Origin of the sequence: Comamonas testosteroni, from assembly GCF_000761245.1 — a bacterium.
In the GTDB taxonomy this organism is placed as follows: domain Bacteria; phylum Pseudomonadota; class Gammaproteobacteria; order Burkholderiales; family Burkholderiaceae_C; genus Comamonas; species Comamonas testosteroni_C.
Genome location: NZ_AWOR01000052.1, coordinates 1 through 57,671 on the forward strand (window position 1 = coordinate 1; position 57,671 = coordinate 57,671).

The 57,671-nt window shown below is 59.8% G+C and carries 46 protein-coding genes, 1 tRNA gene and 1 pseudogene (1 of these 48 running past the window's edge); 25 read left to right on the forward strand and 23 right to left on the reverse strand.

What is annotated here, in order from left to right; genetic code table 11:
* From arsH to P353_RS15480, 3 genes are all read left to right on the forward strand, one after another.
* A partial coding sequence (gene arsH, locus P353_RS15470; RefSeq protein ID WP_034371231.1) for an arsenical resistance protein ArsH occupies positions 1-682 on the forward strand: 682 nt, incomplete at its 5' end.
* 9 nt (positions 683-691) lie between these two features.
* Positions 692-1,876 carry an MFS transporter gene (locus P353_RS15475; RefSeq protein ID WP_034371233.1) on the forward strand — a complete coding sequence of 395 codons (1,185 nt, stop codon included), beginning with the start codon at positions 692-694 and terminating at the stop codon, positions 1,874-1,876.
* Positions 1,877-1,895: 19 nt separating this feature from the next.
* Positions 1,896-2,948 carry an ArsO family NAD(P)H-dependent flavin-containing monooxygenase gene (locus P353_RS15480; RefSeq protein ID WP_034371236.1) on the forward strand — a complete coding sequence of 351 codons (1,053 nt, stop codon included), beginning with the start codon at positions 1,896-1,898 and terminating at the stop codon, positions 2,946-2,948.
* A gap of 473 nt (positions 2,949-3,421) precedes the next feature.
* Here the strand turns inward: P353_RS15480 and P353_RS15485 are convergent, their stop codons facing one another.
* The 4 genes from P353_RS15485 to P353_RS15500 all read right to left on the reverse strand — a co-directional run bounded on the left by P353_RS15485 (position 3,422) and on the right by P353_RS15500 (position 8,401).
* A complete protein-coding gene (locus P353_RS15485; protein WP_080750561.1) occupies positions 3,422-4,438 on the reverse strand; it encodes a fimbrial protein in 1,017 nt (338 codons plus the stop codon).
* Positions 4,435-7,017 (reverse strand): fimbria/pilus outer membrane usher protein, encoded by a 2,583-nt coding sequence (locus P353_RS15490; protein ID WP_080750562.1) that lies wholly within the window; start codon positions 7,015-7,017, stop codon positions 4,435-4,437. The genes P353_RS15485 and P353_RS15490 overlap by 4 nt, the downstream gene beginning before the upstream one ends.
* 52 nt (positions 7,018-7,069) lie before the next feature.
* The gene (locus P353_RS15495; RefSeq protein WP_232776557.1) at positions 7,070-7,759 is read right to left on the reverse strand and encodes a molecular chaperone; all 690 of its coding nucleotides are present in this window, start codon (positions 7,757-7,759) and stop codon (positions 7,070-7,072) included.
* A gap of 96 nt (positions 7,760-7,855) precedes the next feature.
* Positions 7,856-8,401, reverse strand: coding sequence for a fimbrial protein (locus P353_RS15500; protein WP_157839604.1), 546 nt, complete (start codon positions 8,399-8,401; stop codon positions 7,856-7,858).
* 524 nt (positions 8,402-8,925) lie between these two features.
* Here P353_RS15500 and P353_RS29250 point away from each other — a divergent pair.
* Together P353_RS29250 and P353_RS29255 are read left to right on the forward strand one after the other, a co-directional pair.
* Positions 8,926-9,495, forward strand: a complete 570-nt coding sequence (locus P353_RS29250) for a hypothetical protein (protein WP_157839605.1) — start codon at positions 8,926-8,928, stop codon at positions 9,493-9,495.
* Between the two features lie 13 nt (positions 9,496-9,508).
* On the forward strand, positions 9,509-10,129 hold the full coding sequence (locus P353_RS29255; RefSeq protein WP_157839606.1) for a hypothetical protein: 621 nt from the start codon (positions 9,509-9,511) through the stop codon (positions 10,127-10,129).
* 467 nt (positions 10,130-10,596) lie between these two features.
* Here the strand turns inward: P353_RS29255 and P353_RS27560 are convergent, their stop codons facing one another.
* Both P353_RS27560 and P353_RS15520 read right to left on the reverse strand, forming a co-directional pair.
* On the reverse strand, positions 10,597-12,168 hold the full coding sequence (locus P353_RS27560) for a hypothetical protein (RefSeq protein ID WP_052084881.1): 1,572 nt from the start codon (positions 12,166-12,168) through the stop codon (positions 10,597-10,599).
* Between the two features lie 541 nt (positions 12,169-12,709).
* Positions 12,710-13,822 carry a Rieske 2Fe-2S domain-containing protein gene (locus P353_RS15520; protein WP_034371254.1) on the reverse strand — a complete coding sequence of 371 codons (1,113 nt, stop codon included), beginning with the start codon at positions 13,820-13,822 and terminating at the stop codon, positions 12,710-12,712.
* Between the two features lie 171 nt (positions 13,823-13,993).
* Between P353_RS15520 and P353_RS28215 the strand changes: the two genes are divergently transcribed.
* On the forward strand, positions 13,994-14,839 hold the full coding sequence (locus P353_RS28215) for a LysR family transcriptional regulator (protein ID WP_080750565.1): 846 nt from the start codon (positions 13,994-13,996) through the stop codon (positions 14,837-14,839).
* A 430-nt stretch (positions 14,840-15,269) separates the two neighbouring features.
* Here the strand turns inward: P353_RS28215 and P353_RS15525 are convergent, their stop codons facing one another.
* Both P353_RS15525 and xdhC read right to left on the reverse strand, forming a co-directional pair.
* A complete protein-coding gene (locus P353_RS15525; RefSeq protein WP_034371257.1) occupies positions 15,270-16,589 on the reverse strand; it encodes a urate hydroxylase PuuD in 1,320 nt (439 codons plus the stop codon).
* Between the two features lie 293 nt (positions 16,590-16,882).
* Positions 16,883-17,713 (reverse strand): xanthine dehydrogenase accessory protein XdhC, encoded by an 831-nt coding sequence (gene xdhC, locus P353_RS15530; RefSeq protein ID WP_034371260.1) that lies wholly within the window; start codon positions 17,711-17,713, stop codon positions 16,883-16,885.
* 265 nt (positions 17,714-17,978) lie between these two features.
* Here xdhC and P353_RS15535 point away from each other — a divergent pair, with 265 nt between their 5' ends.
* Entirely contained in the window at positions 17,979-18,389 is a 411-nt protein-coding gene (locus P353_RS15535) for a hypothetical protein (protein ID WP_198529082.1), read from the forward strand.
* 100 nt (positions 18,390-18,489) lie between these two features.
* Here the strand turns inward: P353_RS15535 and P353_RS15540 are convergent, their stop codons facing one another.
* Entirely contained in the window at positions 18,490-19,074 is a 585-nt protein-coding gene (locus tag P353_RS15540; protein WP_034371265.1) for a YSC84-related protein, read from the reverse strand.
* Between the two features lie 326 nt (positions 19,075-19,400).
* Here P353_RS15540 and P353_RS15545 point away from each other — a divergent pair, with 326 nt between their 5' ends.
* Positions 19,401-19,790: a DoxX family protein gene (locus P353_RS15545; protein ID WP_034371268.1), complete on the forward strand. Its 390-nt coding sequence runs from the start codon at positions 19,401-19,403 to the stop codon at positions 19,788-19,790.
* A 135-nt stretch (positions 19,791-19,925) separates the two neighbouring features.
* Here the strand turns inward: P353_RS15545 and uraH are convergent, their stop codons facing one another.
* Positions 19,926-20,276, reverse strand: a complete 351-nt coding sequence (uraH, locus tag P353_RS15550; protein WP_003070903.1) for a hydroxyisourate hydrolase — start codon at positions 20,274-20,276, stop codon at positions 19,926-19,928.
* A gap of 325 nt (positions 20,277-20,601) precedes the next feature.
* Between uraH and ggt the strand changes: the two genes are divergently transcribed.
* On the forward strand, positions 20,602-22,431 hold the full coding sequence (ggt, locus tag P353_RS15555; protein ID WP_034371271.1) for a gamma-glutamyltransferase: 1,830 nt from the start codon (positions 20,602-20,604) through the stop codon (positions 22,429-22,431).
* Between the two features lie 97 nt (positions 22,432-22,528).
* Here ggt and glxR read toward each other — a convergent pair whose 3' ends face one another.
* From glxR to gcl, 3 genes are all read right to left on the reverse strand, one after another.
* The gene (glxR, locus tag P353_RS15560) at positions 22,529-23,440 is read right to left on the reverse strand and encodes a 2-hydroxy-3-oxopropionate reductase (RefSeq protein WP_003073277.1); all 912 of its coding nucleotides are present in this window, start codon (positions 23,438-23,440) and stop codon (positions 22,529-22,531) included.
* 84 nt (positions 23,441-23,524) lie between these two features.
* On the reverse strand, positions 23,525-24,328 hold the full coding sequence (gene hyi / locus P353_RS15565) for a hydroxypyruvate isomerase (protein ID WP_034371273.1): 804 nt from the start codon (positions 24,326-24,328) through the stop codon (positions 23,525-23,527).
* A gap of 149 nt (positions 24,329-24,477) precedes the next feature.
* Positions 24,478-26,268 (reverse strand): glyoxylate carboligase, encoded by a 1,791-nt coding sequence (gene gcl / locus P353_RS15570; RefSeq protein WP_034371276.1) that lies wholly within the window; start codon positions 26,266-26,268, stop codon positions 24,478-24,480.
* A gap of 108 nt (positions 26,269-26,376) precedes the next feature.
* Here gcl and P353_RS15575 point away from each other — a divergent pair, with 108 nt between their 5' ends.
* The gene (locus tag P353_RS15575) at positions 26,377-27,294 is read left to right on the forward strand and encodes a LysR family transcriptional regulator (protein WP_003052436.1); all 918 of its coding nucleotides are present in this window, start codon (positions 26,377-26,379) and stop codon (positions 27,292-27,294) included.
* Between the two features lie 144 nt (positions 27,295-27,438).
* Here P353_RS15575 and P353_RS15580 read toward each other — a convergent pair whose 3' ends face one another.
* On the reverse strand, positions 27,439-28,791 hold the full coding sequence (locus P353_RS15580) for a glycerate kinase type-2 family protein (protein WP_034371279.1): 1,353 nt from the start codon (positions 28,789-28,791) through the stop codon (positions 27,439-27,441).
* A 212-nt stretch (positions 28,792-29,003) separates the two neighbouring features.
* Between P353_RS15580 and P353_RS15585 the strand changes: the two genes are divergently transcribed.
* Genes P353_RS15585 through P353_RS15600 form a run of 4 tightly spaced genes read left to right on the forward strand, consistent with a single transcriptional unit; the run spans position 29,004 to position 33,691 of the window.
* Positions 29,004-29,681 (forward strand): GntR family transcriptional regulator, encoded by a 678-nt coding sequence (locus P353_RS15585; protein ID WP_019043607.1) that lies wholly within the window; start codon positions 29,004-29,006, stop codon positions 29,679-29,681.
* Positions 29,678-30,634, forward strand: coding sequence for an allantoinase PuuE (gene puuE, locus P353_RS15590; RefSeq protein ID WP_034371282.1), 957 nt, complete (start codon positions 29,678-29,680; stop codon positions 30,632-30,634). The genes P353_RS15585 and puuE overlap by 4 nt, the downstream gene beginning before the upstream one ends.
* 7 nt (positions 30,635-30,641) lie before the next feature.
* Positions 30,642-32,417: a 2-oxo-4-hydroxy-4-carboxy-5-ureidoimidazoline decarboxylase gene (gene uraD, locus P353_RS15595; protein ID WP_034371285.1), complete on the forward strand. Its 1,776-nt coding sequence runs from the start codon at positions 30,642-30,644 to the stop codon at positions 32,415-32,417.
* The gene (locus tag P353_RS15600) at positions 32,414-33,691 is read left to right on the forward strand and encodes a M20 family metallopeptidase (RefSeq protein ID WP_034371288.1); all 1,278 of its coding nucleotides are present in this window, start codon (positions 32,414-32,416) and stop codon (positions 33,689-33,691) included. Before uraD ends, P353_RS15600 begins: the two co-directional genes overlap by 4 nt.
* Before the next feature lie 85 nt (positions 33,692-33,776).
* Here the strand turns inward: P353_RS15600 and P353_RS15605 are convergent, their stop codons facing one another.
* The gene (locus P353_RS15605) at positions 33,777-34,751 is read right to left on the reverse strand and encodes a LysR family transcriptional regulator (RefSeq protein ID WP_052084882.1); all 975 of its coding nucleotides are present in this window, start codon (positions 34,749-34,751) and stop codon (positions 33,777-33,779) included.
* Between the two features lie 128 nt (positions 34,752-34,879).
* Here P353_RS15605 and P353_RS15610 point away from each other — a divergent pair, with 128 nt between their 5' ends.
* From P353_RS15610 to P353_RS15660, 11 genes and pseudogenes are all read left to right on the forward strand, one after another.
* The gene (locus P353_RS15610; protein ID WP_034371294.1) at positions 34,880-36,064 is read left to right on the forward strand and encodes an MFS transporter; all 1,185 of its coding nucleotides are present in this window, start codon (positions 34,880-34,882) and stop codon (positions 36,062-36,064) included.
* Between the two features lie 685 nt (positions 36,065-36,749).
* The gene (locus P353_RS15615; protein WP_034371297.1) at positions 36,750-38,237 is read left to right on the forward strand and encodes a nucleobase:cation symporter-2 family protein; all 1,488 of its coding nucleotides are present in this window, start codon (positions 36,750-36,752) and stop codon (positions 38,235-38,237) included.
* A 170-nt stretch (positions 38,238-38,407) separates the two neighbouring features.
* The gene (locus P353_RS15620) at positions 38,408-40,705 is read left to right on the forward strand and encodes an NADP-dependent malic enzyme (protein WP_034371301.1); all 2,298 of its coding nucleotides are present in this window, start codon (positions 38,408-38,410) and stop codon (positions 40,703-40,705) included.
* Between the two features lie 247 nt (positions 40,706-40,952).
* Positions 40,953-41,042 (forward strand) — tRNA-Ser (locus P353_RS15625).
* A gap of 139 nt (positions 41,043-41,181) precedes the next feature.
* Positions 41,182-42,002: pseudogene (locus P353_RS15630) on the forward strand (IS5 family transposase).
* Positions 42,003-42,212: 210 nt separating this feature from the next.
* The gene (locus tag P353_RS15635; protein WP_198529080.1) at positions 42,213-42,509 is read left to right on the forward strand and encodes an iron uptake protein; all 297 of its coding nucleotides are present in this window, start codon (positions 42,213-42,215) and stop codon (positions 42,507-42,509) included.
* 17 nt (positions 42,510-42,526) lie between these two features.
* Positions 42,527-44,203 carry a PepSY-associated TM helix domain-containing protein gene (locus P353_RS15640; RefSeq protein ID WP_034371307.1) on the forward strand — a complete coding sequence of 559 codons (1,677 nt, stop codon included), beginning with the start codon at positions 42,527-42,529 and terminating at the stop codon, positions 44,201-44,203.
* Positions 44,196-44,510, forward strand: coding sequence for a DUF3325 domain-containing protein (locus tag P353_RS15645; protein ID WP_034371310.1), 315 nt, complete (start codon positions 44,196-44,198; stop codon positions 44,508-44,510). Before P353_RS15640 ends, P353_RS15645 begins: the two co-directional genes overlap by 8 nt.
* 117 nt (positions 44,511-44,627) lie before the next feature.
* Positions 44,628-45,176: a sigma-70 family RNA polymerase sigma factor gene (locus tag P353_RS15650; protein ID WP_034371313.1), complete on the forward strand. Its 549-nt coding sequence runs from the start codon at positions 44,628-44,630 to the stop codon at positions 45,174-45,176.
* 88 nt (positions 45,177-45,264) lie between these two features.
* A complete protein-coding gene (locus P353_RS15655) occupies positions 45,265-46,320 on the forward strand; it encodes a FecR family protein (RefSeq protein WP_034371315.1) in 1,056 nt (351 codons plus the stop codon).
* A gap of 150 nt (positions 46,321-46,470) precedes the next feature.
* The gene (locus P353_RS15660; RefSeq protein WP_034371316.1) at positions 46,471-48,897 is read left to right on the forward strand and encodes a TonB-dependent siderophore receptor; all 2,427 of its coding nucleotides are present in this window, start codon (positions 46,471-46,473) and stop codon (positions 48,895-48,897) included.
* A gap of 709 nt (positions 48,898-49,606) precedes the next feature.
* Here P353_RS15660 and P353_RS15665 read toward each other — a convergent pair.
* From P353_RS15665 to P353_RS15700, 8 genes are all read right to left on the reverse strand, one after another.
* Complete coding sequence (locus P353_RS15665; protein WP_155500160.1) at positions 49,607-49,849, reverse strand: transcriptional repressor; 243 nt, start codon at positions 49,847-49,849, stop codon at positions 49,607-49,609.
* 14 nt (positions 49,850-49,863) lie between these two features.
* Positions 49,864-51,252, reverse strand: coding sequence for an efflux transporter outer membrane subunit (locus P353_RS15670; protein WP_034371318.1), 1,389 nt, complete (start codon positions 51,250-51,252; stop codon positions 49,864-49,866).
* Positions 51,253-51,254: 2 nt separating this feature from the next.
* Positions 51,255-53,213 carry an ABC transporter permease gene (locus tag P353_RS15675; protein ID WP_198529081.1) on the reverse strand — a complete coding sequence of 653 codons (1,959 nt, stop codon included), beginning with the start codon at positions 53,211-53,213 and terminating at the stop codon, positions 51,255-51,257.
* A 5-nt stretch (positions 53,214-53,218) separates the two neighbouring features.
* Positions 53,219-54,400 carry an efflux RND transporter periplasmic adaptor subunit gene (locus P353_RS15680; RefSeq protein ID WP_034371320.1) on the reverse strand — a complete coding sequence of 394 codons (1,182 nt, stop codon included), beginning with the start codon at positions 54,398-54,400 and terminating at the stop codon, positions 53,219-53,221.
* 109 nt (positions 54,401-54,509) lie between these two features.
* The gene (locus P353_RS15685; protein WP_034371321.1) at positions 54,510-54,851 is read right to left on the reverse strand and encodes a DUF3325 domain-containing protein; all 342 of its coding nucleotides are present in this window, start codon (positions 54,849-54,851) and stop codon (positions 54,510-54,512) included.
* Positions 54,848-56,569 carry a PepSY-associated TM helix domain-containing protein gene (locus tag P353_RS15690; protein ID WP_034371322.1) on the reverse strand — a complete coding sequence of 574 codons (1,722 nt, stop codon included), beginning with the start codon at positions 56,567-56,569 and terminating at the stop codon, positions 54,848-54,850. The genes P353_RS15685 and P353_RS15690 overlap by 4 nt, the downstream gene beginning before the upstream one ends.
* A complete protein-coding gene (locus P353_RS15695; protein WP_034371323.1) occupies positions 56,569-56,862 on the reverse strand; it encodes a hypothetical protein in 294 nt (97 codons plus the stop codon). Before P353_RS15695 ends, P353_RS15690 begins: the two co-directional genes overlap by 1 nt.
* A 12-nt stretch (positions 56,863-56,874) precedes the next feature.
* Positions 56,875-57,671, reverse strand: partial view of a TonB-dependent siderophore receptor gene (locus tag P353_RS15700; protein ID WP_232776561.1) — the 3' portion only. The gene runs 1,390 nt beyond the window's last position; the window shows 797 of its 2,187 coding nt (coding positions 1,391-2,187); its start codon lies off the right edge, out of view; it ends in the stop codon at positions 56,875-56,877.

A 57,671-nucleotide genomic window follows, 5' to 3' on the forward strand; every position in this document is an offset into this window, starting at 1 on the left:
AGTCTTTGAAAAGCCCAGCCTGGAAGGCCTGTTGCCCGCACAACGCGCGACGCATGGGCCGCGCGTTCTGCTGCTGTATGGCTCGGTTCGCGACCGCTCCTACAGCCGACTGCTGACCGAAGAGGCGGCGCGACTGCTGCGCAAGATGGGGGCCGAGACCAGGATCTTCGACCCGCGCGGCCTGCCGCAGCCCGATGGTGCCCCTGACGATCACCCGAAGGTCAAGGAACTGCGTGAGCTGGCTATATGGGCCGAGGGTATGGTCTGGACGTCTCCTGAGCGTCATGGTGCGATGAGCAGCATCCTCAAAGCGCAGATAGACTGGATTCCTTTGTCCTCTGGTGCCGTGCGACCGACGCAAGGCAAGACATTGGCGGTGATGCAAGTCTCGGGGGGCTCGCAGTCCTTCAATGCGGTCAACCAGATGCGTGTGCTGGGTCGCTGGATGCGCATGATCACCATCCCGAATCAGTCGTCCGTTGCCAAGGCATTTGCCGAATTCGATGAGGCTGGCCGGATGAAGCCCTCTTCGTATTACGAACGGGTGGTGGACGTGATGGAAGAGCTGGTCAAGTTCACGCTGCTGACGCGAGACTGTTCGGACTACCTGGTGGATCGCTACAGCGAGCGCCGTGAAAGTGCCGAAGAACTGTCCAAACGGGTCAATCAACGCAGCATTTAAACGATACAGATGGCACTGAACCGCACGCAAGTCACAGTCCTTCTCGGGATTGCCCAAACCCTGTCCTGGGCCTCGTCGTACTACTTGCTTGCGGTGCTGGCCAAGCCAATCAGTCAGTCGACAAGCACCTCGTACTCTCTGGTGTTCGGCGCTTTCTCTGCAGCCTTGCTGGTGGCTGCTGCGGTAGGCCCTATTGCGGGCCGATTGATTGATCGCTTTGGCGGAAGGTCAGTGCTTCTCGCCAGCAATCTGGTTTTTGCCTGTGGCTTGCTGATGTTGAGCCAGGCCACGCAGACAATGCATATCTTCGTGGCGTGGGCGTTCATGGGTGTAGCGATGGGCAGCGGCCTCTACGAAGCCGCATTTGCCAGTGTTGTGCACCTGTATGGCCAGGATGCGCGCCCAGCCATTACCGGAATCACGCTTTTTGCTGGCTTTGCCAGCACAGTGGGCTGGCCGCTTTCCAGCTATCTGGAAGGCCTGTACGACTGGCGCGCCGTATGCATGTTCTGGGCCGCCCTGCATCTGCTGCTGGGCCTTCCGCTCAATGCCTTGTTATCGCGTGCCAAGCCCAACCCGAGGGAAGTGTTCGAAGAACAAAAGCCGCCTGGAGCCGTGCCTGAGGGCGCAAGCAACGCAGGCATCAGTCTTAAGCGCACTACCTATCTGATGGCCTACGTTTTCGCGGCGTCCTGGTTCATCAGCACTGCCATGGCTTCCCACCTGCCTCAGATTCTTCAGGCCAGCGGTGCAACTTTGGCTGCTTCGATTGCTGCCGCTGCATTGGTCGGGCCCGCCCAGGTTGCAGGTCGGGTGGTGGAATACAGCTTTCTCAAGAAAGCACACCCGTTGCTGTCTGCTCGCCTGGCCATCCTTGCCCATCCCTTGGCTGCCGTCTGCCTGGGACTTGCAGGTGCGTCTGCAGCCAGTGTCTTTGCCATCCTGCACGGCCTTGGCAATGGCATCTTGACGATTGCCATAGGCACGCTGCCGCTCAAGGTGTTTGGCTCTCAAGGATATGGCCAGCGTCAAGGCTGGCTCATGGTGCCTGCACGCATCGTGCAAGCCGGGTCACCATTTCTTTTCGGGCTGGCTGTCGCAAACTGGGGCAGCCAGGCTCTGTGGCTGTCTTCTGTGCTGGCGATCAGTGCATTTGCGGCTCTGTGGTCCACGCGTGTGAGTGCACAGCAATAAAGGCAAAAGGAGGTCACCAATGTCGTTTCACGATGTGATCATCGTCGGAGCTGGTCAAGCAGGCCTATCTGTGGCGTACTTCCTGCGCCGCACCAATCTGTCGGTGCTGCTGCTGGATGCCGAGGAGGCTGGTGGTGGAGCCTGGCAGCATGGATGGGATTCGCTGAGGCTTTTTTCTCCCGCATCGTGGAGTTCCATCGCGGGATGGCCGATGCCTGCTTCGGTTGACCAGTATCCAGGTCGTGACCATGTGGTCGACTATCTTCGCAAGTACGAGGCACGCTACGAACTCAAGATCGAGAGGCCGGTTCGCGTCACAGGCATTGAATGCACCGAGCAAGGCTTCCAGGTCAATGCCGAAGCGAGGAGCTGGAACTCGCGCGCCGTTGTATTTGCCACGGGAACGTGGCGAAATCCATTTGTTCCCAACGTTGAGGGTCTGGCGTCCTTCAAGGGACAACAGTTGCACTCAGCTCAGTACCGATCACCTGAGCCCTTTAAAGGCAAGAAAGTGATGGTGGTCGGCGGAGGAAACTCCGGTGCACAGATCCTGGCGGAGGTCTCGCTTGTTGCTCAGTCCACGACCTGGGTCACGCTGGAGCCTCCAGCCTTTTTACCGGACGAGGTCGATGGACGCGTACTCTTCGAGAGGGCCACTGCACGCTGGCAGGCCCTGCAGGAGGGTAAAGATCCAGAGAACCTGCCAGGTGGCTTTGGCGATATCGTGATGGTTCCCCCTGTCCTTGAAGCACGCCAGCGCGGCGTGCTGCATTCTGTCGGCCCATTCGAGAAGCTCACGGCGGACGGGGCTCAATGGGGCGACGGAAGTACCAAGCCTTTCGACGCGATCATCTGGTGCACCGGCTTTAGGCCAGCGTTACAGCCTCTGGAGACTCTTGGCGTTGTCAACGAATGCAGAGTCGCGGTAGACGGTACACAGGTGCGTGGCGTCCCAAGTTTATGGCTTGTGGGCTACGGTGAGTGGACCGGGCCAGCATCTGCCACGCTCATTGGAGTCATGCGCACAGCTCGCAGCACAGCAAGCGAGATTACGCAGCACCTATCGGACTGAATGACCGCTGCTCCTGGATCTAAAGGTCTGCTGCAGGTCGGCAGCACCACTTCATCTCCAGTGATAGCGGGCATTCAGTGCTCTCTCGGTTTTCCGATGGATCACCGACTGCTGCCAGCCCGAAGCCGGTCATTTGGGGATCGACTTGCGCACGGCTCCTAAGGTCCGCCATGCGGCTGCAACCGGTAGTTGGCCATCCAGACATGAGCAGCAGCAGTCGGTTGAAGCCACAGTGCAACGCAGTCATTTGCCAAAGAAGTGCGGACGGCAGCAACGGATCAATCTGCTCCATTGCGCCACCCACTGCCAGCTTTGACGTGCTTGATAAGCTCTGCGGAGCTTCATCACACTCAAAGTGGCAATATGAAATGCAAATCGCTGGTGGGTTTAGCAGCGAATCGGTGATGGTTTTGCCGTGCGAACGCTTGGCGGACTTGAGGCAAATACTCACCGCACGGCCCTGACAGAAAAATTCACTCGTAGAACAGGGTGAAGAATGCTGTGGTCGACACGAAGCCCGAGCCCATCGCCGAAGGGCTTGCAGCCGTACGGAAATAACGTGCCGTCAACGGAATCTTGACTCGTGTGGAGCTGAGAGATGTTGTGCCATGGACCAATTTCGAGCCCAGCTGCAGTTGGGTGGTGCTGCTCAGATCGCCCTTGAAAAGGGTGACGCCCACCCCGCTTGCCATGCCCTCGTCACTGCCATTGACTAGAACGTTACTGCCAGCGGAGGTTTGCGTGCCGTCAACCTGGTAGCTGACCTTCACACCACTGTCGCAGAGCAGGTTGATATTGAAGGTTTTCGCCTTGTCGTTGGCCCGTGGGATGGGCGAGGCATCAAAATCAGTCTTGGCAATCGTCGGCAGGCGCACATCGATAGAGCGGCTGTCAGCATTCATCTCACAACCGAGGCCGGTGATTTGCGAGCTACTGGTGATGGAGAGCGTCGTTACAACCAAGTTGTTGTAGCTCACTGCGGAAGACCCACCAATAGTGACCACTCCCGCAGAGACATCGATGTCATCGGTCTTGATCAGGCGCACTCGCCAGCTGGTATTCAACGGGTACCTCGTTGGCGCTGCCACTGGCCAGCTCAGGCTAGGCAGCGGGGTAATTTGGGTTGGGTTGGGGTTGCAATTGGCCAGCATCTGGTTGCACCAGAACACCGAAACACCGATGCCCGGCACATTGGTGGCGAATACCGAGGCAAAGCCGTTGCTGGTATGTCCAGGAACTGCTGCACCGATGCCGCCAGCATGGGTGCCACTCACCTTACCCTGAACGTCACACTCGATGCTGGTTCCAGAAAATCCCTTCCAGCCACTGTCCCACAGCGCGGTGCCGTTGGGGGCGTTACGCGGGATGCTCAAGGTTGACGGCAGGGCCACCGTAGCCTGCACGTTTTGACTGCCCTGTAGGAAACTGCACCCCGCCGCCAGCGCTGAAGGCCCCCACAACAGGGCAATGAGTAGAAGAAAAATTCTCATGATGACTCCTCGTGAACTGAGCGCGGCAGGGACGCACTGGATGGTTTGCTGCACAGCGCCTGTGCCTTGATGAAGGGCGACTCGCGCTTGTGCTCCAGCGATGGCAAGCTGTAATGCACCAGGCACTGGCGATCACTGCTTTGGCCCCAACGCACGGTCAGTTGGCCCTGTGGCTCGGTGGCGCGGAAGAACACTCGACTGCCTTGCCCCACTAGCGTCAAGCTGTTGCCCTGTGCATCGAGCACCTCTGCACCCATCGGCAGCGCTTGGCGCTGCTCGTTGTGCAGAGTCAGCAACACGGGCTCGCCCGTCACGGTGGGGTAGTTCAGCATCACCACTGCGCCATAACGCGGGGCGATGCTCTGCGAAGTAAGTTGCAGCTCGACGTCGTCGGCGATGCCCTTGGGGTCGAGCGCCACTTCGTTTTGCCGGTACGGCATCAGGCTGGCCACTACGCCGTAACCACTACCGTCCAATTGGTCTCCGTTGTTGTTGAGCATCCGCGCCCCCTTGGCGTCTTTTGCCTGGACGATGGCACGCGTTTCGCCCTGGCTCTGACTGAAGGTGATGCCCTCAGGATGCGCCACCACACTCCCTGACAAACCCAGGCCAATCTGGCGATAGCCGTCACCCTGGCTGTAGCTGCCAGACAGATTGGTGCTGGCCGCGCGGTATTGCACATTAACGCCGCCCGAGTTGCTGGTATCGCCTTCTGCGCGTGAGCGCGAACCATAGACGCCGTAGTTGAACTGGTTGAATTCGCCGAGCACGCCGGAAACGTTCAGTTGGTTATTCAAGTCACCCTTGTCCGAATAGGTGCTCGAGCTGCTCAGGTAAGGTGCGCGGCTGGATCGGCCCAGCGGAAATGACAGCATGAGCATGTACTGCGTGATTTTTTTGCCGCGATTGGACTCAACGCGACTGGCTGACAAGCTCATGCTGCCCCAGCGATAACTGTTGGAGTAGCCAGCCTGGTAATTCGTGTCTCTGGACTGGCCGGTCTGCCAGTAACTTTGAGAGGAGCCGCTTAGAAAGAGGCTGCCGTAGCCTTTGGCCAGGGGCTGATTGATGTTCACCTGGAAGCGGCTACGCTGACGACGTGCAGGCGCAGCGCTGGGATCGCGGGCTCGGGCAAAGTCGCCAAAACTCAGGTAACCCTCGCTGGAGAACCGATACGCCGCCACCGCGAAATTAGTGCGCGTGCTCTCCAGCAACTTGCTGTAACTGAGGCGAGAGCCCTGGCCTCTTGCCGAACTTTTCAAGCCACCACGCTCTTGCAACCCCGAGGCACGGGAATGGGTGATATCAAAGGCGAACGCTCCCAGCGATGTACTCAGCGCAACGCCGCCCTGCACAGCCAGGTATTGGTCTGCAATGATGCTGCCGATGTAGCCGGTCCACCTGTTGGAGATGCCGCGTTGGTAAGTGCCCTGGGCGAAGCGTGGCTTGTTCTTGAGCGAGTCATCGCGGTACTTGCCGGCGGTGAGGCTGTAACGTGAAGTGCCCGGTCGCAGCAACTGGGCCACCGAAGCGAAAGGCACGGTGAAGCTGCGTACGCGGCCATCGGCCTCGGTCACTGTTACGTTCAGGTCGCCTGAGTAGCCGGTGTTGTACAAATCATTGATGACAAAGGGGCCGGGCGCCACGCTGGTTTCGTAGAGCACAGTACCGCCCTGGCGTACAGTCACCCGCGCGTTACTCTCGGCGGTGCCGCGAATGGCTGGAGCGAAGCCGCGCTGCGAATCGGGCAGCATGCGATCATCCGAGGCTAGTTGTACGCCCGTGTACGGCACACTGTCGAAGAGGCCCGATGGCGTGTAGTACTCACCCAGCGTCAGCTGCGACTTAAGGCCGGTCAGGTCCCGCTGCGCATAGCTGCTTACCGCGTCATAGTGGCTGGTCGTTGGGCCGCTGCCACTGCTTTGGCTGTAGCTGCCGTTGTGGCGCAGTCGCCAGTTGCCGATGTTCAGTCCGAGATTGAGGCCGGTGTAGAGCTGGGTACTTTCCTGGCCGCGCCCATCGTTGCGATAGGCGTTGGCGTTGTAGTCGATGAACCCGGCTGTGACACCGCGATCCCACTCACGCGGATCGACATAACCGCGGCTGGAAAGCTTGAGGAACGCCTGCGGAATGGTCAGATCCAGACGCAGGGTGGCCAGGTCCAGCTCGGCTTGGGCACCCGGCAGTTGCTGGGTGATATCTACACAGTCTGCATCCGGCGCCGCAGCATCCGGCACTCGCGCCGCATCCAGCCCCAGGCTTGCCAGTTGATTGCGCTTGAAGCAGTAGCGTGAAGCCCGGCCATCCTGCGCATCCTGCACGATGATGTCCTGCTGCCCGATCCCGTTCTGATTCACGTAAACATCCAGCTGATAGCTACCTGGCACCACCGGGTTGCCGCGTTCGAAACGCGAGATATCCACCCTGTCGCTCGCAGACCCCTGGAGAAAAGCTGGATTGAAGGACGCCTGCTGGCCCCCCGTTTTCGCGAGTACCTGACTGATACCTCCAGTCAAGGCAGCACTGACGATAGCGGCCCGCAATGCGTCACGAAGCGACAAGCGAGCATCGATGAACATGCACCAACGCTGAAATATACAAATGAGCAGACGCACCCCAACTCCTTGAGGCTCAGTGCAGACTGGCGGACTGCTCGGGGGCAGCACCGAAGTCGCTCATCCAGCGGAAACGTACCTTGCCCCCATCGATCCCAGCGCTGTAGCCTGGCAGTGGGAAGTCATGGCTGCTGAACGGCACGATCATGCCGCCGCCGGTATCCGTGGTACGGCCACCCTGATCCAGTGACAACGCACTGAACGACAGGTGATAAGGGCTGGAATTTTCGCCACGCAGTACATAGCCATCGCCATCGCCTTGACGCTGTACCCGCCAGACCACCTGCTCGATAGCCTTGTGCAGATCACCCGACAGGCCACTGGGGCGGTAGAACAGTTTCAGGCGTGACCGCACAGCGATCTGCATCATGTTTCCGCTGGAGTCCTGCGGCAGCGGCGGGATCTCCAGCGCATTGAACCAGAACAGGCTCTCGCGATCCTGCGGCAGGTTTTCGCCGGTAAATGCCAGGCGCACGCTCTGACCTTTCAGCGGGTCGAGCCTGAAGATGGGTGGCGTTGCCAGGAAGGGCGCGTCCGCATCCTGCGGCTTGCTTTGAGTATCACCACGATCAACCCAGATCTGCATCAAAGCGGGGTCAGATCCCTTGTTGGTGAGTTTGATGGTGACTTCGCGTTCCTTGGCGGGGTAGACGATTCGCGTTCCATCGATCGATACGCCGGCGTGGGCGACGGATAGGGTGGACAAGCAAAGCAGTACGCTGCTGAACACGTCCCGTAACCAATAAGCGGACATTGCTGGTTTCTCTTGACTACCCGGGACGTGCGCCCCGGGCTATGCGGATTACTCGTAGGTCAGTTGGAAGTTCGCTGTGGCTGCGACAGCACCGGCGCTAGCGCCACCCGCTTGCGAGTAGTACTGCAGGTAGTACTGCAGGTTGGCCGCGCCGCCGCTCACGTCAACCGCGCGTTCCAATTGCTTGGTAGCGTCGTCGGTATTGATGTTGATCACGTTATGGTCTTTATCGAGCACTTGCACCTGTACGTTGCTAGCCGGACCGGTAGCAGCGCTGTTTTTGAGGTTGCCATGGGCATCGACGTGGTTGTTTGGAACGAAAGCTGCAGAGACTTTCACCCCGTTGGAGCAGCCGTTCACACTCAAGGAAAAACCGCCACGACCGGTACTGCTCTGCGCGGCAGAGAGCAAATCCTTGTCGACAGGAGGCAGCGTCACATTGACACTTGCGGCAGAGGTACCAAGTACACAACTGGTTTCAGTGACCTTGCCAGTAATGTTGACCACACCGGTCTGAGGGGTGGCCGCATAAGCTTGGGCACCAAGACCGACGCCCGCCATACAGATCAATATAGTGCGCAGTTTAGATTGCATATCGCTCTTTCGATTAATTAAAAACACCAACGATTAATCTGCCGATCAGAAACATTCTTGGCGCCTAGCCCGCAAAACTATTTTGCTTACGGAATAAGCAACTTTGACAGAGAAAGTTATGATCAACAGGAGGTTGATATGATCAAATTCACCCGTATAAAACTCAATAAGAATAGTCTTAAAAATTAAAAATAATTAAAGTCAGTCACATGATTGGCACAGCCTTGGAGATGAAGGGCAAGGGGATTGCAGGCGGCTTTTTTGACGCCGCAAATATGGCATTCACCTTGGGCGGCGGGGGCACTGAGCAGTCATCGAGCCGGCACATACAGACCAGCACCACGCTGGGAGCGCGTACGATTGGATGAGTTTGGGCCAGGATTGACTGTCTTCTTTGGGTAGCAGGTAGTATTGCGACAGTCGCAGATTGGCTAGGTGCAGACATAGCCCGATTGATAGACATCAAGCGGATGGCCGAATGCTAAGCTGGGCTCTTAAGAGAAGAATTTTTGAGAGGGACTCACATGTCGGACGACAGCGAACTCTATTTTCTTGAACATGAAAACCGCCCAACTCGAACTGAACTTGAGTCCAACAGCTCCCCATACCTATTGTCTGAATGGCATCTTCCTATTGTTTGGGTTGCATTGTTTCAACCATGGGATGCACGCATCGATGCCACCTCCATTCGAGATAGGGATAGAGCATACTTCGCAGCAAAGCGATACGACGCCATTACCAACTTAGAGAAAAGACGGCCTTGGATACGTACAGCAGCTCCAGGCTTGGATGAAGTCTGGCTGGACTCATTCACAGAATTTCTCATGGCCTGCGAGCTTTCATGGGTTCATGTTCAACCTCCTCCATTATTCGAAGAAGGTTCTGCTCCTAGCATTAATGATTTGAGACAACTGCTGGCGATATTTGACATACCCCAAAGTTCGCTGGACGCAACCACAAAAGACGTTGCCGATGATCAAGACTTATATAGGACATGCTTCGCCAGCCAATTCAATTCGACCGAAGTAGATATCAAGCTCTTTAGCCTCGGCGCAAGCGGCACTGACAACTTGATGAAGTGGGAGACTCAATAGCTGAATCTGTGCTTTGGGGCGTTCTGAAACGCTCAGCCTACTGGCCAGAACCCGTCACAAACTGATCAGATCAAATAACTTAACTCTGCCCGGCAATATGACCTTGTTAAATTTAATTACCGTCAATAATCAACTGTCATTCCTAACCGTCTATATGTGTTGGTGCGTGGCTGTTTTTGGTTTATTGCTAGGATTATTTGAGCCCAAAGGACTCATAGTTTCTGCAGTTTTTGCTGGAGTTGGCTTGATATTGTTCTGGAATAAAGTTATTGCAAATCGACGCAGAGTTACGTTAGATGCAGCTAGCTCTCAAGTGGTCATTTCGAGTGTCTCTGCCTTCTTTAAGCCAAAGCAGCGCGTCTATCCTCTAGAGCTGTTTGGCTCAGTTCAGTCATACATCCAGCAAGGAAAGAGTCCCGTCAACCGCGTAGAACTGGTCACTAAGACTGGGGGGCAGGCATTGCTGCTTGCTTTATTTAAGCCTGCAAATGCGGCTCCTTCGTTCTTCTCTTTCCCTGCACAAGGAGAAAATAAGAATGCAGAGCGCCTTCGGCAAGAGGTCGCTGTTCATCTTGGGCTTGTTGATCGAGGTTTTCTCGGGAACAGAATGTTCGGCGCGCAACTCAAAGACTGACAGTCTCTCAGTGACTAAAGAATTCGTGCCAATGGCCGCTCTGGGTCGGTCGGCGACGGTCGCAGACCGGCCAGGAGCAGCTGGCCACCGCATCCTCTTGGGCGGCTACTTCAGACTGGTTGCGGCCTTTCAACTCAACAAGGGCGATGACTGCAACTACCACAAGCAGTCATCGCACTGAGTTTACTTTTTCCCCCCGCTAGGTGGCGCATTGCTACGTCCTCCACCAGATGGATTGCCTGTTCCACTTGGCCATCCACCGCCATTTCCCTGACCACGGCCGCCTCCGGTTGATCCGCTACTTTTCCCACTACCTTGGGAGCTACTACTTCTACCCCCGCTATTACCGCCACTTCTACTCATTTTCTTTCTCCTTGCCGGATCACTTAGGGATGCATCACTATCCGGCTTCGTGCTGCATTTGGATTGCCATACTTATATGAAGCACTCCTATAAATTCGAGCGATTCAGTTGTTTAAGGCTCTTGTGAATACATCGATTTCTCTGAGAATCCACTGGGTCTTCAGAGGCAGTGCTGTATGGGGCATCAGCGTTTTTGGATCTCGCACATACTGTGGGGTATAGCCCATCAATCCTGCATAGTTCGCCGCACTCTGGCCTAAGCCTTCGTAAAAGCGATCGAACAACTCAGCCTCATTCCGCTCTGAAAGCAACCGATACTGAGACTTGCAGAACGCACATACTTGGATGTAAAAAGCGATGAATAGTGGCCCGGCGGTGTACTTAGACTGCTCGAGCGCTGACTTAAAGTGCGTGAGAGCCAGCAGGCTGTCACCGGCAAACATCGCATCACGGGCGCGTGCCCATTCGATGAGCCAACTGGGGGGGGTATCTAACCCTACATGCCAAGTTCCTTCAGTGAACGATCTATATTCCGTCTTGTAGGCTAATTCAGCGCTGCCCGGAATGTCTGCAGCGAGGTTGAGTGAACCAGGTAAGCTTCGGATCTGGTCGAGCAGGGCTTGATAGCGGGAAGATGCATGCTGAGCGACAGATTCATCAATATTTGGGTAGTCGTTGATTTGCAGATCCATCAAGTCGCTGCTTGGGATTGAGTGCAAGCGCTCTGCCGAAAGGTTCGTCAAGCTGTCTCCCGCCAACGGCACGAATGGACCGTAACTTGCTACATGTACATTTAGATTGTGCGCAATCATTGCTCCAAATGCATGAATCGCGAATGCGTTTTCGTTGACAGCCTTCGGCAGGTGATAGTTCAAGGGTTGAAGAGTTGGATAAAAGGTTTCCCACTTCATCCTGTTGTGCTTGCGTAGTCGATCTATCACCTGCTTGGACCGAGTGTTGACCTGCTGAGCGGTGAAGTCACGAGTCCATGCTTTCTCGTTGAGAGGAGCCTTTAGCTGAAACTCGTGATATTGATGAAGCTTATGTAATGAAATACCTGTAATCTGGCAAGCAGCATCCGCGAATGCTTTCAAAGGCCACGGCTCGTCCAGAGGCGCATGTGGCCAAGTGTCATCTTGCAATAGTTCGCTGATTAATTTCAGCGACAGCTTGCGAAGATTTTGACTAAGAAAATACTGAAAACTGTGCGACTGATTCTGCGCATTGCATGCGTACTCTCTAACAAACTCTCGATAGTGACTGAGTGCTGATATATAAAAATTTACCGCCAGTTCGGATACGCCCCAGAGCGAGTAGCGCTCGGTGAGTAGAACCTTGATGTATTGACGCAATTCGCTATATTCAGCGACTGATTCAAAGTCAGTTTTTGAAAACTGATTTACGTAAGCTTGAATCGTTCTACTTTTTTTGAGCTTCTGCGTATCTTTAGGAGCGAAATGGGTAGTTACCGCGATTAGGTCGTCGAGAGATCCATATCCGCCACCCTCTTGCTGAATTGTCTCGAAAGCCTGCCGCAACGCGGCGCGCCGTTCTTTCTCTGTAGCGGCGACGCGGAAGGCAACATCTTCGTTATCGCTGTTCCACAGCCCTAGGCAGTCGCACACGACCTTGTGCAGGTAGCCCAGCGTTGGAAGTTGATTAGTAGTGTCTAGCATGTTTTTCCTTAGAAACTGCCTCGATCCTACTGAGATGAATGTTCTTTACTAAGTATCAAAATCGCGATTTGAATCGACCAGTATCTCCTAGATAGGAACGACTGCTATCTGGCTGAAAACAGTCCTGCCCCTCGCAGATGTGACCGGCAGCAATCGCTGCATCGCTGACATAGTCCTGCGAGGCTCGAACGGCCGCAGTGGGTCGATCGCAGGTCCTCGCAACGACTGCTAACCGGCATGCAAACTTGCGGCCAAACTTCGTCCAGATTGCCCAGTGTCGAGTGACCGCTCCCGCCGAGAGCAGACGCTAGCTAGTGATCTTGCTAGCGAACGGAATGGGTCGCGGCCTGCCTCTGGAGGCGGCCTAAAGCTGCCGTTGAATTGACTTTTTCCATGTCTCTGCATTGGCCCGCAAGATCCTGTGCTTGTAAGCTAAAAAGGACATCGCTATGGCAGAGCTTCAAGCGCTGAATGCCGATGGACTGATGTCCGTAGACTCCCTTTTTTGGGGCAGGAGCCCCAAATCCCATTGCCTCAGTAGTCAGAGTGCCAGTGCTTCGACCGGTTTGGTCGTATAGCCAATCATTCCCCTGGGGACATACGTACCCTCACTTTGATCTTGGTACTCATGGGCCTTTGCACGGGGATTGTAGAACTGCTTGTACCAGATTCGCGCCTTGTGAAAAGCGCCATCGCTTGGAATAAATAGTGGGTTCAGGCATGGAGCTTTTTGAGTCCACACCTCGAAATCCTGAGAAAACGCAGCCAAGCTGGTTGCCTGATATTCCTTGGCAAGCATTTGGTCCGAAATAGTAGGCTCGCCACCATGCTCAGTACGCACCAAAAGGTTGTGCCACACCTTAATTTTTCCGTCCTCTACGGGGGTGTGCATGATCATCATGAAAGAGCTAAACATGCCGCTGACCTTGGCGGCCAGGATGCCTGGACCATGATATGAGGTATCTGTGTGCATCAACTCATCGGTGGCAGTCGCACCAGTGAATCGACGATGGCCGCATGCTTGGCGCTGCATTGCGTGATGACCCTTGAATTCGTTCTCGAATTGCTGAACATATGACCCGTGAATTGGGCTGAGGTGTCCATAGTCAGCAATGTTGTCAACGACCTCTTGTGGATGCTGATTAAGCTCCCCCAACACATCCCATTCACCATTAACAATGGATGGATCATCCCACTCTGAAAAAACTGGCAAATCGTAATCAGGGCCTTTGCCTTCAGGGTCATGCCAGACCCAAATAGCTCCATATTTTTCTTCTACGATCCAGCTTTTGACAGCCGCTGCTGTTGGGATGCTGCCTTCGTGGTACGGGATCTCATTGCATTTCCCGTCTGCTCCAAATCGCCATCCATGATAGGGGCATCTGATGCTGTCACCTTCCACATTGCTCCCACCTCCATCAATCACCACGTAGCTTGTTGTGTTGGGGGCACCCAGGTGGGTTTTCATGTGGGGGCAGTACGCATCAAGTAGCACTATCTTGCCCGTACTGCGACCACGATACAGGGCGAAGTCTTGACCAAAGTAACGTAGCGCCAAGGGCTTGCTTGAGTTGACTGACTTGGAATCAGCCACCATAAACCATCCACGAGGATAGGTGAATTCACCGAGGCGATAGTCATTTGAGGTAGCCATTTTGTCTCCTTTATTTATCGAATGGATATTCCAATCAAGAACGTATCTGCATATAATTTATATTACTCAGTTTGATATGCTCTTGACTAATATCCGATCCGGAATTTAAAAGAGGGAATTGAAGATGTCTATGTGTAATTTTGCACTTCATGTTTATTTTTGCACTATGCCATGATGAAATGGGATGATTTGAGGATTTATTTGTATGCCGCTGAGGCCGGGACTTATGCTAAAGCATCTCAGTTTCTTCAGCTTGATAGAACAACTGTCTCACGACGGATAGAAATTTTAGAAAAACACTTTAAATTTAAATTGTTTTTTGTAAAAGACAATCATCTTTTTCCAACTGCAGAGGGCGCAAAAATTCTTCACTATGCATCACTTATCAGAAATTCAATCGCTGAAATGAATAGAGATATTTTTGATGAAAATAGTGAAGTCACAGAGAGAATTAAGCTTGCGATATCTAAGGGGCTCGGCTCTGTTTTTACAGAGCAAATTATGCTTTTTAACGAATCCAATCCTAAAATAGAGTTGGAGATTATTACATCCAATAATCCTGAGAAGGCCGTTGCAGAAAAGTTTTGTGATATTGGGCTAATGGAGCATTATTCAGAGCCTAAAACAGTTGATTCAAATTTTATTTGCAATTTCAAAGCGAATTTTTACTTTGGTATTAAATCAAAAATTAATACTCAAGAAATGCCTGTTCTATATTGGCACAATAATCCCCCAAGTGAATTTATTGAGTGGATAAATTGCCACTTTTCATCTCAGTCGAGATATGGCAGTTATGTCAGTGATATTGACAATATTAAAAATATTGGACGAAATGGAAATGTTATTGTTCCATTGTGGTCAAAAATAGGGGAAAATGAAAATGAACTTAAATGCTATTCAGAAGAATCAATACATCACGTACCCATTTGGATTATTCAGTCAAAATTACTACCATTGACTGCAGGGCAAAGAGCTTTAAAGAACCATTTCCTAAAATATATTTCTTTGCTTAATTAAATATAATTCAGATGGCTGCTCTGGGTCGAAAGCACCAGTTCGATGCAGACAAAAAAGGGCACCTGGAATTCGTGACAGACCGGTGACCGCTTTGAGCTTTAGAGCAGACCTCCATGGCAGTCGCGCTCCAATGACTGCTTTGGGCATTGGCCGTCATGGGCATCTTTGAGTGGAGCGACTGCAGACAGCCTCGGGGGTGTTCTCAGATTCATTCACGGGGGTTATCACGCTTGCGCTGCACTCGCGAACCCAACCCATTGAATCTTCAATAGAAAAAGCGCTCACAACGAGCGCTTTTTCTATTAGGGAAAGGGAGTTGACGACTTTGATGCCGCGCCCCCTCCATGGAAAGCCGCATGGATGCCAGGCCGATGTTTACGACTTTAGTTTCCAGTTGACGACTTTGATTACCCAGAACAACAGCTGATGATCAGTTCACGGCAGCGCCGGACTCATACCAGGTCTTGATCAGGTTGCGCTCGTCCTCAGACAGTGCGCCAGGATTGCCGAAAGGCATTTTCTTCAGCTGCACCACCTGTTGGTAGATCTGCTGGGCGTGCGACTTCACAGCTTCGGGGGAGTCCAGACGGACAGCCTTTTGCTGGATGGCAGTGCCGTGGCACACCACGCAGTGCTGCTGGAAGATCGCGTTGACCTTGGCGAAGCCTTCGCCACCAGCGGCTGCCGGTGCTGCGGCTGCCGGTGCTGCGGCTGCCGATGCAGTGGCGGCGCCTTCGGCAGCGGGAGCTGCAGGAGCAGCAGTCGCGGCTGGAGCAGGAGCGGCAGGCGCTGCAGCAGCAGGAGCGGTTGCAGCCACAGGAGCAGGCTTGAGCCAGACAAACACGGCCAGCAGAGCAGCCACGCCGACAGCAGCGTAAGGCCAGGGGTGGCTGTTGCGACCGAGCTTGTAGCCATGGCGCATCACGAAGAACTGGCGAATGGCAGCGCCGGCAAACATCATGCCGATCAGCACCAGCCAGTTCAGCTTGTGGCTGTACAACCAGCCATAGTGGTTGGAGAGCATGGCGAACAGCACGGGCAGCGTGAAATACGTGTTGTGCACGCTGCGCTGCTTGGCACGTTGGCCGTGACGTGGGTCCACGGGCTCGCCGGCCTTCAGGGATGCCACCACCTTGCGCTGGCCAGGGATGATCCAGAAGAACACGTTGGCGCTCATGGACGTCGCGATCATCGCACCCATCAGCAGGAAGGCGGCCTGGCCGGGGAAGATGTGGCAGGCCAGGTAGGCGGCGATACACACCAGAACCAGAACCATGGCACCGACGGTGGCGTCGCCATTCTTCTTCTGGCCGAAGGTGCGGCAGATGAAGTCATACAGCAGCCAGAAAACCACCAGGAAGCCCAGAGCCGAAGCCACGGCGACGCCGGTGCTCATGGCATTGGGGTCGCCGGGAGTGACCAGATAGATATTGGCGTTCCAGAGATAGGAGACCGTCAGCAGGGCAAAACCGGACAGCCACGTGGTGTAGCTTTCCCAGTAGAACCAGTGCAGGTGATCCGGCATCTTGGGAGGGGACACATTGAACTTCACGGGGTGGTAGAAACCGCCACCGTGCACAGCCCAGAGTTCGCCGTTAACGCCCTGCTTTTTCAGGTCGTCATCCACGGGCGGCGTCAAGCTGCTGTCCAGGAACACAAAGTAGAAGGAGGAACCGACCCAGGCGATCGCGGTAATGACGTGGAGCCACCGCAATAGCAGGCCGGCCCAGTCGAGAATGTAGCTTTCCATAGCTCTCAACCTTGGCAGCGTGGGGCTGCCTAACAACCTGCTCACCACTGCGGGCGCTCTGAGCAGAAGAAAAGGCCGCGCTCCCGGACGTTACACACGGGGCACCGCTGCGACCATTCTGTCGACCGAAAGTGTATGCAATTTTTGCTGCCACAACTCTCGAATCAGGGATAAACCACCCTAGAGATTTCCCTAATACAAGAGCGATATGCAAGGATCGGGCCTGATTTTCAGGGCATGCGACCTGCATGTTTGCGGCGACATGCACCAGATCAGGTGCATTCGTTGCACCATCAGCTCGCAGAAAAGCGCTGCAAAAGCTGTGCTGCCACCGCCACAGCGATCACCTCGGGCTCCTTGCCGGTAATGCCCGGCACGCCGATCGGGCAGGTGATATGGGCCAACTCTGCATCGCTGAACCCTCGACTGCGCAAGCGGCTGCTGAAACTGGCCCATTTGGTCTTGCTGCCGATCAACCCCACAAAAGGCAGATCGCCTCGCTCGCGCTGGCGCAGCAGACATTGCGCCACCACCTCAAGGTCTTCGGCATGGCTGAAGCTCATGATGAGCACCTGCGACTGCGGCGGCAGCTGTGCCACCGCAGCCTGCACCGGATCGGAATGCTCGCACTGCACCCCTATCTGCTCCTGCACGGGAAAGACTGCATCACGGCTGTCGACCCAGACCACGCGGTACGGCAAGCTGCGCAAAATGCGCACCAGCGCATGCCCCACATGGCCCGCGCCGAACAAGGCCACACATTGCGACGGCTCGGGCATCAAGGCCCGCAGACGTTGAGCATCGCGGGCGTCAAACCATGCAAAGTGCAGCTCCAGCGCACCGCCGCAGCATTGGCCCAGACTGGGGCCAAGCGCATACCGCTGGATATGCTCGCGCAAGGCTGCGGGGTCTGCTTCCCACTGCGCCAGCAACTGGCGCGCCTGGGCAATGGCCTGCCACTCCAGGTGACCACCGCCGATCGTCCCCATCACCTCATCGGCAAACACAGCCATCCAGGCCCCCTCCTCACGGGGCACGGAGCCACGAGTGGCCTGTACCTGCACCCAGCACAGCGGCTGCTGCGCCAGACGGTTCAAGATTTCTTGCTGTGTTTCACTCCACATGACTGAACGCCGATTGCTTTGATGACCGATGTTCATGCATTTTGCGAGTCGCAATAGACAGACAAACGTATGAGCACATTAATCGGATGCATATCCGAACCGGATTTGACGAGTCGTTGCAGATTTTTCACGGGCAGGCGTCGGAATTGTGCCCCCAGGCAACTGCCTCCATCCATTTGCGGCTACGCTTGGCGTCATGTCTGAAACCCACGACCCCACCCGCGCCACACCAGCCCGCCGCCCCCTGAACTGGCTGCGGACCGGGATGATGGCTGCCGTTGCAGCGGTGCTGACCGCCTGCCAGATCGCACCTCAAAGCCCGTCCATCGGCACGACGCCTGCCGACAAGGCCAGCCCCGCCTATCGCAAGCAGGCTGCCCAGCATCTGTATGAACGCAACTCCGGCCGCATCTACCAGGGCATGCTGCCGCCTATGCTGTATGCGATCGGCGTGCTCCAGGTTCAACTCGACGGCCAGGGCCGCGTGAAAAACCTGCACTGGATGCGCAAGCCAAGCCATGCCCCCGAAGTGGTGGCCGAGATCGAGCGAGCCGTGCGCTCCGCTGCCCCCTTCCCTGCCGCGGGCCGCAGCGTGACCTATACCGACACCTGGCTGTGGGACAAGTCGGGACGCTTCCAGCTCGACACTCTGACCGAAGGTCAGCTGGGCCAGTAAACCAGTAAAAGCGCACAGCGATGCAGCCCGCAGCTGCATCGGACAACAAAAAACCGGCCAAGGCCGGTTTTTTGTTGTGACAAGCCAGGCGAGGCGAGGCTTATTCGACCACTTTGGTGATCTTCGTGCCCTGCAGCGACACGCCCGCTTCCAGGCCCGCATTGGTCAGCACATAGCTGGTGACCGGAGCCTGGGCGGTCGTGGTGTCCACACTGCCGTTGGCACCGATCCGGCCGGCAGCCACGGTGGCATCAGCCCCCACGGACCAGCCGTCGCTCTTGAGGAACTTGTCCAGCGCTTCCTGTGTGTTGAACACATAGATCACAGCCTTGGACTGACCACCAGCCTGCCATCCGATAGAGGCCGCTGTCGTGCTGTAGAAGCCTCGGTTTTGACCGCCCACGCGCAGCACGCCGCGGCCATGCTCGACCCCCACCACAAAGCTGCCGCCAATCACCGACGGGAAGATCAGCACACCCTTGGCGCGTTGCACCATTTCCTTGGATCCTGGTGCGGTCTGGTACAGGCGCTCCAGAGCTGCATTGGCACGGGTATTGACCGTTGTGGAATCGGAACGGGGAGCCGATGCCGTCTCGGGCTTGGTCGTGGTGCAGGCCGTCATGGTCAAGGCACCGGCAGCCAGTGCAGCAGCCATCGCAACAGAACGCAGAGAAATTTGACGCATACCTATATCCTTTCATGGGATGAATGTGTAGACACATTTCAGAGGTAGAAGGTCCTGCAGTCCGACATTGAGTCGCTTTTGCACATCCCCCCGATGCAAAGCTGTCAGAAACAGGGTTGGCACGATGCTAGTGCGCAGCGTTGCCGATAAAACTCAGCGGTAACAGCTTGCGCCATTGGCCTACAGAAGGCAAGGGCAGGTGTCGAAAAAGACCTACAACATGAACACAAGACAACACTTGGCCTCATCCATAGGCAATCAGACGAATTGTCTGAAACAGGCGCTAGCATTGTTGATATAAGCATCGCGCGGACGACAGGAAATTCATGAAGTTCTGGAATTACTTTCACCATCCCAAGGCAGCTCTGGTGCTGCTGCGTGTCACCCTGGCCTTGCTCGTGCTGCTGCACGGCTGGGCCAAGATTCGTTATGGCATAGGCAGTATCGAGGCGAAGATCGAGAGTCTGGGTGCACCGGGATTTCTGGCCTATGCGGTCTACCTGGGCGAAGTGGTCGCGCCCTTGCTTTTGCTGGTGGGTCTGTGGGTGGTACCCGCCGCACTGGTGATTGCGGTGAATATGGTGGTGGCATTTGCGCTGATGCACACCCGGCAGATTCTGATGCTCAACAACACCGGCGGCTGGGCGCTGGAGTTGCAGGCCTTTTATTTCGTGAGCGCCCTGGTCGTGGCCATGGCTTATTCCAAGGGCAAATAAGTCTTTAAAAACAGGAGCGGCTTGCGCCTGTCATCTCTGAGTTTCAATGCCTTTTAATGCTGAAACCAAGAAATGACGTGCGCAAGCCGCTCTTGTTTTTGCCATGTCTCCCTTGTCGAGAGACTCACGTCCCGCTCAGGAGCCGCGATAAGTGGAGTAGCTCCAGGGGCTGACCAGCAAAGGCACGTGGTAGTGCTGCTCCACATTGGCCACGCCGAAGTCCAGGCTCACCTTGTTCAGAAAGCTGGGCTCGGGCAGTTGCACGCCACGGGCCTTGAAGTAGGCCGCAACGTCAAAAGTCAGGCGGTAGGTGCCGACCTTGAGCGTGTTGTTGTCGAACAGCGGCGCATCGGTGCGGCCGTCATGATTGAGCACCAGGCTCTTGATCAGCGTGGCCTTGTCGCCTTCAGTGGAAAACAGCTCGACGGCCATGCCTGCGGCAGGGCAGCCATTCATGGTGTCGAGAACGTGGGTGCTCAGGCCCATGGAAATCTCCTCACAGGCAGTTTGCCACTGCCCTTGGTTGTATCAAACACACGACTTACGCAAAACGGGTTCAGGCCGGACGGCTGCCTCAGAAGGCAGGTCGTTGTTGCATTCCTGTTTTCGTAAGCCCTGAAACATCTATGCCATCACAAAGCCTGCGCGCGCGTGAGCACAGCGCTTTGATCGCTAAAGTGTATACAGTTTCTGTACTCCATCAAAGGCTTTTCTGCCTTGACTTTCAGGCACATAGCCAGCTTTGCCCGGTTGGCTTCTTCATCAGCCTCTATACACTGGCCCGATTCACCAAGCGAACAGGAGACAACGCATGCAATTGCGCACCACCGCCCTGGCAGCCAGCCTGCTCATCGCTCTGGCCGGCCTGAGCGCCTGCAGCAGCACGGCCACGCTAGAGCCCGCCAGCAACGAACGCGCGGCCATCGGTCACGATGCCACTGCTCAGGCTGCAGCGCCTGCCGTCACCCAGACCGCCGCTGCCCAGGCAGCCGCTGCCGCCTATGACTTCGAGCTGGATGTCTTTCACCCCGTCATCGCCAAGAACGGCATGGTGGCCTCGGAGCAGGAGCTGGCCACGCAGATCGGCGTGGATATTCTCAAGGCCGGCGGCAATGCCGTCGATGCCGCCGTGGCCGTGGGTTTTGCACTGGCCGTGGCCTTGCCCAATGCCGGCAATATCGGCGGCGGCGGCTTCATGATGGTGCACGACGCCAGCAGCGGCAAGGACATTGCGCTGGACTTCCGCGAAGTGGCGCCCAGGGGCGCGTCGCGCAATATGTATCTGGATGCCAGCGGCAAGGTCATCGACGGCAAATCGCTCTTCACCCACTACGCCGTGGGTGTGCCCGGCACCGTGGCAGGCATGACGCACGCGCTTTCGCGCTGGGGCAGCATGCCGCTGGCCAGGGTCATGGCTCCGGCGATTGCGCTGGCGGACAAGGGCTATCCCGTCAGCGTCACCCTGGCCAAGACTCTGGATCAGGAAAAAAAGAACATGGGCCGCTGGCCCGCCACCCAGGCCGTTTTCTGGAGGAACGGCGTGCCGCTGCAAACCGGCCAGAGGCTGGTGCAAAAGGATCTGGCGCAGTCCCTGCGCCTGATCAGCCAGCAAGGTGCCAAGGCCTTCTACGAGGGCGCGATCGCGCAGAAGATCGTGGCGGAGATGGCGCCGCACGCCAATGCACTCAGCTTGCAGGACCTGCGTGACTACAAGGTGGCAGAGCGCGAGCCCGTGCGCGGCAGCTATCGCGGCTACCAGATCGTGACCATGCCCCCGCCCTCTTCGGGCGGCGCGCACCTGATTCAGATCCTGAACATGATGGAGCGCTGGCCCATGAATCAATGGGGGGCCGACAGCGCGCAAAGCGTGCACTACATGACCGAGGCCATGAAGCTCGCCTATGCCGACCGCTCCGAGTATCTGGGCGACCCGGACTTCGTGAAGATTCCGCTCAAGGGGCTGATCTCCAAGAGCTATGCCAGCGAGCTGGCCGCCAGCATCAAGCCCCAGCAGGCCAGGCCCGCCAAGGACATCCGGCCCGGCAGGCCCCAGCCTTATGAAAGCGACCAGACCACCCATTACTCCGTGGTGGACAAGGCCGGCAACGCGGTGGCCGTGACCTATACGCTGAACACCAATTTCGGCAGCGGCATCGTCGCCAAGGGCACGGGGATTTTGCTCAACAACGAGATGGACGACTTCTCGGCCAAGCCCGGTGTGGCCAACGCCTATGGTCTGGTGGGCGGCGATGCGAATGCCGTGCAGGCCGGCAAGCGGCCGCTGTCGTCGATGACGCCGACCCTGGTACTCAAGGACGGCAAGCCGGTTCTGGTCACCGGCAGTCCGGGCGGAGCGCGCATCATCACCACGGTGCTGCAGCAAGTCGTCAACCACATCGACTTCGGCATGAACCCGGCCGAAGCGGCTGCCACGCCGCGCTTTCACCACCAGTGGACGCCTGACGAGTTGCGTGTTGAAAAAGGCTTCAGCCCCGATACGCTGGCCCTGCTCAGGCAATGGGGCCACAAGGTGGCACTGAAGGCATCCATGGGTCGCACGCAGACCATCGAGATCCGCGACGGCCTGCTGCGCGGCGCTTCGGATCCGCGCAACCCCGACGGAAAAACCATGGGGTACTGACGCTGAACAAAAAAAGCCGCGCTCCCCCGAGCGCGGCTTTTACTTGAGGCGGCTGCTGGCCGTACGCGTGGCCAGTGGCCGCCCTCCCCACCTCTCTTTATTCAGCCTTCTGACCGATTTCGAAGTTGGCCTGGATTTCCAGGGCACGCACCATGCCCGAGTGATCCCAGCCAGCGCCTCCGTGGGCCACGCAGCTGTTGAACAGTTCTTGAGCCTGAGCCGTGTTGGGCAGGGACACGCCCAGCTGACGAGCGCTGGACAGAGCCAGGTTCAGGTCCTTCTGGTGCAGGGCAATACGGAAGCCGGGATCGAAGGTGCGCTTGATCATGCGTTCGGCATGCACTTCCAGGATCTTGGAAGAGGCAAAGCCGCCCAGCAGGGCTTCACGCACGCGGGCTGGATCGGCACCGGCGCGCGATGCGAACAGCAGGGCTTCGGCCACGGCTTCGATGTTCAGAGCCACGATGATCTGGTTGGCCACCTTGGCGGTCTGGCCGTCGCCGTTGCCGCCCACCAGGGTGATGTTCTTGCCCATCTTGTCGAACAGGGGCTTGACGCGCTCGAAGGCTGCATCGGGGCCGCCGACCATGATGGACAGGGTGCCGTTCTTGGCGCCGACTTCGCCGCCGGAGACGGGAGCGTCCAGGTACTGGGCGCCAGCGGCTTCGATGCGCTTGGCGAAGTCCTTGGTGGCCACGGGCGAGATGGAGGACATGTCGACCACGATCTTGCCGGAGCTGCCCTTGAGGCCGGCTGCCACGCCGTCTTCACCGAACAGCACCTTCTCCACGTCGGGAGTGTCGGGCACCATGATGAAGATGATGTCGGCACGCTCGGCCACACCGCGAGCGGTGGTGCACTGGGTGGCGCTGGTTTCGGCGATGTTGGCAGGCACCTTGCCCACGGTGTTGACGAACAGCTGGTGGCCGGCTGCAATCAGGTGGCCGCACATGGGCGCGCCCATGATGCCCAGACCGATAAAGCCCAGCTTGAGAGACGATGCGTTCATGGTTGTACTCCTCAGTTTTCTTGATACTTAAATTCGATGGCCGATGGCGCTTTGCCAGCAGGCGCCACAGGCCTTTTCATCCATTCAGGCAGCCACTGCGACCTTGCTCCAGCCGCCGATCTTCTGCAGCCAGCCCAGGCCGGACTCGGTGCCGTTGGCGGGCTTGTATTCGCAGCCGATCCAGCCGTCGTAGCCGATGCGATCCAGGTGTGCGAACAGGAAGGGGTAGTTGATCTCGCCCGTGCCCGGTTCGTTGCGACCAGGGTTGTCAGCCAGCTGGATGTGGCCGATGCGGCCCAGCTGCTTTTGCATGGTGGCGGCCAGCTCGCCCTCCACGCGCTGTGCGTGGTAGATGTCGTACTGCACGAAGGCGTTGGGCGCACCCACTTCGTCCAGGATGGACAGCGCTTCATCCGTGCGGTTCAGGTAGAAGCCGGGGATGTCGAAGGGGTTGATCGGCTCGATCAGCAGGCGGATGTTGGCGGCGCTCAGGGCGGAGGCAGCAAAGCGCAGGTTTTCCACGAAGGTGCGGCGCACCACGGCAGCGTCGACGCCGGCAGGAACCTTGCCGGCCAGGCAGTTGAGCTGGGGCACACCCAAGGCGTGGGCATAGGTCACGGCCTTGGCCACGCCAGCGCGGAATTCGTCCACGCGCTTGGGGTCGCAGGCAATGCCGCGCTCGCCTGCGTCCCAGTCGCCAGCGGGCAGGTTGTGCAGAACAATCTTCAGGCCGGTGGCGTCCAGGCGCTCCTTGATCTCTTCCACGGTATGAGCGTATGGGAAGAGGAACTCCACGGCTTCAAAGCCTGCGTTTGCGGCACGCTCAAAACGCTCGAGGAAAGGCACCTCGGTGAACAACATGCTCAGGTTGGCTGCAAAACGGGGCATGATAAAAGTCTCCGGTAATCGTTAATAGTTGCAGGCGCTAGACGCCAAGCAAGGGCCTAAGCCGGCCGCACCGCCCCGAAGCGAAGGCGTCGTCCCCCTCCCGCGCAGAGAGGGGGAAGCGGCAAAGCCGCTCAGGGGGAGTTTTCCTATCAGTCCAGCAGGGCCAGTGCGCTGGGCGCGTCGGCCTTTTCGGTCGCCAGGTCCTCGAACTCGACCACGTTGTCGATTTCGGCGCCCATGGAGATGTTGGTCACACGCTCCAGGATGCACTCGATCACCACAGGGGTCTTGTGCTCGGCCATCCAGGCTTCGGCCTGCTGCATGGCGGGGGCAAAGTCTTCGGCGCGATGAACACGGATGGCCTTGCAACCCAGGCCTTCAACGACCTTAACATGGTCAACACCGTAGCCACGGGTCGCATCACCCTCATCCATGTTGATATTGTCGAACGCCAATTGCACGCAATAGTCGATCGAGAAAGCGCGCTGTGCCTGACGGATCAGACCCAGGTAGCTGTTGTTCACCAGCACGTGAACATAGGGCAGCTTGAACTGCGCGCCCACGGCCAGCTCTTCGATCATGAACTGGAAGTCGTAGTCGCCGGACAGCGCCACGATCTTGCGCTGGGGATCGGCCACGCGCACGCCCAGGGCGGCTGGAGTTGTCCAGCCCAGAGGGCCGGCCTGGCCGCAGTTGATCCAGTTGCGGGGCTTGTACACGTGCAGGAACTGGGCACCGGCGATCTGCGACAGACCGATGGTGGACACATAGGTGGTGTCGCGGTCCAGCGTGTTGTTCATGCACTGGTAGACGCGCTGAGGCTTCATCGGCACGTTGTCGAAGTTGGTCTTGCGCAGGTACTCGACGCTGTTCTTGCGACCCTGGCACTCGGCCACCCAGGCCTTGCGGCACTTGAGCTTGCCGGCAGCCTTCCACTCCTTGGCCACGGCAACGAATTGCTCCAGAGCCGCCTTGGCGTCGGAGACGATGCCGTAGTCGGGCGCGAACACGCGGCCGATCTGCGTGGGCTCGATGTCCACGTGGATGAACTTGCGGCCCTTGGTGTAGACCTCGACCGAACCGGTGTGGCGGTTGGCCCAGCGGTTGCCGATGCCGAACACGAAGTCCGAAGCCAGCATGTTGGCATTGCCGTAGCGGTGGCTGGTTTGCAGACCGCACATGCCGACCATCAGGGGGTGATCGTCAGGGATGGTGCCCCAGCCCATCAGGGTGGGGATCACGGGCACGTTCAGGATCTCGGCCAGCTCGACCATCAGATCGGAGGCATCGGCGTTGATCACACCGCCGCCGGAGACCAGCAGGGGACGCTCGGATTCGTTGAGCATCTCGATGGCCTTCTCGGCCTGCTTGCGCGAAGCAGCTGGCTTGTAGGCAGGCAGGGGCTCGTAGGTGTCGATGTCGAATTCGATCTCGGCCAGTTGCACGTCGATGGGCAGATCGATCAGCACGGGGCCGGGACGGCCGGAGCGCATCAGGTGGAAAGCCTGCTGGAAGGCGCGGGGCACCTGGGCGGGCTCCAGCACGGTGGTGGCCCACTTGGTCACGGACTTGGCGATGGAGGCGATGTCCACGGCCTGGAAGTCTTCCTTGTGCAGACGCGAGCGAGGTGCCTGGCCGGTGATGCACAGGATTGGGATGGAGTCGGCGCTGGCCGAGTACAGGCCGGTGATCATGTCGGTGCCGGCGGGGCCGCTGGTGCCGATACACACACCGATATTGCCTGCCACCGCACGGGTGTAGCCTTCGGCCATGTGGCTGGCGCCTTCGACGTGACGGGCCAGGATGTGGCCGATGCCACCGTGGTCCTTCAGCGCTGCGTACAGCGGATTGATGGCGGCACCGGGAACGCCGAATGCAACGCTAACACCTTCTTTTTCGAGCACGCGGACTGCGGCTTCGATTGCTTTCATTTTGGCCATGAGGTCTCCTTCAAACTGAAATGAACTTTAGTCAAGACCCTTGCTTGCCGGAAGCCGCTTGCAGACCATAAAATTTATTCCACCCAAGAATAAATAGGAGATGAACCCATGGACAGACTCGACGCGATGCACATGTTTGTGCGCGTGGTGGAGACCGGCAGTTTCACCAAGGTCGCACAGGAATTCGCCACCACCCAGCCCACCGTCACCAAGCAGGTCGCGGCCATGGAGGCGCGCCTCAAGGTGCGCCTGCTCAACCGCAACACGCGCGGCGTGAGCCTGACCGAAGCCGGCGCGCTGTACTACGAAAAATGCAAGATCATCGTCAGCGACGTGGCCGAGGCGGAGAACGTGGTCAAGGTGCGCCAGACCCAGGTACAGGGTCAGCTGCGCATCGGCAGCTCGGTGGCGTTCGGGCGCCGGGTGCTGATTCCGCTGGCCATGGACTTCATGAAGCACAACCCGCAGGTGCAGGTCGATCTGAGCTTCGAGGACCGCTACACCGATCTGGTGGCCAACGGCATCGACGTGGCACTGCGCCTGGGCAAGCTGGCCGACTCCTCGCTGGGCGCGCGCATGCTGGGCGTCAATCCCTGGGTGCTGGTGGCCTCCAACACCTATCTGCGCAAGCACGGCACGCCGCGCCGCCCCTCGGACCTCAAGGAGCATTCCACGCTGATCTACAGCAGCGTGCAGGGCAACGATATCTGGCGCCTGCGCAATGCCAGCGGCGAGCCTGTGTCGATTCCCGTCACCGGGCGGCTGCGCTCCAACAATCTCTCGGCCCTGCTGGCCGCGGCCCGCTCGCACATGGGCATTGCGGCCCTGCCGCGCTACGTGGCCCAGGACTCGCTCAAGGACGGCCGCGTGGTGGAAGTGCTCAAGACCTGCCGCCTGCCCGAGCAGGAAATCCACGCCGTCTACCCCTCGCCGCGCCTGGTGCCGCAGAAGGTGCAGTCCTTCATCGCCTTCCTTCAGGGCAAGTTCGACGATGCCTGGTGGGAGGATCTGCCGCGCGGCGGGTGATTCCATATTGATTCTGCAAAAGAATCAATCCCTGCACGACGCTATCAAAAGCAAAGCAGCCACCATCCATTGGGCGGTAACTTCAGCATCAATATAGTCTTAAATCATTGATGATCAAGCGCAAGCTGCTATCAATGTAGAGAATCAGAGCACCAGGATGGCGCGGAAGTCGTTGACATTGGTGTGCGTGGGACCGGTGATCACCAGATCGCCCAGTGCCGAGAAATAGCCATAGGCATCGTTGCGGTCCAGGTGATCGCTGATGCGCAGATTCAGCTCTGCCGCGCGCTTGAGCGTGCAGGGCGAGACACGGGCTCCCGCGTTGTCCTCGACACCATCGATACCGTCGGTATCGGCGGCCAGCGCCCAGACCTTTTCCTGGCCCTGCAGGGCCTGTGCCAGACCCAGGCAGAACTCGCCGGCACGGCCGCCGCGCCCCTTGGCAGCGCCGGGTTGGCGCGGGCGGATGGTCACCGTGGTCTCGCCCCCCGAGAGAATCACGCAGGGCCTGGCAAAGGGCTGGTCATGCCTGGCCACGGCACGCGCCAGCGCCGCATGGACCTTGCCCACCTCGCGCGACTCGCCTTCCATCTCGTCGGACAGCACATGCACGGCAATGCCTGCTGCACGGGCCTCCGCCGCCGCCGCTTCCAGCGACTGCTGGGGCGTGGCGATCAGATGCACCTCATGGCCTTCGAAGCGGGCATCGCCGGGCTTGGGCGTCTCCAGCTCGCCAGCTTGCAGCGCAGCGCGCACGGGCTCGGGAATGCCGATCTGGTAGCGGTCCAGGATGGCCAGCGCGTCGGCACAGGTCGACGCGTCCGGCACCGTGGGCCCGCTGGCGATCACCGAAGGATCGTCGCCGGGCACATCGCTGATGGTCAGCGTCACCACCTTGGCGGGATAGCAGGCAGCGGCCAGACGTCCTCCCTTGATGCGCGAGAGGTGCTTGCGCACGCAGTTCATCTCGCCAATCGCCGCGCCGCTCTCCAGCAGCGCCTTGTTGATGCGCTGCTTCTCGGCCAGGTCGATGCCTTCGGCGGGCAGCGTCAGCAAGGAGGAGCCGCCGCCGGAGATCAGGCAGATCACCAGATCGTCGGCCGTCAGGCCCTCGGTCAGCGCCAGAATGCGCTCGGCCGCAGCCAGACCGGCCGCGTCCGGCACGGGGTGGGCAGCTTCCACCACCTCCAGGCGCTGGGCCAGCCCTTCGGGGCGTGGGGGAATATGCGCATAGCGCGTCACCACCAGGCCCGACAGCGGAGCATCCTGCGGCCACAGAGCTTCCAGCGCCTGCGCCATGGAGCCGCCGGCCTTGCCTGCGCCCAGCACCAGCGTGCGGCCCTTGGGCGGCTTGGGCAGATGACGCGCCAGACCCTCGATGGGCAGGGCATTGCGCACCGCCACGTCATACAGATGACGCAGAAAGCCAGCCGGGTCTTGCTGGGGAACAGGCGTTGCCGCGGCCTGCGCGCGCGAGGATGTATTCTGTGCTTGCATAGCTGCGCATTGTGCATTCGGGCTTTTTTCCCTTACAGAGGGCCCCCAGTCACAACACTGCTGATCTTTGCAATACCAATGTTGCAAGCCCTTGCCCCCATTGGGTTTGCGCGCTTGCGCACAGCTTTCTGCGCCTGAACATCGATACAAACACCATGTTTGGTGAACAGAAACTGTATACAAAACTTGTCTTCAACCGCTATGATGGATTTATGGAAACTTCCACCACCAGTTTCATTGTCGAAAGCCTGACCAAGGCCATCGTCGAGCATCGCCTGATGCCCGGCACCAAGCTGGCCGAGCAAAAGCTGGCCGACCACTTTGGAGTTTCCCGCACCCTGGTGCGCCAGGCCCTGTTCCAGCTTTCGCAAAACCGTCTCATCCGGCTCGAGCCCGCCCGCGGCGCCTTTGTGGCCACGCCTTCGGTGGACGAGGCGCGCCAGGTGTTTGCCGTGCGCCGCATGCTCGAGGCCGAGATGGTGCGCAGCTTTGTCAAGCAAAGCAGCGCCGCCAAGATTCGCGCCCTCAAGCAGCATGTGGCTGCCGAGAAGAAGGCCATGGAAGCCAATGACGTGGGCCAGCGCACCGAGCTGCTGGGCGACTTCCACGTGCGCATGGCCGAGCTCATGGGCAACGAGGTGCTGGCGCAACTGCTGGGCGAGCTGATTTCCCGCTGCGCATTGATCACCCTGATGTACCAGTCTGCATCGGCGGCCGAGCATTCGCACGAAGAACATGCCGACATCGTGACCGCGCTGGCCGCGGGCGATGCCGAACATGCGGTGCAGCTGATGCAGCTGCACCTGGACCACGTGGAAGCAGGCCTGACCTTCGACCGCGATTTGCCAACGAACGATTTGTCGATGGCACTTTCTTCCGTATCCCTATGACTTACGATTCCACCGCCTCCTATCCACGCGACCTGATTGGCTACGGCCGCAACACGCCCCATCCCGAATGGCCCGGCAAAGCCCGCGTGGCCGTTCAGTTCGTGCTGAACTATGAAGAAGGCGGTGAGAACCATATCCTGCATGGCGACCCCGGCAGCGAGCAGTTTCTGTCGGAGATGTTCAATCCCGCCAGCTACCCGGCCCGTCACATGAGCATGGACGGCATCTATGAATACGGCTCGCGCGCCGGCGTGTGGCGCATTCTCAAGGAGTTCGAGAAGCGCGGCCTGCCGCTGACCGTGTTCGGCGTGGCCACGGCGCTGCAAAAGCATCGCGAGCTGGCCCAGGCCTTTGACGAGCTCGGTCACGAAGTGGCCTGCCACGGCCTGAAGTGGATTCACTACCAGAACGTGCCCGAGGAGATCGAGCGCGCCCACATGCAGCAATGCGTGGACATCTTTGAAGAGCTGTACGGTCACGACGGCGACCACGGCCTGGGCTGGTACACCGGCCGCGACAGCCCCAATAGCCACCGCATCGTGGCCGACGCCGGTCGCTTTACCTACGACAGCGATTACTACGGCGACGACCTGCCCTTCTGGATGAAGGTTGGCAAGAGCGACGGCACGACGCACAACCAGCTCATCGTTCCCTACACGCTTGACGTCAACGACATGCGCTTTGCCCTGCCCCAGGGTTACTCGCATGCCGATCCGTTCTTCCAGTACATGAAGGACACATTCGATGTCCTGTACGCCGAAGGCAATGCCAGCGGCGACAACGCCCCCAAGATGATGAGCATCGGCATGCACTGCCGACTGCTGGGCCGCCCCGGCCGGATTACAGCGCTGCAGCGCTTCCTCGACCACATCCAGAAGCACGACAACGTGTGGGTGTGCCGCCGTATTGATTTGGCTCGTCACTGGGCCGAGCGTTTCCCTTGCAAGGATTGATTGCGACATGGCTTTGACCCTGGAACAACTGAATGCCGCCGATGCGGCAACCGCCACCGATCTGCTCGATGGCCTGTACGAGCACTCGCCCTGGATTGCCGCCAAGGCACTGGAGCAGCGTCCCTTCAAGTCCATGGCGCACATCAAGCACGCCATGGCCAAGGTGCTGGCCGAGTCCAGCGAGCAGTCCCAGCTCGATCTGATCCGCGCTCACCCGGAGCTGGCCGGCAAGCAGATGGAGACCAACACGCTCACCGCCGAATCGACGAATGAGCAAAAGAAGGCAGGCCTGACAAACTGCACGCCCGAAGAGCTGGAGCACATCCGCAAGCTCAACGCCGAATATGGCAAGCGCTTCGGCTTCCCCTTCATCCTGGCCGTGCGCGGCGCGCGCGGTCTGGGTCTGTCCAAGGCCGAGATCATTGCGACCTTCGAGCGCCGCATGTTCAACCATCCTGCCTACGAACAGGCCGAGGCACTGCGCAACATCCACCGGATCGCCGAGATCCGCCTGAACGACAAGTTCGGCTACGAGCCCGTCGAAGGCAACGAAGTCTGGGACTGGCAGGAACGCCTGTCCACCAACAGCGACCCCGGCTACGCCGAAAAAGGCCAGCTGACGGTGACCTATCTGACCGACGCCCACCGCGCCTGCGCCCAGCGCATAAGCCACTGGATGCGCGAGATCGGCTTCGACGAAGTCGAGATCGACGCCGTTGGCAATGTGGTGGGCCGCTACAAGGCCGCCACCGAAGGCGCCAAGACCCTGCTGACCGGCAGCCACTACGACACCGTGCGCAACGGCGGCAAGTACGACGGCCGCCTGGGCATCTTTGTGCCCATGGCCTGCGTCAAGCAACTGGCCCAGCAAGGCAAGCGCCTGCCCTTCAACATCGAAGTGGTGGGCTTCTCGGAAGAGGAAGGCCAGCGCTACAAGGCCACCTTCCTGGGCTCTGGCGCCCTGGTGGGCGACTTCAAGCAGGAATGGCTGGAGCAAAAGGACGCCGACGGCATCACGCTGCGCGAGGCCATGCTGCATGCAGGCCTGTGCATCGACGACATCCCCAAGCTGGAGCGCGACCCCGCCAAGTACCTGGGCTTTGTGGAAGTGCACATCGAGCAGGGCCCCGTGCTCAACGAGCTGGACATTCCCCTGGGCATCGTCACCTCCATCAACGGCAGTGCCCGCTATGTCTGCGAATTCATCGGCATGGCCAGCCACGCCGGCACCACGCCCATGGACCGCCGCCGCGACGCCGCGGCCGGCGTGGCCGAGCTGTCGCTGTACATCGAAAAGCGCGCCGGCCAGGACGGCGACAGCGTGGCCACCATCGGCCAGCTGAACGTGCCCTCGGGCTCGGTCAACGTGGTGCCCGGCCGTTGCCAGTTCTCGCTGGACCTGCGCGCTCCCACCAACGAGCAGCGCGACGCCATGATCAACGACATCATGGCCGAGATGGCCGCGATCGCCGAACGCCGCGGCCTGCGCTACACCACCGACCTGTCCATGAAGGCGGCGGCGGCCCCCAGCGCTCCCGAATGGCAGAAACGCTGGGAAAACGCGGTCGACGCACTGGGCGTGCCCCTGTTCCGCATGCCCAGCGGTGCCGGTCACGACGCCATGAAGCTGCACGAAATCATGCCCCAGGCCATGTTGTTCGTGCGTGGCATGAACGCCGGCATCAGCCACAACCCGCTGGAAGCCTCCACCTCCGACGACATGCAACTGTCCGTGGATGCCTTCACCCACCTCCTCCACCAACTGGCTCAAGAACAGCAATGACCAATATGAATCAAGACAAGCAAGCCACCTACGCCGCCATCGATGCATGGATTGACGAGCACTTCGACGAAGAAGTGAAGTTTCTGCAGGCCATGGTGCAAGTGCCCACGGACACGCCTCCCGGCAACAACGCACCCCACGCCGAACGCACTGCCGAGCTGATCAAGGGCTTTGGCTTCGAGGCCGAAAAGCACGTCGTGCCCGAAGCCGACGTCAAGGCCTATGGCATGGAATCCATCACCAACCTGATCGTGCGCCGCCCCTATGGTGACGGTGGCCGCACCATCGCCCTGAACGCCCACGGCGACGTGGTGCCTCCGGGCGAAGGCTGGACCAAGGACCCCTACGGCGCCGAGATCGAAGACGGCAAGCTCTATGGCCGCGCTGCTGCCGTGAGCAAGAGCGACTTCGCCTCGTTCACCTTTGCCGTGCGTGCCCTGGAAGCCGTGGCCAAGCCCTCCAAGGGCGCGGTGGAGCTGCACTACACCTACGACGAAGAGTTCGGCGGCATCATGGGCCCCGGCTGGCTGCTGGAAAAGGGCCTGACCAAGCCCGACCTGATGATCGCAGCGGGCTTCAGCTACGAAGTAGTTACCGCTCACAACGGCTGCCTGCAGATGGAAATCACCGTGCAGGGCAAGATGGCTCACGCCGCCGTGCCCCACACCGGTGTGGACGCGCTGCAAGCCACTGCGGTGCTGCTGACGGCTCTGTACGCCGAGAACGTGAAGTACAAGCAAGTCACCTCCAAGGTGCCCGGCATCAAGCATCCCTACCTGAACATCGGCCGTATCGACGGCGGCACCAACACCAATGTGGTGCCCGGCAAGGTCATGCTCAAGATCGACCGCCGCATGATTCCTGAAGAGAATCCCGTGGAAGTGGAAGCCAGCATCCGTGCCGTGATCGCCAAGGCGATTGCCGACTTCAACACCCAGGGCGGCTACACCGGTGAAGACGCCGTGCGCGTGGACATCAAGCGCCTGCTGCTGGCCAATGCCATGACGCCCCTGGACGGCAACAAGCCCCTGGTCGACGCCATCCAGGCCCACGGCGAAGCTGTCTTCGGCGAGAAGCCTCCTGCAGTGGGCACGCCTCTGTACACCGACGTGCGCCTGTATGTCGAGCGCGGCATCCCCGGCGTGATCTACGGCGCCGGCCCCCGCACCGTGCTGGAATCGCACGCCAAGCGCTCCGACGAGCGCCTGGTGCTGGAAGACCTGCGCCGTGCCACCAAGGTGGTGGCCCGCTCGCTGGTGGACCTGACTGCCTGAGCACCAAACACCGTTTGAACGCCTAGCCTTCTCCAGACTGGATGGAGGTTTTTCAAGGAGCCTGGATTCGTCCAGGCTCTTTTTTTTATGCGCGCGACGCCAGCAGAGCGACGGGCATTTGCTCTGCATGACTGAGGTCCACATGGCTGGCCAGAAAATCCAGCACCGCCCGCGTCCTCACCGGCAACTGGCCGGGCTTGCCCACATACACGGCATGGATGGGCTGCAGATCCCCGGGGTTGAAATCCTCGAGCAGCGCCTGCAGCCTGCCCGCATGCAAATCGTCCCAGGCGTGATAGAGCGACAGCCGCGCCAGGCCCGCCCCGGCCTTGGCCAGATTGGCCATGGCCTCGCCATCGTTGACGCGCAGCACCTCGCCCATGCTCACCGTCACCGCCTTGCCAGCCACCACAAACGGCCAGTGCGGTATGGCCCGCGGGTAGTTCCAGCCAATGCGCACATGGCCTGCCAGCTCATCGGGATGCTGCGGTCTGCCAAAGCGCTGCAGATAGTCGGGCGAGGCCACAATTACCTGGCGCGTGTGACCCAGCTTTCGCGCCACCATGTCCGAAGACGGAAGCTCCCCCCAGCGCAAGGCGATATCGGCACGGGCTGCTATCAGGTCCACGACATGATCGGTAAAGCTGAGGTCCAGCTGCAGGCCCGGCCAGGTTCGCATGAGCGGACCGACCAGCGGCACCAGCAGGCGATTGCCCGTGGACGAGCTGGCATTGATGCGCACCACGCCGGTGGGCTGGCCCTGCCGGGTGACCGAGGACTCCAGCGCCAGCCAGTCCGCCAGCAACTGCCGGCCCTGCTCCAGCAACTGCTCGCCTTCCGCCGTCAGCTCCAGGCGCCGGGTGCTGCGGCGCAGCAGCTGCACGCCCAGCCGGGTTTCGAGCCGGGCCACGATCTTGCTGACCGCCGAGGGCGAGACCTCGCGCAGGCGCGCCGCCGCCGAGAAGCTGCCCTGCTGGGCCACCAGCACAAAGGTCTGCAGCTCCACAAAGCGGTCCGAGCCCTGCTCCTGGGTGGTCGGCATAGCAATCGATTTCTTCATGAATCACATCATAAAGATGCGATTTATTCCGCACAGGAACAAATGCATGTCCGCCTCCAGGGCTAGTGCAGCGCTTGCCGCAGGTTCACAGTTCAGCTCTTCGCGGAATTTTCACAAGGACGTTCTTCATGCCTGCAGCATTGCTTGCTCTGGCCGCCGGAGCCTTCGGCATCGGCACCACGGAATTCATCATCATGGGCCTGCTGACCCAGGTCAGCCAGGATCTTCATATCTCCATCCCCACGGCGGGCACGCTGATCTCGGGCTATGCCGTGGGCGTCGCCGTGGGCGCTCCCGTTCTCACACTGGCCTCGCGCCGCTGGCCGCGCAAGCTGCTGCTGCTGAGCCTGATGCTGCTGTTCATCGCCGGCAATGCCGCCGCCGCCCTGGCGCCCAGCTATGGCTGGCTGCTGGCGGCACGCGTGCTAACTTCGCTCACCCACGGCACCTTCTTCGGCGTGGGCGCGGTCGTCGCCACGCAACTGGTGGCGCCCGAGAAGAAAGCTTCGGCCATTGCGCTGATGTTTTCCGGCCTGACCCTGGCCACGCTGCTGGGCGTGCCCTTCGGCACCTGGATCGGCCAGCACTGGGGCTGGCGCATGGCATTTGCCAGCGTCAGCGGCATCGGCGTGATCGCACTGCTGATCCTGCTGCGCCATGTGCCACGCGAACTGAGCATGCCCAGCCCTCAGGGCCTGACACAGGAGCTGACCGTGCTGCGCAATGGCGCCATGTGGCGTGGCCTGCTGTTGACAGTGATCGGCTTTGCCGGCGTCTTCACCCTCTATACCTATATAGAGCCGCTGCTGACCCAGATCACGGGTATGGACAACCGCATGATTGCCCTCACCCTGCTGCTGTTCGGGGCGGGCCTGGCCCTGGGCAACCATGCCGGCGGCAAGCTGGCCGACCGCTTTGGTGTGCAGCGCGCACTGTGGGTGTCGCTGGCCGCCCTGATGCTGGTGCTGATCGCGGGCCGCTGGATGTTTGCGAGCACGCCTGTAGCCATTGCCTTTGTGCTGCTGCTGGGCATTGCCGCCTTTGCCACCGTCGCGCCGCTGCAGATGGGCGTGCTGCAATCTGCGGGCGAAGCAGGCATGAATCTGGCGTCCAGCCTCAACATCGCGGCCTTCAATCTGGGCAATGCACTGGGCGCCTGGCTGGGCGGAGCCGTGATTGCACAGGGCCTGGGCCTGACTTGGCTGGCCTGGGCTGCCGCCATGCCTGCAGCAGCGGCGCTGCTAATGGCCAGCTTCGCGCCACGTCAGACCCGTCCAGTTCAGACTTCGGCCATGGCGGCGGGAATGCACTGAAGCTCAGACGCGGCATCAAGGCGACATCAAGGCGACATCAAGGCTGCATCAAGGCAGCAGCCTGCCCTGCAGCAGTGCAGACGAATTCCACTCGCAAGGCGACCTCAAGGTCGCCTTTTTTGCTTGTGCAGCAGCTCGGCATGGTTTTTGCACCACTTCAGGGCCCATGGCCAGGCATGAGCTCCTTGCAGGCCCCCATGCACGCTTTTGCACGGCGGTGCACCAATTCCGGGCTCGATGCCCTTTTTTTGCACCTTCTTCAACGCTAATGCATGCAACCGGCCTCAAGGTGACAACGCACTTTCTTTCACTAGATGTTTCAAGACCCGAAACCTGCGCACGCATAACCGCAGCCAGATCCCTTGCGATTGCATATCGCGCAATTTTTGCTATGAAAAACAAAGCGCCAATCGCTTGATATAAAAAGGTTTCAATATGTTTTATTCTGAAAATTAGAAAAACAAAGGCCAATTAGCTACATATTTAATAGCAATCAGTAATTACCTTAGATGGTTATGCGCGGAAAACATAACTATTGACATCCCATTCAGAAACTGAATTTTGAGCAGGGTTTACCGCTAGATGCTGTGCGTTATGGGCTGTATACACTTTTTGTATGGATTGCATGCCATTCGCGAATCGCATGCCAACCTGAAGCCAATATAGAGTGAGGAGACATGTTTTTATGACATCCAAAGTGCATCCCGTGGATGAGGTTCTGCCATTTGGCAAGCTCACCGCCTTAGGCCTGCAGCACGTTCTGGTCATGTATGCCGGCGCCGTCGCCGTGCCGCTGATCGTGGGCCGTGCCCTGAACCTGCCCCCTGAGCAGGTCGCGCACCTGATCTCTGCCGACCTGTTCGTCTGCGGCCTGGTCACCCTGATCCAGGCCATGGGTGCGACCCAGTGGTTCGGTATCAAGCTGCCCGTGATGATGGGCGTGACCTTTGCCAGCGTGGCCCCCATGGTGTCCATGGCACAGAGCACCGGCGGCAATGCCGGCGCAGGCCTGATCTTTGGCTCGGTGATAGGCGCGGGGGTGATCTCCATCCTCATTGCGCCGCTCATCAGCCGCATGCTGCGCTTCTTCCCCCCAGTCGTGACCGGCACCATCATTGCCGTCATCGGCATCAGCCTGATGCGCGTGGGCATCAACTGGATCTTCGGCAACCCCGTGGGCCCGACCGCACCTTCCGTACCCAACCCCGAGCACCTGAAGTGGCTGGCAGAAGCCCAGGCCATGGCGGGCGCCCCCGGCTCCTCGCTGCCTGCCATCCCCAAGGGCTTCTCGGTGCTGCCCACCATGCCCAACCCCAAGTACGCCGATCTGCAAGGCGCTGCGGTCTCGGGCATCGTGCTGCTGTCCATCTTGCTGATCGCTCGCTTTGCCAAGGGCTTCCTGGCCAACATCTCGGTGCTGATGGGCATCTTGATCGGCGGCGTGATCTCCGTGGCCATGGGTCTGATGAACTTCGAGAAGGTCACCAAGGCCGAATGGTTCACCCTGGTGCTGCCCTTCCAGATCGCCATGCCCGTGTTCGACCCCATCCTGATCCTGACCATGAGTCTGGTGATGGTGGTCGTGATGATCGAATCCACCGGCATGTTCCTAGCCCTGGGCGACATGGCCAAGCGCGACATCACCCAGGACGAGCTGACCCGCGGTCTGCGCACCGACGGTCTGGGCACTCTGATCGGCGGCATCTTCAACACCTTCCCCTACACCAGCTTCTCCCAGAACGTGGGTCTGGTGGCCGTGACCGGCGTGCTCAGCCGCTGGGTCTGCGTGGCCGGTGGCGTCATCCTCATCGTCCTGGGCGTGCTGCCCAAGATGGGCGCGCTGATCGAGTCCCTGCCCACCGTGGTTCTGGGCGGTGCGGGTCTGGTGATGTTCGGCATGGTGGCCTCCACCGGCATTCGCATCCTGGCCAACGTGGATTTCCGCAACAACAAGAACAACGCCATGATCGTGGCGGTGTCCATCGGCGTGGGCATGATTCCTCTGGTTGCCCCTAATTTCCGTCAGTGGATGCCCCATTCCATCCATCCACTGATTGAATCCGGTATCCTGCTGTCCTCGATTACCGCCGTGGCATTGAATCTTTTCTTTAACGGAGCCGCCAAAGACAACAGCGCTGCCATCAACGCAGCACGTGAGGCTGACGCTCACTAAACGCCAGTCCTGAAGCAAACGCTGGCTTACCGGCCAGCCCAAGCCCCCTGCCGCCCCACAGTGCGCCAGGGGGTTTGTTGTCGATACAGTTGAAGCAAAACAGACCTGACTCAAAATGCTTCTTGCCATCCGGTAAGCTCCGAGAAGCAACTTGCTGATAAATATTTCGTATGACACAAAACCTGTCCTCCGCCGAACAAGCCCTGCGCGATGCGGCCCGCGAATACCACCGCAGCCCCGTCAAAGGCAAGATTTCCGTCACTCCTACCAAGCCCCTGTCCAACCAGCGTGACCTGTCCCTGGCCTATTCGCCGGGCGTGGCCTATCCCTGCCTGGACATCGAGGCAGACCCCTCCACTGCAGCCGAATACACCTCGCGCGGCAACCTGGTCGGCGTGATCACCAACGGCACTGCCGTGCTGGGCCTGGGCGATATCGGCCCGCTGGCTTCCAAGCCAGTGATGGAAGGCAAGGGTTGCCTGTTCAAGAAGTTTGCCGGCGTGGACGTGTTCGACATCGAACTGGCCGAGCGCGATCCCGACAAGCTCATCGACATCATTGCCTCGATGGAGCCCACCCTGGGCGGCATCAACCTGGAAGACATCAAGGCTCCCGAGTGCTTCTACATCGAGCAGGAGCTGTCCAAGCGCATGAACATTCCGGTGTTCCATGACGACCAGCACGGCACGGCCATCATCTCCAGCGCCGCTTTGCTCAACGGCCTGGAACTGGTTGGCAAGGACATCGGCGCCGTCAAGGTCGCCGTCTCCGGCGCCGGCGCGGCTGCCATTGCCTGCGTGGACGTGATGGTGGGCCTGGGCATCAAGCGCTCCAATGTCTACATGGTGGACTCCAAGGGCGTGATCTATGAAGGCCGCCCCGGTGGCCTGGACGCCTCCAAGCAGCGCTACGCTCAGAACACCGAAGCCCGCACCCTGGCCGACGTGGTCGACGGCGCCGACGTGTTCCTGGGCTGCTCCGCTCCCGGCGTGCTGACTGCCGACATGGTCAAGACCATGGCCGACAAGCCCATCATCCTGGCCCTGGCCAACCCCGAGCCCGAAATCCGCCCCGAACTGGCCAAGGCCATCCGCCCGGATTGCATCGTGGCCACCGGCCGCTCCGACTATCCCAACCAGGTCAACAACGTCCTGTGCTTCCCCTACATCTTCCGTGGCGCGCTGGACTGCGGCGCCACCAAGATCACCGAAGCCATGAAGCTGGCCTGCGTGCGTGAAATCGCCGCCCTTGCCAAGCAGGACGTCAGCGACGAAGTCGCCGCCGCCTACCAGGGCAAGGAGCTGACCTTCGGCCCCGACTACCTGATCCCCACGCCCTTCGATACGCGCCTGATCCTGCGCATCGCTCCCGCCGTGGCCCAGGCCGCCGCCGAATCCGGTGTCGCCACCCGCCCCATCGAGGACATCGCCGCCTACCGCGAAAGCCTGACCCGCTTTGTCTACCAGACCAGCATGTTCATGCGCCCCGTGTTTGCAGCCGCCAAGGCCAATCTGCAACGCGTGGCCTATGCAGAAGGTGAAGACGATCGCGTGCTGCGTGCCGTGCAGGTTGCCGTGGACGACGGCCTGGCCAAGCCCATCCTGATCGGCCGTCCCGCCGTCATCGAAGCCCGCATTGCCAAGGCCGGCCTGCGCATCCAGCTGGGCAAGGATGTGGAAATCTGCAATCCCGAAGACGACCCCCGCTTCCGTCAGTACTGGGAGACCTATCACAAGCTGATGGGCCGCAACGGCGTCACTCCCGAAGCCGCCAAGGCTGCGGTGCGCCGCTCCAACACCCTGATCGCCGCCCTGATGGTGCACCTGGGTGATGCCGACGCCATGCTGTGCGGCCTGGTCGGTCGCTTCGACAGCCACCTGGCCCATCTGGAAGATGTGCTGGGCCTGAAGAAGGGCGCCAACGAGTTCGCCACCGTGAACGCCGTCATGCTGGAATCCGGCACGCTGTTCGTGGCCGATACCTACATCAACGACGCCCCCAGCGCCGAAGAACTGGCCGAGATCGCCAAGATGGCTGCCGACGAAGTGGCCCGCTTCGGCCTGCCACCCAAGGTGGCCTTCCTCTCGCACAGCAACTACGGTTCGTCCACACGCGGCTCGGCCCGCAAGATGCGCGCTGCACGCGACCTGTTCGCCGCCGCCAACCCCGGCATCGAATGCGATGGCGAAATGCACGGCGACGCGGCACTGGACGCGAATGTGCGCAGCCACTCCCTGTTGGAGTCCTCGCTGACCGGCGCCGCCAATGTGCTGATCTGCCCCAACCTCGACGCCGCGAACATTCTGTTCAACGTGCTCAAGACCACGGGCGGCCATGGCACAACCATCGGCCCCATCCTGATGGGCTGCTCGGCCTCCGCCCATGTGCTGACGCCCTCCTCCACCGTGCGCCGCGTGGTCAACATGACCGCTCTGGCAGCCGCTCAGGCCATCGCACTGCGCAGCTGATCCGGCCGAATCTCTCGGGCATCCCGCCCGAGTCAGTCACAAAAACGCCCTTCGGGGCGTTTTTGTCTTGCGCCGAATCCTTGGCCGTTGACCATGGCAGGCCTCGCAGACCCTGGCGCAGGCTGCCTCCTGAAAAGCGGCCTGCACTCCAGGTAAGGAAAGTGCAGCACGCTATGGTTTTCAAGAGCAAAGCAAATTGCGCGCAATGCCGACCGGCGCACAATCCTTGTGTAGAATCCTCGCATCCGGAGGTTTGGGTGAGTGGTTTAAACCAGCAGTCTTGAAAACTGCCGAAGGAGTGATCCTTCCGTGAGTTCGAATCTCACAGCCTCCGCCAGTCGTTAGAAAAAGCTGCCAGCATGGCCTTCAGGCCCTTGGCGGCTTTTTTTTCGTCCTCGTTTTTCGGACGTCTTTAGGTCTTCTTTCATTGGGCGCTGTTGCATAAATCGCGCTCTACTGTCGGGTAGCTTCGAGCGATGAGTCAGTCTCTGCATTCCAAGTCCCGCTATTGCACAAACAACTGCAAGCAGTACAACTGCTGCGCTCAAAGCGCGAGGCTCCCTGACTTTCCGGTTCGACAAGGGCATGTCATGGTTTGCCGCAATCAGCGGCAAACGCGGGCGTAGCCCGCAGTTCTCGGATGCAGCCATCCAGTTTTGCCTGACCATCAAGAACCTGTTTGGCTTGGCCTTGCGACAGACCACCGGCTTTGTGCAATCGCTGTTGGCTTTGTCTGGACTGCCATGGCCTGTTGCAGACTTCAGTGCGCTATGTCGCAGACAACGCAGTCTGGATGTGCAAGCAGCGTATCGCCCCAGTTCGGGTGGACTGAATATGCTGCTCGACTCCACGGGCATCAAGTTCCTGGGCGAAGGCGAATGGAAGTGCAAAAAGCATGGCGCGGAACGTCGACGTCAATGGCGCAAGCTGCACATCGGCATTGATGCCCAGACGCTGCAGGTGCCAGCCATCTGCGTCACCTCCAACAACGTCAGCGATGCGGTGGTGGTGCCGCACTTGTTGGCACAACTGCCAGCAGGTGAGTCATTGCTGAGCGTTACCGGTGATGGTGCCTATGACACACAGACTGTGTATGCCGCAGTGATGGAGCGCAATGCCATGCCCATCATCCCTCCGCGAAAGAATGCCCGGATGCGCAAAGGCAGCGCCTTTGCGCACCGCAATGCGGCGATTGCCGCATGCAGGCGCTCTGGACGCCAACGAACTGCACATCCGAGCCGCCATTCTCAATCGGTTCACTGAACTGGGCTGTCCGCAAACGGTGGCTGTGGCATAGCCACGTCTGGAGTCAGGGGAAGTTTGGCCCGGCACTGATTTATGCAACAGCGTCCCCAAATACGGCACAAATGCCGGTCAATCGAATTGCAATTTATAATACGAACTATTCGTATTATTTATAACTTGTGGACCATTCACAATAAAAGTGAGGGGTGGCTTTGCAAGGTTTCTGAGTGGCCGCACAACCATGAAAGCATGCACCCGGAAAATGGACACACTCTCCAGTCCCCGTATGGCGATCGCGCTACGAATCAGCGCCGCCATTTTTGCGGGCTACGGTTTCACCTGGGGCTTCATCGCTGCGGCAACCGCCGGGCTGTTTGCACTGGGCATGGCCTTTCATGATGCCGAACACCTGAGCGCCATTTTCGGGCTTGTGATTTATCTTTGCGCATTTCTGTGGTCCTTCGCGGCCCGCAGCCTCGGACGTGTGTGGGCCGTGCTGGTGGGCGGTGGTGCTGCGATGGCGATTGCCGCTTCGCTGCTTCAGCACCACCTGATCTAAGGAAGGAGACGACACCCATGTTTCAGAATTTCCGTCTCTCCATGGCATGGCTGCACACTTGGTTTGGGCTCGCGCTTGGCTTTGTGTTGATGGCCTGTTTCTTCTTTGGATCGCTGTCGGTGTTTGACCGCGAGATCGACCGCTGGGCGATTCCTTCATCGCGCTTTGAACCGCAGCCCATGCCATCATTCGAGAAGGTGCTCCGCCCGGCTTTCGAGCAGATGCAACCGAGCAATCCAAGTCTTGATTTCATGCGGGATCGCGTCAACGGCCCCCTGCCGGAGCGCTTTGACACAGTCAAAAGCTGGGGCGCTTACACCACGCACCGCGACCCGGTGCTCAGTCTTTTTTCAGGTTATGAAGTACCCAATGCCAAAGATCCGGAAGAAGGCGTCTGGGGCAATCGCACCATAGATCCGCGCAACGGCATTGCACTGTCAGACGACCAGCTCAAAATCGGCAGCCGCTTTTTCTATCCATTGCACTACAGCCTGAATCTGCAATGGAAAAGTGTCGGCTACTGGATCGTCGGATTTGCTGCGCTGGCGATGCTCGCTGCATTGGTCAGCGGCGTTGTCATGCATCGAAAGATCTTCCGCGAGTTCTTTACCTTTCGTCCGAAAAAGGCGACTCAACGCAGCACGCTTGATCTGCACAACATGACCGGCGTGCTGGCACTCCCGTTCCACTTCTTCTTCGCATTCACGGGCTTGGTGATTTTTGCTGGCATCTACTTTCCCGTCACGCATACGCAACTTGAACCATTGCACGAATTGCACGAAAAAATCGAGGCACGGGAGACTGGCCTGCCACATGATCGAGCGGGCATTGCAGCTCCGCTGGCATCGGTCGATGACATGATGAACGAAGCGCGCCGCCGCTGGGCCGACAAAGGCATGGCAGGTGAAGTGGGCCTGCTTTCACTCAACCACGTGGGCGATGCCAATGGCTACGTCAGCGTCTTCCGCGCAGGCACCGATCGCATCGCGCTGGTGGGCGACGGCATCCACTTCAAGGCCAGTACCGGGGAGGTGCTGCGCGAAGATCCGCCTCGCACCGTAGTGGACAGCATCAACACATTTTTGACAGGTCTGCACCTGCAGCACTTCCGCCACTGGCTGCTGCGCTGGATGTATGTGCTGGGCGGGCTGATGGGCTGTGTGTGCATCGCCACAGGCTTTATTTTCTTTGTGGAGAAGCGCAAGAAGCAGCATGCCAGAACAGGACATCAAGGGGCCCGGGTTGTGGATGCGCTGGCTGTCACCACGATCACCGGCATGGTGATTGCAACCCTCGTCATCTTGATCGCCAACCGCTTGCTGCCGCAAATACTGCCTGCAAGCTGGCCCGCTCGCAGCGATCTGGAGCAGTACCTGTTCTGGGCAGGATGGGGCCTGGCAATGGCTCACGCGTTTATGCGCAGTGCGCCCGTTGCTAAGGGACTGATGAATCCCGCATGGCGCGAGCAATGCAGGGCGATTGCGGCTCTCGCCCTACTGGCCGTGCTGCTGAACTGGTTCACAACGGGCGATCACCTCCTTAAAACCGTTTGGAGCGACACCTATTGGCCCGTCGCAGGCGTTGATCTATTCCTGCTCTCGGGTGCCTGGCTGGCGTGGGTATCAGCGCGCAAGCTGAACCAGCGCACCGCAGCGACACGTTCCGCCCCCCACATCAAGACCAGCCATGCGTGAAGCCATTTTTCTCGGGGCAGCGCTGATCACCAGCTTGATCGGCATGGGCTGGCTTTCACTGGCCATGGACACGCATTGGCAGCAGGTGCGAAGCGAGCCGATCTCGCCTCCGACCACCGTGCGTCTACGCATTCTCGGAGCGCTGCTGCTCACATCCAGTCTGGGCTTTTGCCTTGCAGCGGATCACGCGTCGATGGCCATGCTGGTTTGGGTGATGGGGCTGGCCGCCTCAGCTCTCGCCATCGCGCTCACGCTCACATGGAGACCCAGGTGGCTGAAAGTCTTGACGCGGCCAATTCAGCCCTGACCGCGCCTTAAATGATATTGAATATCATTTGCATCGTATACTCGCCCCCGACGTGGCGGCCGGTCGGAAAGGCCAGAATACGCTACGAAGACGCCGACATCCTTCCCTGATCTTCCTGTGCTCGCACACTATTACCGAGAGTTGTTGAGGTTTCTGCAGGGAGCTGTCAGAGACCGCGATACGGCCGCAGACCTGGCGCAGGAAAGCTATGCCCGAGTGCTGGCTGTGCAGCAGTCCGGCGAGACCATCACCGAGCCACGCGCCCTGCTCTACCGCACTGCTCGCAACCTGGTGATTGATCAGTACCGCCGCAGCGAAGTACGCGGCGCATATGTGGCAGCAGAAGGCGACTCCTTCATCGACGCTGCCGATCTGGCTTCTGGCCCTGAAGCCCTCGAGCCAGAGGTTGCTGCGATGTCGTCTCAAACGGTAGATGCGCTGTTGACGGCTATCGGCGAGCTGCCTCTGCGCTGCCGCGAGGCATTCATCTTGCACAAGTTCGACGGGCTGTCTCAGCTCGAGGTGTCGCGCCAGATGGGCATTTCCGTGACCATGGTGGAGCGCCATATCAAACTGGGAATGCAGGCCTGTCGCGCCTGCCAGGAGCGGATGCAGGGAGGCCCAGACTCTCTCCCTCTTGCGGTTCAGTCCAGGAGCGGCAAATGAGTATTTGCGCTTTCTTGTCTTTGCCTGCATTGGGTTTTGGCAGACTCGTGCGTCTACCTTCATATCGCCTCTGGCTTTTCGCATCCGCATGACTGATCGCACCACTGCCCAATCGCCAAACAGCGACCTTGATGCCGAGGCCCTGGAGTGGTTTGCGCGCTACAGCGATGCACCCGATACGGCCTATTCAGACGCGGCCTTCCGCAACTGGCTGACTGGGCATCCGGATCGGGAAGCCGCATTCAGCCGCTGGCAGGCCGATTGGCGGCAATTGGATGCTCTGCCGCAATCGGGCGTTGAACGCCTGCGCCTCCAACTGAAGAATGACCAGGCAGAGTCATCAAGAAAGAGCTGCGCTTCAGAGCGCAAACCCTCACGCTGGTCTTCGCTGCTCCCACAAGCCGCACTGTCAGCCCTTGCGATGGCGCTTGTTGCCGGCGGCGGGTACAAGGCCTGGGACCATTGGCAGCAGCAACCCTTGTTTGCGCACATGTACCAAACAGAGCGCGGACAACAACTGAGCGTGCAGTTGCCGGACGGCAGTGTACTGAGGCTGGATACTGCGACACGCGTAGAAGTGAGCTTGTACCGCCAGCGCCGCGAGGTGAAATTGCCGCAGGGGCAGGCCGTGTTCGAGGTGCAAAAAGATATGGACCGTCCATTCGACGTGGTGGCCGGTCACACCAAAGTGACGGTGGTTGGCACGCGCTTTTCCGTGCGCAACACCGCTGGAGCCCCCGTGCAGGTTGCCGTCGAGGAAGGCAAGGTGCGCGTGAGTCCGCTTCAGTCTGATGGCAGCAGCAGACCAGAGTCTGCTGCCGTGCTGCTGATGGCTGGCCAGCAGGTGGCTGCAGCTTCCGATGGACAGTTGGGCCCCGTGAGCGCGGTTGCTGCTTCCGGCATCGCCCCCTGGCGCGATGGCCGGATCACCCTGGAGAACGTGCCGCTTTCCGAGGCATTGGCTGAGTTCGAGCGCTACGCTCCCACGCGCATGGTGGTGCGCGATGCGGCGGTGGGCGCACTGCGCCTTTCAGGCACCTTCGACCCGCAAAGGCTGGCCCATTTCCGCTATGCCCTGCCCAAGGTGCTTCCCGTACGTTTGAAGGAAAACGGGGATGTCACGGAAATCGTGGCCCGGCACTGAAACATGTCTTAGGCGCCGCGCGGCATCGTTGCGGGCTGGGATCCTCGTGACCCCATTTTCAAAAAAATGGTGCGCGCAGGTTGGGGTTTTGCATTGTCATGCGTCTTCCTGAGAACGATTCTTGTTTCGTATCTTTTGGAGAGTGTTTGCATGTCCCGTTTTCGATTCCATCTTGCGCCGCTGGCAGCCGCTGTGACTGTGATCTTGGCAACCTCAGGCGCGCAGGCGCAATCGGTCAGTACGCCCGCCGCGCTGAGCGGGCCGGTTGAAATCCAGATCACTGCCCAGCCGCTGTCGCAAGCTCTGGTAGTTCTCGCACGCCAGGCGCAGTTGGAATTGATGGTGCAGCCTGCCTTGGTCGAAGGCCGAAGCGCGCCCGCAGTGCAAGGTCGCTTCACCGTGCGGGAAGCGCTGAATCGCTTGCTCGCGGGAAGCGGCCTGCACGCCGAAGTGGAGGGAAGGGCTGTCGTTGTGCAACGCCTGTCGCAAAGCTCGGACGCTGCTACCATGCCAACGGTCACCGTGTCCGCCCTGGAGGAACGCGGAGCCACCACCGAAGGCTCGGACTCTTTCGCCACGCGTGCGGTAAGCATCAACAAAGGCGATCAGGCGCTCAAAGACATCCCGCAATCCATCAGCGTGATCACGCGCAAGCAGCTCGACGAGCAAGGCATCACGGACCTCAAGCAGGCAGCCAACATCGCAACCGGCACCGTGGGTGTAACCGGGGTCGGGCAGGGCACGGTGTTGGCGGCACGCGGCTTTCAGATCGACAACTGGCAATACGATGGTGTCGCGATTCCTCGCAACATGTACTCGCTCGGCAACTGGGCTGCAGAAGGGATGGTCTTCTATGACCGCCTGGAAGTCCTGCGTGGCGCATCGGGCCTATTGCAAGGCACCGGCAGCCCTGGTGGCGCAGTCAACCTCGTTCGCAAGCGCGGCCAGAACGAGAAGACCGTGACACTGACCACGCGTATCGGCTCATGGGATCGCTACGGCGCTCAGCTGGACGCTGGAGGCCCGCTCAACGCAGAAGGGACGCTGCGCGGCCGGGTAGTGGTGGACGAGGCCAGCAGCCATTCTTTCGTCGACTACGTGAACGAGCGTACTCGATCGCTATATGCGGCACTGGACTATGACATCAGCCCAGATACGACGGTTGGCCTGGCAGTGAGTCAGCTGGACAGCAAGGGGCGGCCCTTCATCTATGGCGTGCCCCTGCGTTCAGACGGCAGCGATGTAGGACTGTCCCGCTCCACGTTCACGGGTGCCTTGTGGAACCACGACAAACTCAAACAAACCACGGTTTACGCCGACCTGAATCACCGTTTCAACGCGGACTGGAAGCTCAAGATTTCGGCCTTGCACATGAGCGAGACGAACAACTCCACGCACCAGCGCATGCATGGCACCGTGGCTTCGGACGGAAGCGGAATGACCTACGCAGACTGGATCACCCACTTCGACTCCAGCAAGGTCGGGCTCGATGCGTTCGTGAACGGCCGCTTCGATGCCATGGGGCTGCGCCACGAAGTGACGCTGGGTGCGGATTACTCCAAGTACAAATCCGATGATATGTACGCCCGCAACTTCACGTCGGGTGGCAACCTCTTTGATATCGATCACAACCGCCCCAAGCCCACCGTTGACAGTCTGCTGGCGGCCGGTGGCCGGCAAGCCTTCTCATCGTACGACGTGCAGCAAAAGGGCATCTATGCCAGCTGGCGCGCTCAGCTCACCGAACCGTTGACTGCCATCGTGGGTGCCCGCGCCAGCTGGTACGACCTCCTCTACAAAGGATCGCTGTTCGACACCCGCGAAGTCATGCACGCATCGGGAGAAATCATCCCTTACGCCGGTTTGGTGTATGCGCTGACGCCCCAGTGGTCGGCCTACGGCAGCTACACCAGCGTGTTCGAACCCCAATCGGCACGCACAGCCGCAGGCAAGGTACTGGACCCCATCATCGGCTCGAACTACGAACTGGGCATCAAAGGCGAGCTGATGGACAAGCGCCTCAACACTTCGGTCGCTGTGTTCCGCTACGACCACAAGAACCGCGGCGTCAACGATATCGCATCCGGCTATGCCTGCGACGGCTGGTTCTGCTCCACCGCGTCCGGCAAGGTTCGCAGCCAGGGCCTTGAAGCCGAGGTGAGCGGCGAAGTGATGCGCAATCTGCAATTAGTGGCAGGCTATACCTTCAATACCACCAAATTCTTGCGCGATCCAGACAACCAGGGCAAGGTCTTCAGCACCTGGACCCCCAAGCATATGCTGCGCGTCTGGGCGTCTTACCGCCTGCCTGGCGACTGGAGCCGCCTCACCACAAGCGCCGGTTTCACCACGCAAAGCCATACGCTTGGCTATGACCGCTCATTCGACATTGCCGGTTTCACCACATGGAACATGCGAGTCGCGTATCAAGTCACGCCCGAGCTCAACGTAGCGCTGAACCTGAACAACATATCTGATAAACGATACATCGTTCCAGGCTACACCGGGTACACCGGCGCCAACTACGGAGATCCGCGCAACATCATGCTTACCTTGAAATACACCCCTCGCTTTTAACGGTTTACGAGGTAGCTAGGCCAAAGAGTTAAGCAACGTCTGCGGCCTTTTTCCAATGGTGCTTCACCTCCGATTCGCATGCCGGGTGCCATCTGCGCAGCGAGCCAGGAGTCGTACCGTGCACGATTGGGTTCGGGAAAATCCAGATCCTCCCATGGCGATGCCCATTCCCGAAAAGCAACATGTGTCTCGTGCTAATCGTCGCCAAGCGATGCAATTCCGGCAACTCCTCTTGCTCACACATACCACCCATCGAGACTGAACTCCTGATCTCATAGCCATATGCATGGACTTCGGCCAGTCAAATTCTCTGAATCTCCATGGCTCTGGATCCGATCACGGCACTTGCACTCAAATCAAATGAATAAGTCCTTGTAAGACAAAGACTTATTCATTTTTCGCGTTTTGACACTTTATGCTTTCAATCGGCACACACAGCCGTATGCCTTGCCTATAGAAACGGCCAGCTTATGCTGTATTTCGAGGTCAAGAAACGCTTAATTGCACAAAGAATTCTTTTGAATATGTCTCTTGATGAAAGCCAGTCGCAACATCTGCAACTGGCTTTTTTCTTGCCCATGCAAGCACCTGGCCAAAGCACCAGGCTCGGCCTCTCTGCGGCTTCAGACCGCCGGCAGGCATCTGGCTTTGATAGGCGAATGACTACGAATGTCGCCCCCGTCAGATGGAAGTCTTCTTGCCGGGGCACTCAGCTTTGAAGCAGATAGCCAGACCCACGACCTTGTCTGCCGTTGTGATGCACAACCCCCAGCTTGCTCAGCTGGGCCACCACCTGCATGACGGTTCCCACACTGACAGGCGTCCCCCGAAGGTAGAGCTGACGATAGATCTCGTCTCTGCTCAGCGCATCGGGAGCAGAACTCTGCAGCACTTGCAGCACGCCGATTCTGGCCACCGTCGGGCGCAGCCCTGCTGCCCTCAACCGTTGCATCACGCTTGCCTTGCTCAACCCTCGGGTCCTTCCGGGACTCGTCTCCAGCCTCCACCCAGGGCTCTGTAGAGCGCAATGCTCGCCTGCAGACGCTCCTGGCGGATCTGAACGGCCAGATCTCGGCTCTGATAGGCCACACGCTGAACATCCAGCAAGGTCTGCAGATTGTCCGCTCCGGCTTTGTATCGGCTTTCGGCCAAAGAGAGTGCCCTCTGGGCCTGGGCCAGTTCCACAGCCTGGGCCAGCTCCTGCTTCTCGGCACCATCGACCGCATTCAAGGCGGTTTGTACGTCGCCAAAGGCCTGCAGTATGGCTTGGCGATAGGCAATCACCAGCTCCTGCTTTTGCGCTGCTGCCAGGTCCCGGCTCGAAGCCAGTCGCCCGGCATCAAAAATCGGTGCCAGCATTCCTGCGGCCAGCGAGGACAGGGGGTTCTCCAGCACCCTGCCCAGTGTTTCGCTCTCGGAGCTCAGGCCTGCACTCAGCGTCACCCGGGGCAGCATGGCGGCCCTGGCGGCGCCAAGATTGGCATCCGCTGCAAGCAACAATGCCTCCGCCTTCGCCACGTCCGGTCTGCGTGTGATCAGATCCGCAGGCGTGCCCAAACCAATGCCCGGTACCCTCAGGCTCGAAAGACTGGTCTCGTTCACCAGGCCCATGGACCATTGCCCCGACAGCAGGGCCAGCACCGCATGCGCGTCAGCCGTCTGTTTGCGCAGCGAAGCCAGGGAACGCTGCTGAGCGGCAACCTGGCCGCGCTGCTGGGCCAGCTCCACGGAGCTTGCCGCCCCGTAGCGGGCCCTGGACTCCACCAGCTTCAGCAGCCGCTCGGAAATCTCGAGGTTGAGCCGGGCAATCTCAGTGCGCTCACGCAAGCCCACACACTGCAGCCAGGCCTGGGCGACCGAGGCCGTGACCGTCAGACGCACGGTCTCACGGTCAAACACGCTGGCCTGCCTGCCCGACTCGGCCGCATCCCTCAAGGCGCGCTGGCGCCCCCAGAAATCCAGCTCGTAGCTGCTCGCCAGGCCGACCCGCCAGGTGCTGGCATTTCTTTGTGTATGACTGTCCAGCGCAGCCGATCTCGTCGCCCCGAAATCCGCATTCACTTCAGGCACCAGGGCCGCGCCGGCATAGGCGGCTCTGGCCTGCGCCTGCTGCACCCGCGCCACGGCGGCCGCCACATCCAGACTCTGGCTCGCGGCCTGCTCGACCAATGCGCTGAGCTCCGTGCTGCCAAAGCTCTGCCACCAGTTGGTGCTGATTTCCTCGCTGCCCGCGCCGCTCTGCAGAGCCCAGGCCTGCGGAATATCGAGAGCCATTGTTCTGGCCTCTTCAGGCGATTGCGTTGCCGCACATCCAGCCAAGGCAAGCGACGCGAGGACTGCATTCCATTTGTACATGCCTACTCTCCCGCCAATGCTCGCACGGGCTCCAGGCGCGCTGCCGTTCTGGCCGGCATGAAGCCAAACACCAGACCCGTGAGCACTGCACAGGCAAATGCCCCCAGCATGGCTTTCACCGAAAACACTACGGGTACCCCCGAAACAATCAGCGCCAGTCCTATGCCCAGCCCCGCAAGCAGGCCTACCGCGCCGCCCACAATGGTCACCATGCTGGCTTCCGTCAAAAACTGGCGCAGGATGTCACGCTGCCTGGCACCTACCGCCATGCGGATGCCGATCTCCCTGGTCCGCTCGCGCACCGTCATCAGCATCACGTTCATGACCCCTATGCCTCCGACCACCAGGGACACTGCCGCAATCAGCCCCAGCATCACGGCCATGCTCTGGCGTGTTGCAGCTTCGGCCTGAATGCGGGCCGCCGCATTGCCGATACCGAAATCCTCCCGCCCGCCGTGCCGCGCCAGCAAAAGACTGCGGATTGACTGCTCGGCCTCGTGAACCTGCTCCGAGGAGCTGGCCTCCACGACCACGTAATCGGGCTGGGTCTGGGCCTGATAGACCCTGGCGCGTCCCGACTGATAGGGAATGAAGACCATATCGTCGTAGTCCTGAGCACCGGAGTCGGCCCCTCGCTCGCTCATGACGCCTATGACTTCAAACGCCGAGTTGCCGATGATCAGCTGAAGGCCCAGGGGATTGGCGACCTCGGGAAAGAAATGCTGGTGCGCCTTGTGCCCGATCACCACCAGCGGAGCCAGATCGCGGTCTTCCACATCGGTGAAGTAGCGCCCCTGGGCAACGCGCCAATGGTGGACCAGCGGCATCTCCTGACTGGCCGCAAACACATAGACCTGCTTGTCTGCCTTGCCATAGCGCACCGTGACGGGGTCTCCGATGACGGGCATCACCCTGTGTACCGAGGGCAACTCCCGCATGGCGGCCAGATCGTCTTCGGTAATCTGGCCCGCAGGTCCGCCGCTGGCCGGCGGCTTGCTGCCCATATAGAGAATGGCCGTTCCCATGGTGCCCATCTGCTCGACCACCTTGCGCCGTGCGCCCTCGCCTATGGCCAGCATGACGATCACCGATGCCACGCCGATCACTATGCCCAGCAAGGTCAGGCTGGTGCGCACCCGGTTCATGCGCATGCCGCGCCAGGCGCTGCGCGCAGCTTCGGCGATTTCGGCAACCCAGGATATTGGCGACGCGGCGCTGTTGCGCTGCGGCGTCAGCGGCGGCACCTCGCCGCGGGCCTGATCACCATGCGCAGCACTGTCATTGACGATGAGTCCATCGCTGATTTCAATCACGCGCCTGGCCTGGGCCGCAACTTCGCGGTCATGCGTGATCACGATGATGGTGTGTCCCGCATCGGCCAGCTCGCGCAGCAAGGCCATCACCTCGGCGCCGCTGTGCGAGTCAAGCGCCCCGGTGGGCTCGTCGGCCAAAATGATGTGGCCGCCATTCATCAGCGCCCGCGCAATGGACACGCGCTGCTGCTGACCACCCGAGAGCTGATTGGGGCGATTGCCCAGGCGCGACCCCAGCCCCAGGCGCTCTAGCAGCAGCCTGGCTCTTTGCACCCGCTGCTCCTTGGCCAGGCCTGCGTAAATCGCGGGCATCTGCACATTCTCCGAAGCGCTCTCGCTGGGAATCAGGTGATAGCCCTGAAACACGAAACCAAAGGCTTCTCGACGCAGCCAGGCCAGCGCATCCGAGTCCAGCAGGGAGACGTCCTGCCCTTGAAACCGATAGCAGCCTTCGCTCGGCTTATCAAGGCAGCCCAGGATGTTCATCAAGGTGGACTTGCCCGAACCGGAGCTGCCGACCACGGCCACATACTCACCCGCGCGAATATCCAGATCAATGCCGTGCAGCACGGTCACCGAGGGCTGATCTCCCACACCGCCATAGTGCTTGCGAATGCCGCGCAGCGAAATCAGTGCAGCCTGCTCCATCACATTCACCATTGCAGCCACCGCAGGCCGCCGGGAATCAGGGTTTCGCCTACGATGACGCGCTCGCCCTCGGCCACGCCGTCGAGCACCTGCACCTGATGACGGCTTCGCACGCCCAGCTTCACGCTGCGCAACTCAGGCTGGCTCTTGGCGTCCAGCACCCGGACGCTGGGCGACTGCGGATCCTTATCCGACTGCAGCGCTGTCAGCGGAACCGTCAAGGCCTGCTGGGCGCTGCCGGTCACAAAGACTACCTGGGCCGTCATCTGCGGCAGCAACTCCGCATCCTTGTTATCGACGTCGAACAATGCCGTATAGGTCACGGCCTTGGTGGCCGCCGCAGGTGTCGCCGCATTGCCACCAGCGGGCGCGACGCTGGCCGGCGGCGCGGGCAGTACCTGCCGCACCCGACCATTCCAGCGCCGGGCCTGTTCCTGGCCGGCACTGCCCAGCGTCGTGAAATACACGGGCATGTCCGCTCTCACACGCCGCACATCGGCTTCCGACACATCGGTCCAGACCGTCATGGCCGTGAGATCGGCAATGCGCAAGATATTGGGCGTCTGATAGGTGGCATTCAGGGTCTGGCCTTCACGCGCATCGACCGACACCACGGTGCCGGACATGGGGGCATAGATGCGGGTGTAGCCCAGACGCGCTTCGTCAGCCTTGAGGCTGGCCTGCGTTTGCTCCATCTGCGCCCTGAGATGGTCGATGCGCGCGGCAGCTCCGGCCACCTGGGCTTCGGCGATCTGCACATCCTCCTGCCTGGTCGCCTCTTCGGACGCCAGCTGCTGCTGTCGCTTCAACTGCTGGCCAGCCAGTTTCAGCTGTGCCTGCTGCTCTGCAATCTGGGCGCGCAAGCTTGCCAGCGATGCTCTTCCAGCATCCACGGTGGCACGCTGCACGCTGGGGTCTATCTCCACCAGCAGGGCGCCTTTCTCGACCTGGGCTCCGGGGCTGACCAGCAAACGAGTGATCTGACCCGAGACCTGCGCCCCGACATCGACATAGGTCCTAGGCTGCAAGGTGCCAATCGCGGTGACGGTGGACTCCACATCGCCACGCTGCACCGAAACACTCTGGTACTCGACCCTGGGCCGACTTCCCCACCACAGGGCAGCGCCTGCTGCACAGACCAGCAGCAGCCCGAGGCCGCCCCAGCGTTTGACTTGTCCCACCGTCATGAATCTTGCACTCTCCAGAAAACGATTGGCAGTCGCTGCCAAAACGCATGACCAGGCCATGCGCCGCAGCGATCGAAGGTCAGAAGCCGCTCGGGCTTCAAGCGTTTACTCACCAGAGGCAGCTGGCCACCCCCAGCAGCGCCGTCACGGCGGCAGCCAGCGCCAGGCAGCGAGCCGATCCTGATAGCCCCGCGACCGTCACCAGCGCTCCGAGGCTCCAGAAGCCCGGCACGAGCGCGGCGCCGACCGCTGCGCTCCACCCGTGCATGGCCGGCAGGCAGACGGCCAGCAACAGCAGGCTGCCAAGCACACGCAGCGCCATGCGATGCGCTGCCGGCACCTCGTCCAGAGATCTCAGCTGTGCGTAATGGCGGTCCATGGCAAAAGCCAGAGCCGTCATCCCCGCTGTCGAAAGAGCCAGAGCCTGCAACGATGACTGCCACAGGCTCATGACAGCCTCTCTTTGCGTGCAGCACCGGGCGACAGCGCAGCGGCCAGGTCTTGCGACGCTTGGGCTGCCGGCTGTTTTCGCCCAGGCTTGAGGTTTGCCGCCCTGCGCATCCAGGCCCAGGCAGCGGCCGCCGCCACACCGACCGCCAGGGTAAAAAGCTCCACGCCTGCGCTTTCCCAGTCTCCCTGCTGCAAATGGGCCGCCAGGTGATCTCCGGTCGTCACAAAGCTCAGCACAGGCAGCAGCAGACAAAGCAGCGCCAGCGCCGCCATCTGGTCACGCCAGGCCAGGGACGGGGCTCTCAGCAATGCATGCAGCAGTGCCAGCATCCAAAGCGCAAAAAACACCACCAGTTCCCATCTGGAGCGCAGCGCAAGCTCGACGGGCAGCAAACGGTTGGCCCACAGAAATCCCACGCAGGCAATGCCCAGCCCCGCAATGGCGGCCACATTCGCGGCTTCGATCATCCGGTAGACCGTGACGCTGCTGGAGCCGAACTCTCCCTGATGTTTGCCGCGTCGCTTGACCATGAAGAGAATCGCCCCGGTCGCCATCATGGCGCTGCCAGCCAGGCCGCAGATAAAGTACAGCCACTTCAGCGGCAGCCCGCCATAAGTCGCCATATGCAGCCCGCCTATCACCGATTGCGTGAGCGAAGCCGCACCACCATCCACGCCGCCGGGCAGGCGCAGCTGCTGCAACTCGGCTGTGGCAGCCGAGAAAATGGCCATGCCGCTGGTGGGACTGAGGCGCTTGCTCAGATCGTCGGCGTCATTCCAGCCGTAAACGCCAATGCGCGCAGCCGCATCGCCCGGGTAATCGATCACCACCGCCCGCACCGGCTGCCCGATCAAAGCCTGGCCACGCAGCACAAAGGACTCCAGATCCGGCACCGCCATGGACTGGCCCGAGCGCTGCGGCTTGCCCGGTTCATTCAGCGCCACCTGGAAGGACTTGAGAGCCTCGGCACTGCTGCCGAAGTAGGCCGCAATACCCGCCGGCATGAAGGTCGAGCACGATATGGCGATACCGGTATAGGCAATCATGAACTGGAAAGGCAGCGTCAGCACCGCCACGGCGTTGTGCATGTCCAGCCAGCTTCTCTGCCCTTTGCGGGCACGGAAGGTGAAGAAGTCCTTGAAGATTCGTCTATGGGTGATCACTCCGCTGACCAGCGCCACCAACATGGCAAGCGCGGCGATACCTACGATCCAGAGACCGAGCTGGCCCGAGTGCAGCTGATAGTGGAAATCCACAAAATGATGACCGCCCGATGTCTGGCGCACCCGAGGAGCTTCGGAAGCATCCACGGCACTGCCGGACGCAGGGTCCAGCTGGGCCGCCGCATACTGGCCGTCGCCATCGAACCAGTAGACGTGCAAGTCCCCGCCGCCCTTGGCGTCCGCAGGCCACAGCTCCCACATATCGGCACCCGGGTGCTGACGCTCCATATAGGTCATGCCCCATTGCAGCCTCTGACTCAGCGAGGACTTGGCTGCCTGGGCCGCGTCTGACTGCTGCGCCCCGGCCTGCTCCAGAGCATGATGCTCAGGCGTCATCCAGTGAGTGATGGGCTCCTCGAAGACGGCCAGGGTCCCCGTCAGAAAAATGGCATACAGCAGCCAGGAGAACCACAGGCCACACCAAGTGTGCAGCCATGCCTGAGCCTGACGAAAGCTGCCTTGGCCTGCGCCCGATTGCTTTTTGGCCGGCTGCATCAGCGTCCCTTCAGCAAGATCAAGGCTGCAGTCGCTGCCAGCATGGCAAGGATCAGAGCGAGCAGCACGCCCCATATCCGGCGTGCCGATGCCGGAGAAAAAGCCCAAATCACGGCAGCCACGTACCAGAGCCAGCTGGACTGCATGCCCCCCAGAATGGTCTCCACGCGAGATTGACTCATCGCACCACATAAAACCACCCAGGCACTGGAGATGGCATAGCCTCCCAGCACTGCAGCAGCCAGACGCGATCCCAGCCCCCAGTCAGAGCGAAGCCCATCAGATTGCGACATTGCCATACCCCGTCAGAAACGGCCCTTGAGCGACACGGTGACCGTACGCTTTTCGCCGTAGAAGTTGCCATAGCCCGCATAGCCCACCGTGCTGTAGTAGGTCTTGTCGAACAGATTGCCGACATTCACGGCCAGACTCCAGTCCTTGCTGAATGCATAGGCCGCACGAGCCGACCAGACGGCGTAACCCGGGGAAGTGAAGTTGTACGGCGTCCAGGCTCCGTCATAACGGCCCGTCGCCGGGTTGTAGGCGCTGATGCCCGAAGCCCGGTAGTTCGAGCTCTGCGCCACAACGCCACCACCCACGCTCCAGCCGCGCAAAGCGCCGCTCATGCGATAGTCCGCCCATGCCTTGAACAGATGGAGCGGCGTGACCGTGCTGAACTGTGCGCTGTCCTTGCGTCTATCTTCATTGCTGTTGTAGGTATAGCCCACAGCCAGCTGGAGATTGGGAGTGATGCGACCTGTCATCTCCAGATCGATGCCCTGGCTCAGCTTGAAGCCGTCGCGGAAATAGCAGCAGCCGCCGCGCCAATCGGTCTGGGGATAGGCGGGGTCGTAAACGGCCTCGCCTTTCTTGTCGGTGCGAAACAATGCGGCACTGGCGATCAGATGGGGAGTCAGCTCGCTTTTGACACCCAGCTCGTAGGTACGGCCACGCACCGGATCCAGCGGCGTTCCAGGCAGCGGTGCCGAGAACTTTCCGGCCTGCGACTGATAGATCTCGGCGGTGCTGAAATACAGATTGGTGGACCTGGTCAGCTCATGCATCAGCCCCATGTAGGGCACAAAGACATTCGACTCGCGGC

Excerpts from the sequence above, each read along its gene's own strand:
- P353_RS15660 (WP_034371316.1), top strand. The coding sequence starts at position 46,471 with ATGTCCCGTTTTCGATTCCATCTTGCGCCGCTGGCAGCCGCTGTGACT.
- P353_RS15680 (WP_034371320.1), bottom strand. The coding sequence starts at position 54,400 with ATGACGGTGGGACAAGTCAAACGCTGGGGCGGCCTCGGGCTGCTGCTG.
- P353_RS15685 (WP_034371321.1), bottom strand. The coding sequence starts at position 54,851 with ATGAGCCTGTGGCAGTCATCGTTGCAGGCTCTGGCTCTTTCGACAGCG.
- P353_RS15695 (WP_034371323.1), bottom strand. The coding sequence starts at position 56,862 with ATGTCGCAATCTGATGGGCTTCGCTCTGACTGGGGGCTGGGATCGCGT.
- P353_RS28215 (WP_080750565.1), top strand. The coding sequence starts at position 13,994 with ATGATGAAATGGGATGATTTGAGGATTTATTTGTATGCCGCTGAGGCC.
- P353_RS15665 (WP_155500160.1), bottom strand. The coding sequence starts at position 49,849 with ATGCAACGGTTGAGGGCAGCAGGGCTGCGCCCGACGGTGGCCAGAATC.
- P353_RS15600 (WP_034371288.1), top strand. The coding sequence starts at position 32,414 with ATGACCAATATGAATCAAGACAAGCAAGCCACCTACGCCGCCATCGAT.
- gcl (WP_034371276.1), bottom strand. The coding sequence starts at position 26,268 with ATGGCCAAAATGAAAGCAATCGAAGCCGCAGTCCGCGTGCTCGAAAAA.
- P353_RS29250 (WP_157839605.1), top strand. The coding sequence starts at position 8,926 with ATGTCGGACGACAGCGAACTCTATTTTCTTGAACATGAAAACCGCCCA.
- P353_RS15670 (WP_034371318.1), bottom strand. The coding sequence starts at position 51,252 with ATGTACAAATGGAATGCAGTCCTCGCGTCGCTTGCCTTGGCTGGATGT.
- P353_RS15580 (WP_034371279.1), bottom strand. The coding sequence starts at position 28,791 with ATGCAAGCACAGAATACATCCTCGCGCGCGCAGGCCGCGGCAACGCCT.
- P353_RS15485 (WP_080750561.1), bottom strand. The coding sequence starts at position 4,438 with ATGAGAATTTTTCTTCTACTCATTGCCCTGTTGTGGGGGCCTTCAGCG.
- P353_RS15545 (WP_034371268.1), top strand. The coding sequence starts at position 19,401 with ATGAAGTTCTGGAATTACTTTCACCATCCCAAGGCAGCTCTGGTGCTG.
- hyi (WP_034371273.1), bottom strand. The coding sequence starts at position 24,328 with ATGCCCCGTTTTGCAGCCAACCTGAGCATGTTGTTCACCGAGGTGCCT.
- P353_RS15655 (WP_034371315.1), top strand. The coding sequence starts at position 45,265 with ATGACTGATCGCACCACTGCCCAATCGCCAAACAGCGACCTTGATGCC.
- ggt (WP_034371271.1), top strand. The coding sequence starts at position 20,602 with ATGCAATTGCGCACCACCGCCCTGGCAGCCAGCCTGCTCATCGCTCTG.
- P353_RS15480 (WP_034371236.1), top strand. The coding sequence starts at position 1,896 with ATGTCGTTTCACGATGTGATCATCGTCGGAGCTGGTCAAGCAGGCCTA.
- P353_RS15645 (WP_034371310.1), top strand. The coding sequence starts at position 44,196 with ATGCGTGAAGCCATTTTTCTCGGGGCAGCGCTGATCACCAGCTTGATC.
- P353_RS15585 (WP_019043607.1), top strand. The coding sequence starts at position 29,004 with ATGGAAACTTCCACCACCAGTTTCATTGTCGAAAGCCTGACCAAGGCC.
- uraD (WP_034371285.1), top strand. The coding sequence starts at position 30,642 with ATGGCTTTGACCCTGGAACAACTGAATGCCGCCGATGCGGCAACCGCC.
- P353_RS15525 (WP_034371257.1), bottom strand. The coding sequence starts at position 16,589 with ATGGAAAGCTACATTCTCGACTGGGCCGGCCTGCTATTGCGGTGGCTC.
- P353_RS27560 (WP_052084881.1), bottom strand. The coding sequence starts at position 12,168 with ATGCTAGACACTACTAATCAACTTCCAACGCTGGGCTACCTGCACAAG.
- P353_RS15500 (WP_157839604.1), bottom strand. The coding sequence starts at position 8,401 with ATGCAATCTAAACTGCGCACTATATTGATCTGTATGGCGGGCGTCGGT.
- glxR (WP_003073277.1), bottom strand. The coding sequence starts at position 23,440 with ATGAACGCATCGTCTCTCAAGCTGGGCTTTATCGGTCTGGGCATCATG.
- P353_RS15635 (WP_198529080.1), top strand. The coding sequence starts at position 42,213 with ATGGACACACTCTCCAGTCCCCGTATGGCGATCGCGCTACGAATCAGC.
- uraH (WP_003070903.1), bottom strand. The coding sequence starts at position 20,276 with ATGGGCCTGAGCACCCACGTTCTCGACACCATGAATGGCTGCCCTGCC.
- P353_RS15535 (WP_198529082.1), top strand. The coding sequence starts at position 17,979 with ATGATGGCTGCCGTTGCAGCGGTGCTGACCGCCTGCCAGATCGCACCT.
- puuE (WP_034371282.1), top strand. The coding sequence starts at position 29,678 with ATGACTTACGATTCCACCGCCTCCTATCCACGCGACCTGATTGGCTAC.
- P353_RS15640 (WP_034371307.1), top strand. The coding sequence starts at position 42,527 with ATGTTTCAGAATTTCCGTCTCTCCATGGCATGGCTGCACACTTGGTTT.
- P353_RS15610 (WP_034371294.1), top strand. The coding sequence starts at position 34,880 with ATGCCTGCAGCATTGCTTGCTCTGGCCGCCGGAGCCTTCGGCATCGGC.
- P353_RS15540 (WP_034371265.1), bottom strand. The coding sequence starts at position 19,074 with ATGCGTCAAATTTCTCTGCGTTCTGTTGCGATGGCTGCTGCACTGGCT.
- P353_RS15615 (WP_034371297.1), top strand. The coding sequence starts at position 36,750 with ATGACATCCAAAGTGCATCCCGTGGATGAGGTTCTGCCATTTGGCAAG.
- P353_RS15575 (WP_003052436.1), top strand. The coding sequence starts at position 26,377 with ATGGACAGACTCGACGCGATGCACATGTTTGTGCGCGTGGTGGAGACC.
- xdhC (WP_034371260.1), bottom strand. The coding sequence starts at position 17,713 with ATGTGGAGTGAAACACAGCAAGAAATCTTGAACCGTCTGGCGCAGCAG.
- P353_RS15605 (WP_052084882.1), bottom strand. The coding sequence starts at position 34,751 with ATGAAGAAATCGATTGCTATGCCGACCACCCAGGAGCAGGGCTCGGAC.
- P353_RS15520 (WP_034371254.1), bottom strand. The coding sequence starts at position 13,822 with ATGGCTACCTCAAATGACTATCGCCTCGGTGAATTCACCTATCCTCGT.
- P353_RS15475 (WP_034371233.1), top strand. The coding sequence starts at position 692 with ATGGCACTGAACCGCACGCAAGTCACAGTCCTTCTCGGGATTGCCCAA.
- P353_RS15675 (WP_198529081.1), bottom strand. The coding sequence starts at position 53,213 with ATGGAGCAGGCTGCACTGATTTCGCTGCGCGGCATTCGCAAGCACTAT.
- P353_RS15690 (WP_034371322.1), bottom strand. The coding sequence starts at position 56,569 with ATGCAGCCGGCCAAAAAGCAATCGGGCGCAGGCCAAGGCAGCTTTCGT.
- P353_RS15620 (WP_034371301.1), top strand. The coding sequence starts at position 38,408 with ATGACACAAAACCTGTCCTCCGCCGAACAAGCCCTGCGCGATGCGGCC.
- P353_RS15490 (WP_080750562.1), bottom strand. The coding sequence starts at position 7,017 with ATGTTCATCGATGCTCGCTTGTCGCTTCGTGACGCATTGCGGGCCGCT.